The 54,161-nt window shown below is 52.1% G+C and carries 68 protein-coding genes and 6 pseudogenes (2 of these 74 running past the window's edge); 36 read left to right on the plus strand and 38 right to left on the minus strand.

Annotated elements, in window-relative coordinates; translation table 11 throughout:
• A protein-coding gene (locus tag MV421_RS06745; RefSeq protein WP_297419232.1) for a hypothetical protein crosses the window boundary here: on the minus strand, positions 1-291 show its beginning. The gene continues 384 nt to the left of window position 1, outside the view; 291 of the gene's 675 nt are visible here — the first part of the coding sequence; the start codon lies at positions 289-291; its stop codon lies off the left edge, out of view.
• Between the two features lie 212 nt (positions 292-503).
• On the opposite strand from MV421_RS06745, the gene MV421_RS06750 reads away from it, so the two are divergent.
• Positions 504-1,871 carry a TldD/PmbA family protein gene (locus MV421_RS06750; protein WP_297518163.1) on the plus strand — a complete coding sequence of 456 codons (1,368 nt, stop codon included), beginning with the start codon at positions 504-506 and terminating at the stop codon, positions 1,869-1,871.
• Positions 1,872-1,881: 10 nt separating this feature from the next.
• A complete protein-coding gene (locus MV421_RS06755; RefSeq protein ID WP_297419336.1) occupies positions 1,882-3,207 on the plus strand; it encodes a TldD/PmbA family protein in 1,326 nt (441 codons plus the stop codon).
• Between the two features lie 40 nt (positions 3,208-3,247).
• On the opposite strand, the gene pyk is transcribed toward MV421_RS06755, so the two are convergent.
• Positions 3,248-4,684 (minus strand): pyruvate kinase, encoded by a 1,437-nt coding sequence (gene pyk, locus MV421_RS06760; RefSeq protein WP_297419234.1) that lies wholly within the window; start codon positions 4,682-4,684, stop codon positions 3,248-3,250.
• 94 nt (positions 4,685-4,778) lie between these two features.
• On the opposite strand from pyk, the gene MV421_RS06765 reads away from it, so the two are divergent.
• Positions 4,779-5,240, plus strand: a complete 462-nt coding sequence (locus MV421_RS06765) for a peroxiredoxin (protein WP_297419236.1) — start codon at positions 4,779-4,781, stop codon at positions 5,238-5,240.
• The gene (locus MV421_RS06770; protein WP_297419238.1) at positions 5,237-5,437 is read left to right on the plus strand and encodes a TIGR04140 family protein; all 201 of its coding nucleotides are present in this window, start codon (positions 5,237-5,239) and stop codon (positions 5,435-5,437) included. Before MV421_RS06765 ends, MV421_RS06770 begins: the two co-directional genes overlap by 4 nt.
• Before the next feature lie 3 nt (positions 5,438-5,440).
• On the opposite strand, the gene MV421_RS06775 is transcribed toward MV421_RS06770, so the two are convergent.
• A complete protein-coding gene (locus tag MV421_RS06775) occupies positions 5,441-6,142 on the minus strand; it encodes a peptidase M54 (protein ID WP_297518027.1) in 702 nt (233 codons plus the stop codon).
• Positions 6,143-6,350: 208 nt separating this feature from the next.
• On the opposite strand from MV421_RS06775, the gene MV421_RS06780 reads away from it, so the two are divergent.
• From MV421_RS06780 to MV421_RS06830, 11 genes are all read left to right on the plus strand, one after another.
• The gene (locus MV421_RS06780) at positions 6,351-7,217 is read left to right on the plus strand and encodes a hypothetical protein (RefSeq protein ID WP_297419242.1); all 867 of its coding nucleotides are present in this window, start codon (positions 6,351-6,353) and stop codon (positions 7,215-7,217) included.
• Between the two features lie 7 nt (positions 7,218-7,224).
• Positions 7,225-7,917, plus strand: coding sequence for a DUF6062 family protein (locus MV421_RS06785; RefSeq protein WP_297419244.1), 693 nt, complete (start codon positions 7,225-7,227; stop codon positions 7,915-7,917).
• The gene (locus MV421_RS06790; protein WP_297419246.1) at positions 7,908-8,207 is read left to right on the plus strand and encodes a hypothetical protein; all 300 of its coding nucleotides are present in this window, start codon (positions 7,908-7,910) and stop codon (positions 8,205-8,207) included. The genes MV421_RS06785 and MV421_RS06790 overlap by 10 nt, the downstream gene beginning before the upstream one ends.
• Complete coding sequence (locus tag MV421_RS06795; RefSeq protein ID WP_297503676.1) at positions 8,204-8,650, plus strand: hypothetical protein; 447 nt, start codon at positions 8,204-8,206, stop codon at positions 8,648-8,650. The genes MV421_RS06790 and MV421_RS06795 overlap by 4 nt, the downstream gene beginning before the upstream one ends.
• A gap of 88 nt (positions 8,651-8,738) precedes the next feature.
• Positions 8,739-9,110, plus strand: coding sequence for a fluoride efflux transporter CrcB (gene crcB / locus MV421_RS06800; protein ID WP_297419339.1), 372 nt, complete (start codon positions 8,739-8,741; stop codon positions 9,108-9,110).
• A 4-nt stretch (positions 9,111-9,114) separates the two neighbouring features.
• The gene (locus MV421_RS06805) at positions 9,115-9,498 is read left to right on the plus strand and encodes a DUF190 domain-containing protein (RefSeq protein WP_297419250.1); all 384 of its coding nucleotides are present in this window, start codon (positions 9,115-9,117) and stop codon (positions 9,496-9,498) included.
• A gap of 155 nt (positions 9,499-9,653) precedes the next feature.
• Positions 9,654-10,124, plus strand: coding sequence for a hypothetical protein (locus tag MV421_RS06810; protein WP_297503678.1), 471 nt, complete (start codon positions 9,654-9,656; stop codon positions 10,122-10,124).
• A 70-nt stretch (positions 10,125-10,194) separates the two neighbouring features.
• Positions 10,195-11,406: a bifunctional phosphopantothenoylcysteine decarboxylase/phosphopantothenate--cysteine ligase CoaBC gene (gene coaBC, locus MV421_RS06815; RefSeq protein WP_297419257.1), complete on the plus strand. Its 1,212-nt coding sequence runs from the start codon at positions 10,195-10,197 to the stop codon at positions 11,404-11,406.
• 62 nt (positions 11,407-11,468) lie between these two features.
• Positions 11,469-12,275 carry a mechanosensitive ion channel family protein gene (locus tag MV421_RS06820; RefSeq protein WP_297503680.1) on the plus strand — a complete coding sequence of 269 codons (807 nt, stop codon included), beginning with the start codon at positions 11,469-11,471 and terminating at the stop codon, positions 12,273-12,275.
• 110 nt (positions 12,276-12,385) lie between these two features.
• On the plus strand, positions 12,386-13,066 hold the full coding sequence (locus tag MV421_RS06825; RefSeq protein ID WP_297419342.1) for an aspartate/glutamate racemase family protein: 681 nt from the start codon (positions 12,386-12,388) through the stop codon (positions 13,064-13,066).
• Between the two features lie 39 nt (positions 13,067-13,105).
• Entirely contained in the window at positions 13,106-13,399 is a 294-nt protein-coding gene (locus MV421_RS06830; RefSeq protein WP_297419345.1) for a MazG nucleotide pyrophosphohydrolase domain-containing protein, read from the plus strand.
• A gap of 29 nt (positions 13,400-13,428) precedes the next feature.
• Here the strand turns inward: MV421_RS06830 and MV421_RS06835 are convergent, their stop codons facing one another.
• Positions 13,429-13,599 (minus strand): hypothetical protein, encoded by a 171-nt coding sequence (locus MV421_RS06835; RefSeq protein ID WP_297419263.1) that lies wholly within the window; start codon positions 13,597-13,599, stop codon positions 13,429-13,431.
• A 30-nt stretch (positions 13,600-13,629) separates the two neighbouring features.
• Positions 13,630-13,779: a hypothetical protein gene (locus tag MV421_RS06840; RefSeq protein ID WP_297419266.1), complete on the minus strand. Its 150-nt coding sequence runs from the start codon at positions 13,777-13,779 to the stop codon at positions 13,630-13,632.
• Between the two features lie 167 nt (positions 13,780-13,946).
• Here MV421_RS06840 and MV421_RS06845 point away from each other — a divergent pair, with 167 nt between their 5' ends.
• From MV421_RS06845 to MV421_RS06855, 3 genes are all read left to right on the plus strand, one after another.
• Positions 13,947-15,368 carry a TldD/PmbA family protein gene (locus MV421_RS06845; RefSeq protein WP_297419269.1) on the plus strand — a complete coding sequence of 474 codons (1,422 nt, stop codon included), beginning with the start codon at positions 13,947-13,949 and terminating at the stop codon, positions 15,366-15,368.
• 10 nt (positions 15,369-15,378) lie between these two features.
• Positions 15,379-16,701, plus strand: a complete 1,323-nt coding sequence (locus MV421_RS06850; protein WP_297419272.1) for a TldD/PmbA family protein — start codon at positions 15,379-15,381, stop codon at positions 16,699-16,701.
• A gap of 323 nt (positions 16,702-17,024) precedes the next feature.
• Positions 17,025-18,017, plus strand: coding sequence for a DUF835 domain-containing protein (locus tag MV421_RS06855; RefSeq protein WP_297518031.1), 993 nt, complete (start codon positions 17,025-17,027; stop codon positions 18,015-18,017).
• A gap of 42 nt (positions 18,018-18,059) precedes the next feature.
• Here the strand turns inward: MV421_RS06855 and MV421_RS06860 are convergent, their stop codons facing one another.
• From MV421_RS06860 to MV421_RS06880, 5 genes are read right to left on the minus strand one after another with little or no spacing between them, the layout of a single operon-like run.
• On the minus strand, positions 18,060-18,521 hold the full coding sequence (locus tag MV421_RS06860; protein WP_297419278.1) for a COG2426 family protein: 462 nt from the start codon (positions 18,519-18,521) through the stop codon (positions 18,060-18,062).
• On the minus strand, positions 18,514-19,164 hold the full coding sequence (locus MV421_RS06865; RefSeq protein ID WP_297503684.1) for a phosphatase PAP2 family protein: 651 nt from the start codon (positions 19,162-19,164) through the stop codon (positions 18,514-18,516). The genes MV421_RS06860 and MV421_RS06865 overlap by 8 nt, the downstream gene beginning before the upstream one ends.
• Positions 19,157-19,441 (minus strand): hypothetical protein, encoded by a 285-nt coding sequence (locus MV421_RS06870; protein ID WP_297419283.1) that lies wholly within the window; start codon positions 19,439-19,441, stop codon positions 19,157-19,159. The genes MV421_RS06865 and MV421_RS06870 overlap by 8 nt, the downstream gene beginning before the upstream one ends.
• Position 19,442: 1 nt before the next feature.
• Positions 19,443-19,802: a winged helix-turn-helix domain-containing protein gene (locus MV421_RS06875; protein WP_297518034.1), complete on the minus strand. Its 360-nt coding sequence runs from the start codon at positions 19,800-19,802 to the stop codon at positions 19,443-19,445.
• Positions 19,803-19,819: 17 nt separating this feature from the next.
• A complete protein-coding gene (locus MV421_RS06880) occupies positions 19,820-19,975 on the minus strand; it encodes a hypothetical protein (RefSeq protein WP_297518037.1) in 156 nt (51 codons plus the stop codon).
• A 205-nt stretch (positions 19,976-20,180) separates the two neighbouring features.
• Here MV421_RS06880 and MV421_RS06885 point away from each other — a divergent pair, with 205 nt between their 5' ends.
• From MV421_RS06885 to MV421_RS06900, 4 genes are all read left to right on the plus strand, one after another.
• Positions 20,181-20,738, plus strand: coding sequence for a PepSY domain-containing protein (locus MV421_RS06885; RefSeq protein ID WP_297419288.1), 558 nt, complete (start codon positions 20,181-20,183; stop codon positions 20,736-20,738).
• 81 nt (positions 20,739-20,819) lie between these two features.
• A complete protein-coding gene (locus MV421_RS06890) occupies positions 20,820-21,692 on the plus strand; it encodes a lysylphosphatidylglycerol synthase transmembrane domain-containing protein (protein WP_297419291.1) in 873 nt (290 codons plus the stop codon).
• On the plus strand, positions 21,668-22,891 hold the full coding sequence (locus MV421_RS06895) for a glycosyltransferase family 4 protein (protein ID WP_297419294.1): 1,224 nt from the start codon (positions 21,668-21,670) through the stop codon (positions 22,889-22,891). Before MV421_RS06890 ends, MV421_RS06895 begins: the two co-directional genes overlap by 25 nt.
• Positions 22,824-23,612: a polysaccharide deacetylase family protein gene (locus MV421_RS06900; protein ID WP_367184488.1), complete on the plus strand. Its 789-nt coding sequence runs from the start codon at positions 22,824-22,826 to the stop codon at positions 23,610-23,612. Before MV421_RS06895 ends, MV421_RS06900 begins: the two co-directional genes overlap by 68 nt.
• Here the strand turns inward: MV421_RS06900 and MV421_RS06905 are convergent.
• The 8 genes and pseudogenes from MV421_RS06905 to MV421_RS06940 form a co-directional block, all read right to left on the minus strand.
• On the minus strand, positions 23,595-24,359 hold the full coding sequence (locus MV421_RS06905; RefSeq protein ID WP_297419297.1) for a sulfite exporter TauE/SafE family protein: 765 nt from the start codon (positions 24,357-24,359) through the stop codon (positions 23,595-23,597). The two genes, MV421_RS06900 and MV421_RS06905, sit on opposite strands and share 18 nt — an antisense overlap.
• Before the next feature lie 61 nt (positions 24,360-24,420).
• A complete protein-coding gene (locus MV421_RS06910) occupies positions 24,421-24,969 on the minus strand; it encodes an ASCH domain-containing protein (protein WP_297419351.1) in 549 nt (182 codons plus the stop codon).
• Positions 24,959-25,690, minus strand: coding sequence for a TIGR02253 family HAD-type hydrolase (locus MV421_RS06915; protein ID WP_297419301.1), 732 nt, complete (start codon positions 25,688-25,690; stop codon positions 24,959-24,961). The genes MV421_RS06910 and MV421_RS06915 overlap by 11 nt, the downstream gene beginning before the upstream one ends.
• A gap of 33 nt (positions 25,691-25,723) precedes the next feature.
• On the minus strand, positions 25,724-26,122 hold the full coding sequence (locus MV421_RS06920; protein WP_297419305.1) for a DUF3783 domain-containing protein: 399 nt from the start codon (positions 26,120-26,122) through the stop codon (positions 25,724-25,726).
• A pseudogene (locus tag MV421_RS06925) lies at positions 26,115-26,681 on the minus strand (NAD-dependent protein deacylase); the annotation flags it as partial. The gene MV421_RS06920 and the pseudogene MV421_RS06925, both read right to left, overlap by 8 nt.
• A 114-nt stretch (positions 26,682-26,795) precedes the next feature.
• Positions 26,796-27,982, minus strand: a pseudogene (locus tag MV421_RS06930) (RNA-guided endonuclease InsQ/TnpB family protein); the annotation flags it as partial.
• A 35-nt stretch (positions 27,983-28,017) separates the two neighbouring features.
• On the minus strand, positions 28,018-28,452 hold the full coding sequence (gene tnpA / locus MV421_RS06935; protein WP_297503384.1) for an IS200/IS605 family transposase: 435 nt from the start codon (positions 28,450-28,452) through the stop codon (positions 28,018-28,020).
• A gap of 66 nt (positions 28,453-28,518) precedes the next feature.
• Positions 28,519-28,710: pseudogene (locus MV421_RS06940) on the minus strand (Sir2 family NAD-dependent protein deacetylase); the annotation flags it as partial.
• 147 nt (positions 28,711-28,857) lie between these two features.
• On the opposite strand from MV421_RS06940, the gene MV421_RS06945 reads away from it, so the two are divergent.
• From MV421_RS06945 to MV421_RS06995, 11 genes and pseudogenes are all read left to right on the plus strand, one after another.
• Positions 28,858-30,057 (plus strand): aromatic amino acid transport family protein, encoded by a 1,200-nt coding sequence (locus MV421_RS06945; RefSeq protein ID WP_297518040.1) that lies wholly within the window; start codon positions 28,858-28,860, stop codon positions 30,055-30,057.
• A gap of 130 nt (positions 30,058-30,187) precedes the next feature.
• Positions 30,188-31,474, plus strand: a complete 1,287-nt coding sequence (gene glyA / locus MV421_RS06950; RefSeq protein ID WP_297518043.1) for a serine hydroxymethyltransferase — start codon at positions 30,188-30,190, stop codon at positions 31,472-31,474.
• Between the two features lie 143 nt (positions 31,475-31,617).
• The gene (locus tag MV421_RS06955; protein ID WP_297467336.1) at positions 31,618-31,773 is read left to right on the plus strand and encodes a hypothetical protein; all 156 of its coding nucleotides are present in this window, start codon (positions 31,618-31,620) and stop codon (positions 31,771-31,773) included.
• Positions 31,770-33,067 (plus strand): annotated as a pseudogene (locus tag MV421_RS06960) (RNA-guided endonuclease InsQ/TnpB family protein). The gene MV421_RS06955 and the pseudogene MV421_RS06960 overlap by 4 nt, the downstream one beginning before the upstream one ends.
• Positions 33,068-33,524: 457 nt before the next feature.
• A complete protein-coding gene (locus MV421_RS06965) occupies positions 33,525-33,998 on the plus strand; it encodes an immunoglobulin-like domain-containing protein (protein ID WP_297420686.1) in 474 nt (157 codons plus the stop codon).
• Between the two features lie 75 nt (positions 33,999-34,073).
• On the plus strand, positions 34,074-34,409 hold the full coding sequence (locus MV421_RS06970) for a transcription factor S (protein ID WP_297420688.1): 336 nt from the start codon (positions 34,074-34,076) through the stop codon (positions 34,407-34,409).
• Positions 34,406-34,579, plus strand: a complete 174-nt coding sequence (locus MV421_RS06975; RefSeq protein ID WP_297420691.1) for a hypothetical protein — start codon at positions 34,406-34,408, stop codon at positions 34,577-34,579. Before MV421_RS06970 ends, MV421_RS06975 begins: the two co-directional genes overlap by 4 nt.
• 2 nt (positions 34,580-34,581) lie before the next feature.
• On the plus strand, positions 34,582-35,331 hold the full coding sequence (locus tag MV421_RS06980; RefSeq protein ID WP_297420694.1) for a DNA polymerase sliding clamp: 750 nt from the start codon (positions 34,582-34,584) through the stop codon (positions 35,329-35,331).
• A 33-nt stretch (positions 35,332-35,364) separates the two neighbouring features.
• Positions 35,365-35,940 carry a hypothetical protein gene (locus tag MV421_RS06985; RefSeq protein ID WP_297420696.1) on the plus strand — a complete coding sequence of 192 codons (576 nt, stop codon included), beginning with the start codon at positions 35,365-35,367 and terminating at the stop codon, positions 35,938-35,940.
• 5 nt (positions 35,941-35,945) lie between these two features.
• Positions 35,946-37,402, plus strand: a pseudogene (locus MV421_RS06990) (molybdopterin dinucleotide binding domain-containing protein).
• A gap of 220 nt (positions 37,403-37,622) precedes the next feature.
• Positions 37,623-38,273 carry a peroxiredoxin gene (locus MV421_RS06995; protein WP_297418428.1) on the plus strand — a complete coding sequence of 217 codons (651 nt, stop codon included), beginning with the start codon at positions 37,623-37,625 and terminating at the stop codon, positions 38,271-38,273.
• 220 nt (positions 38,274-38,493) lie between these two features.
• Here the strand turns inward: MV421_RS06995 and MV421_RS07000 are convergent, their stop codons facing one another.
• The 18 genes and pseudogenes from MV421_RS07000 to MV421_RS07085 form a co-directional block, all read right to left on the minus strand.
• The gene (locus tag MV421_RS07000; protein ID WP_297418430.1) at positions 38,494-39,207 is read right to left on the minus strand and encodes a hypothetical protein; all 714 of its coding nucleotides are present in this window, start codon (positions 39,205-39,207) and stop codon (positions 38,494-38,496) included.
• On the minus strand, positions 39,170-39,739 hold the full coding sequence (locus tag MV421_RS07005) for a hypothetical protein (RefSeq protein ID WP_297418432.1): 570 nt from the start codon (positions 39,737-39,739) through the stop codon (positions 39,170-39,172). Before MV421_RS07005 ends, MV421_RS07000 begins: the two co-directional genes overlap by 38 nt.
• 177 nt (positions 39,740-39,916) lie before the next feature.
• A pseudogene (locus MV421_RS07010) lies at positions 39,917-40,620 on the minus strand (ABC transporter permease).
• The gene (locus MV421_RS07015; RefSeq protein ID WP_367184484.1) at positions 40,617-41,339 is read right to left on the minus strand and encodes an ABC transporter permease; all 723 of its coding nucleotides are present in this window, start codon (positions 41,337-41,339) and stop codon (positions 40,617-40,619) included. The pseudogene MV421_RS07010 and the gene MV421_RS07015 overlap by 4 nt, the downstream one beginning before the upstream one ends.
• Positions 41,340-41,778: 439 nt before the next feature.
• Positions 41,779-41,997, minus strand: a complete 219-nt coding sequence (locus tag MV421_RS07020) for a DUF302 domain-containing protein (RefSeq protein WP_297418438.1) — start codon at positions 41,995-41,997, stop codon at positions 41,779-41,781.
• Positions 41,969-42,334, minus strand: coding sequence for a DUF302 domain-containing protein (locus MV421_RS07025; RefSeq protein WP_297418441.1), 366 nt, complete (start codon positions 42,332-42,334; stop codon positions 41,969-41,971). The genes MV421_RS07020 and MV421_RS07025 overlap by 29 nt, the downstream gene beginning before the upstream one ends.
• A 260-nt stretch (positions 42,335-42,594) precedes the next feature.
• The gene (locus MV421_RS07030) at positions 42,595-43,473 is read right to left on the minus strand and encodes a hypothetical protein (protein WP_297518048.1); all 879 of its coding nucleotides are present in this window, start codon (positions 43,471-43,473) and stop codon (positions 42,595-42,597) included.
• A gap of 234 nt (positions 43,474-43,707) precedes the next feature.
• Entirely contained in the window at positions 43,708-43,941 is a 234-nt protein-coding gene (locus tag MV421_RS07035; protein ID WP_297418447.1) for a hypothetical protein, read from the minus strand.
• Between the two features lie 18 nt (positions 43,942-43,959).
• A complete protein-coding gene (locus MV421_RS07040) occupies positions 43,960-44,304 on the minus strand; it encodes a hypothetical protein (RefSeq protein ID WP_297418452.1) in 345 nt (114 codons plus the stop codon).
• A 139-nt stretch (positions 44,305-44,443) separates the two neighbouring features.
• Complete coding sequence (locus tag MV421_RS07045; protein ID WP_297421561.1) at positions 44,444-46,507, minus strand: heavy metal translocating P-type ATPase; 2,064 nt, start codon at positions 46,505-46,507, stop codon at positions 44,444-44,446.
• Entirely contained in the window at positions 46,507-46,863 is a 357-nt protein-coding gene (locus MV421_RS07050; protein ID WP_297421558.1) for a helix-turn-helix transcriptional regulator, read from the minus strand. Before MV421_RS07050 ends, MV421_RS07045 begins: the two co-directional genes overlap by 1 nt.
• Positions 46,864-46,946: 83 nt before the next feature.
• Positions 46,947-47,927 (minus strand): PHB depolymerase family esterase, encoded by a 981-nt coding sequence (locus tag MV421_RS07055; protein ID WP_297504000.1) that lies wholly within the window; start codon positions 47,925-47,927, stop codon positions 46,947-46,949.
• A gap of 156 nt (positions 47,928-48,083) precedes the next feature.
• Complete coding sequence (locus MV421_RS07060) at positions 48,084-48,320, minus strand: YHS domain-containing protein (RefSeq protein ID WP_297419530.1); 237 nt, start codon at positions 48,318-48,320, stop codon at positions 48,084-48,086.
• Positions 48,321-48,533: a heavy-metal-associated domain-containing protein gene (locus MV421_RS07065; RefSeq protein WP_366938844.1), complete on the minus strand. Its 213-nt coding sequence runs from the start codon at positions 48,531-48,533 to the stop codon at positions 48,321-48,323.
• A gap of 88 nt (positions 48,534-48,621) precedes the next feature.
• Positions 48,622-48,999 (minus strand): DUF302 domain-containing protein, encoded by a 378-nt coding sequence (locus MV421_RS07070; RefSeq protein ID WP_297419527.1) that lies wholly within the window; start codon positions 48,997-48,999, stop codon positions 48,622-48,624.
• A 4-nt stretch (positions 49,000-49,003) separates the two neighbouring features.
• Positions 49,004-49,387 (minus strand): CoA-binding protein, encoded by a 384-nt coding sequence (locus MV421_RS07075; protein ID WP_297092380.1) that lies wholly within the window; start codon positions 49,385-49,387, stop codon positions 49,004-49,006.
• A gap of 50 nt (positions 49,388-49,437) precedes the next feature.
• Positions 49,438-50,310 carry an FTR1 family protein gene (locus MV421_RS07080; protein WP_297518051.1) on the minus strand — a complete coding sequence of 291 codons (873 nt, stop codon included), beginning with the start codon at positions 50,308-50,310 and terminating at the stop codon, positions 49,438-49,440.
• Positions 50,311-50,576: 266 nt separating this feature from the next.
• A complete protein-coding gene (locus MV421_RS07085; protein ID WP_297518054.1) occupies positions 50,577-51,146 on the minus strand; it encodes a peroxiredoxin in 570 nt (189 codons plus the stop codon).
• Between the two features lie 139 nt (positions 51,147-51,285).
• Between MV421_RS07085 and MV421_RS07090 the strand changes: the two genes are divergently transcribed.
• Positions 51,286-51,852 carry an NADPH-dependent FMN reductase gene (locus tag MV421_RS07090; protein WP_297419517.1) on the plus strand — a complete coding sequence of 189 codons (567 nt, stop codon included), beginning with the start codon at positions 51,286-51,288 and terminating at the stop codon, positions 51,850-51,852.
• 3 nt (positions 51,853-51,855) lie between these two features.
• On the opposite strand, the gene MV421_RS07095 is transcribed toward MV421_RS07090, so the two are convergent.
• Positions 51,856-52,419 carry an Lrp/AsnC family transcriptional regulator gene (locus MV421_RS07095; RefSeq protein WP_297419514.1) on the minus strand — a complete coding sequence of 188 codons (564 nt, stop codon included), beginning with the start codon at positions 52,417-52,419 and terminating at the stop codon, positions 51,856-51,858.
• A gap of 92 nt (positions 52,420-52,511) precedes the next feature.
• Between MV421_RS07095 and MV421_RS07100 the strand changes: the two genes are divergently transcribed.
• Positions 52,512-52,709, plus strand: a complete 198-nt coding sequence (locus MV421_RS07100) for a DUF2892 domain-containing protein (protein ID WP_297419511.1) — start codon at positions 52,512-52,514, stop codon at positions 52,707-52,709.
• A gap of 9 nt (positions 52,710-52,718) precedes the next feature.
• Positions 52,719-53,342 carry a cytochrome b5-like heme/steroid binding domain-containing protein gene (locus tag MV421_RS07105; protein ID WP_297419508.1) on the plus strand — a complete coding sequence of 208 codons (624 nt, stop codon included), beginning with the start codon at positions 52,719-52,721 and terminating at the stop codon, positions 53,340-53,342.
• A 21-nt stretch (positions 53,343-53,363) separates the two neighbouring features.
• On the opposite strand, the gene MV421_RS07110 is transcribed toward MV421_RS07105, so the two are convergent.
• Positions 53,364-54,161 carry the end of a hypothetical protein gene (locus MV421_RS07110; RefSeq protein WP_297419505.1) on the minus strand. Its footprint extends 867 nt past the window's final position, so the window shows 798 of its 1,665 coding nt (coding positions 868-1,665); its start codon lies off the right edge, out of view; it ends in the stop codon at positions 53,364-53,366.

The raw sequence follows: 54,161 nt of genomic DNA on the forward strand, positions 1-54,161 counted from the left end.
CATGGTCACTTTCTCACCATTGTACTCAATCGTGTGCTTGACAACCTTAACGTGAGAGTAGTCAACGTCCCAGGGTTTTGCCAGCTTCCAGAAGTCTCTCGTTGTGACCAGCTTGAAAAACACGTGGACTTCAGACCAGTTCTCTTGAACCTTGCTCACTGGTTTCGTAACTGCAAACGGGTTTACGCAGCCCTTAACCTCAGGGTACTTGGGATAGCTTACCACGTAGGCACCGTACGCTCCAATGAGAAGCAAGACCACAAGTATGGCCAGTAACGCACGCCTCCTCATCGACCCCCCCAATGGGTTTTGCATTATGGTGTCTCCGTTCATAGTATATAACACTTTCGCTTGAAAGATGAAGAGATTGGCTGATTTTAACCTCTTGACTACTGAAGTATGTAACATCTGGGTTTTCTCATTTCGACCCCCATCGAAGCACTCAAAAGACTTTTATAGGTCTCCTCCGAGTCTTCAACGAACATACGTAAACGGTGGTGACCATGGAAGCACTTGAGAAGGCCCTTCGGTGGGCGGATGAGAACCTGAAGGCTGACTACATAGAGCTTCGCTACGAGGACCTGAAGAAAACCACTTTGGGCCTCAAGGACGGCGTCTTCACGAGCTTTACCGGGAAGCTCCACAGGGGGGTCGCGATAAGGGTTTTAGCGGATGGTGCATGGGGCTTCGCCTCGACGAGCGATCTTTCAAACCTCGAGGAGAAGATCGAGGAAGCATACAAGCTGGCCAGGGCCGCGGCGGAAACCAAGAAGGAGAAGATAGAGCTGGCGGAGATAAAGCCCGTTGAGGACTTTGTTAAGAGCAAAATGCGCGTTAAGCCGGGGGAAGTTGACATCGAGGAGAAAGTGAACCACCTGCGGGAGCTTGAGAATCTCCTCAAGGAGGACAAAGCGGTCAAGAGCGTCCAGATACGCTACGAGGACGGCGGCGGCAGAAAGCTCCTCCTCACCAACGAGGGAACGAGGATAGAGTGGGACTACAACTACCTCTACCAAGGGGCCTACGTTACCGGGAAAGCCGACGGGAAGCTCGCGATGGCGAGGGACAGCATTGGCTCTGTTGACTACGGCTGGGAGCTTATGATGGAGAGGGAGCCAAACGAGAAAGTCAAGGAGAGACTCCTGAGAAAGATGCAGGGCCAGCTCAAGGGTGTCGCCCCGAAGCGCGGTGAGTTCCCGATTGTGGCCGGCCCGATTGTCGTCGGCATTATCGCTCATGAGGCCCTTGGCCACCTCGCCGAGGCGGATCTAACCATAAACTCGCCCTTTAAGGACCTCATCGGCAAGCAGATTGCCCCGGAGTACGTAACAATGAGCGAGCGCTACGTCGACGGCGGCTTTGGGAACGACCGCTATGATGATGAGGGCGTTCCGGTCAGGGACATTCACATAATCGAGAACGGAACCCTCAAGCGGATCATGCTCAACCGTGAGTATGCGGCAAAGTGGGGTATGGAACCGAACGGCCACGCGAGAGCCGAGAGTTACCGCTACCCGCCGATAATCAGGATGAGGAACACGGTCTTCGAGCCGGGAGACCACTCCTTTGAAGAACTCATTGAAGACATTAAGTTCGGCTACTACGTCGTCGACTTCCGCGGCGGCCAGGCCCAGCTCAACAGCGCCTTCCAGGTCGGGGTCCAGGAGGGCTACGTCATCAGGAACGGCGAGATAGCGGAACCTATAAGGGACACGTCCATTACAGGTGTCGCCATTGAAGCTTTAAAGAAGATTTCAGGGGTTGGCAAGGACTTCGGAATTGAGGTCGGCTTCTGTGGAAAGGGTCAGACGGCCTTCGTCAGCTCCGGCGGCCCGCACATGAAGTTTGACGGTGGAATACTGATCGGGTGAGGTGGTGAAGATGGAGAACCTCATAAGATTCGGCGAGAAGTTTTTCGACGAGCTTGAGATAGCCGTTTATCGCTCGAGGGACGTCAGCGCGAGCGTCGAGCTGAACGAGATTTCAATGGCCTCAACGAGGGGCGGGGCCGTAACTGTAATCCGCGGAATAAATGAGGGGCGCCTCGGTCTTGCCATTATCGACAGCGACGATCCCGAGAGGATTAAAGAGGCCATAGAGCAGGCCGCGAAGATGGCAAAACTCAACGGCAGAGACGAGAAGTGGGTCTCCCTCCCGGAGCCGGGGGCTTATAAAGAGGCCCCAAAGCCAAACTACGGGCTTAAAGAAGCATCGCCAGATATACTCGTCGAGAAGCTTGTTCGCGGGATAAAACTCGCCCGCGAGAAGGACCCCAATGCGGTAGTTGCTGGTGGCGAGGGCGGTGTTTCCTGGGAGAAGAGGCACGTGGTTAATTCGCACGGCGTAGACGTCTTCCAGGAGGGTGGTGCGGCATTCTTCTTCCTTGAGCTTGTCGGCAGGAAGGGAGACGTGGTTACGCCCGGCATCTTCGACTTCGATGCGCGCAGGGATTTAAACCTCGACGTCGATGGCGTCGTCGATAGGGCCGTTCAGAGGGTTAGGTGGGCCTATAACGTGGAGAAGAGCAGGAACGAGGAAGTTCCGATAATTCTCGGCCCGTGGGCGATAGCCGGCCTTCTCAGCTACACCCTCCTGCCGGCCTTCAGCGGTGAGCGCTTGGTTAAAGAGACGACTCCCTTAGCGGGGAAGGTAGGCGAAAAAATAGCGAGTGAGGTCCTGACGATCTACGACGATCCCTTCCACCCGCTCTCTCTTGAACCGACCGTAGCGGACGGCGAGGGCGTTCCTACTAGGAAGAACGTCCTTATTGAGAACGGAACCTTCAGAGGCTTCGTCTGGGACAACTACTGGGCGAAGGTTAACGGCACTGAGAGTACCGGGAACGGGAAGCGCGACCTGAAAAGTGGTGGGATAGGCATAGACTTCCATAACGTTGTTATAGAGAACGGAAAGCGCTCGCTCGAAGATCTCATAGCGGAAATAGACAGGGGTTACTTCGTGGACGGCTTCCAGGGTGCACACTCGAGCAATCCAGACAACGGAAACTTCGCGGTCACTGCAAACCCAGCATTTCTCATTGAGGATGGGGAAGTTAAGGGCGCTAGCGTGTTCCTCGTGGCTGGCAACGTTTACGAACTGCTGAACCGGGCAAGCGAGATAACGAGGGAGCAGACGGTAATGCCCTTCATGACCACGATGACGACGCCGTTCATAAAGTTCGAGAACGTTAAGATAGCGGGGAAGTGATTTCCTTTTTCTCCCCCTAGAATTTTGAAAGAGGAAAAGATCAGACCGAGAATATCCTTATCGTGTTGGTTCCGGCGGTCTTTCCTACGGGCGTCCCCTTCGTGAGGAGCACCGTATCGTTCTCCCTGACGAGTCCGAGTCCGCGGATGACCATCAGTATCCCTTCCTCGCTCTTGTCCTCGACAATGAAGGGGTAGACGCCGTAGGAGAACATGAGGTTGTGGGCAATGCGCTCCTCCGTAACGAAGGCTAGAATCCACTGCTTCGGCTTGAAGCGCGATATCAATCTGGCCGTCTGACCCGTTCTCGTTGGCGTGAGGATGTATTTTATGTCCACCGCGTTCAGGGCTTCTATTATGCTTCTGGCTATTGCGTCCTTTATGGTGCCCTTCTTCTGAACCTTGCCCTTAAGCTCGTCCATTTTCATGTCAACGACCCTCGCAGACCACTGTGAGTCGCGGAAGGCCTCCGTTGTTTTTGCAATCCTTGCCATCATCCTCACTGCGTCAACGGGGTACTTTCCAACCGCGGTTTCCTCCGAGAGCATCACTGCATCGGTTCCGTCGAGAATGGCATTGGCAACGTCTGTAACCTCTGCCCTCGTCGGGAGCTTCTCCTCCGTCATGCTCTCGAGCATCTGCGTTGCCGTTATGACGGGCTTTCCGACGCAGTTGGCCTTCTGGATGAGCTTTTTCTGAAGGATTGGGAGTTTTTCTATGGGCATCTCAACGCCGAGATCTCCCCTCGCTATCATTATCCCGTCGGAGGCGTTGAGTACCTCGTCGAAGTTCCTGACCGCGTCGGGGCGCTCTATTTTCGAGATGATGAAAAGCTCCCCACTGTGCTCCTCTATGAAACGCCTCGCCTTGAGGACGTCGTAGGCCGAGCCGACGAAGCTTATTCCTATAGCATCGACGCCGTGCTCGATGGCGAACTCTATAAGCTCAAGATCGTGTGTCGTGACGGCATCAATGGCCATTCTAGCCTTTGGGATGTTTATTCCCTTGTGGGAGAAGAGGGTTCCACCGACGAGGACCTTACAAACTACCTCTTTTTCCTTGACGCGCTCGACCCGGAGGGCTATGAAGCCGTCGCTGAGGTAGATCGTGTCTCCCTTGGAGACCAGTCTTGGAAAGTCCTTGAACTGGACGGGGATGATTCCTTCGTTACCAACAACGTCCTCCGTGGTGATTGTAACCGTTTGCCAGCGTCTTAAAACTACCGAACCGCCACTTATCTCCCCGACTCGTATCTTGACCCCAGGGAGGTCCCCAAGTATCGCAACGGGCCTGTTGAGCCTCTCCGCGGCTTTTCTTATTGTTTCAATGATCTTGGCATGCTCCTCAAGAGTTCCATGAGCAAAGTTTATCCTTGCTACGCTCATCCCAGCTTTTATCATGGCTTCAATTGTCTCCTTCTTCTGCGACGCGGGCCCTATCGTGGCGATAACCTTTGTTTTGTTCGCGGGTAGCTTCATAGTACCACCTAAAACGTGAATTGGCCTTGGGGTAAATAACGTTTCTGGAGGCAAAGTTTATAATTAGGGTGGTCTAATTATTTTGGGTGATAGTGTGAGGGTACTCGACGTTAGGGTTTTCGATGAGGACGGAAGGGAGGTCTCCTTGGGAGAAGTCGTGAATGGCAGGTGGACAGTGCTCTACATCTATTCAAAGGACAACACCCCAGGCTGTACAACCGAGGCTGTGGAGTTCACGGAGCTTCTGCCGGAGTTTGAGAGGCTGGGCTTTCAGGTCGTTGGAGTTTCAAAGGACTCCGTGAGGAGCCACCTCCGCTTCAAAGAGAAGCACAACTTAAAAATTAAGCTCCTCAGCGACCCTAATGTAGAGCTGATAAAGGCTCTGGGCGCATGGGGCAAGAAGAAGAGCTACGGCAGGGAATATGAGGGTGTAATACGAAGCACATTCATCCTTAATCCTGATGGGGAAATCGTCTGGAAGAAGATGAAGGTCCGCGTAAAGGGGCATGTGGCGAAAGTCCTTGAGGAAGCGAAAAAGCTGGTGGGGAAAGGATGAGGCGGGAGTTCATAACTGCGGTTCCCCCGTGGGAAGTCCGGGAGATAGCACTGGCCTCCGGTGCGTCGGTCTCCCTTGAAATCACGGAAGCCGAACCCTTCCGTGGAATGCCTCGCTTTAGGGTGGTCGTGAAGGGTGGAGAATGGGAAGTAAAGAAGTTCATGATGCATATGATGCGCGCCAGGGCCGGTGGTTGAATCTCAACCCTGTTCTCTCTCCCCCTCTCCAAGGCTCAGCTCCGACCATTCAACCGCCCTCTTGAGGTCTATGAAGCAGGAGTGGCAGTAGCCAACGGGTCTAGAGTCCCACTCCTCGATGCTGTCTGGGGGGTTCATGACGCACTCGTTGGTGCAGTGTCCGAGACCAAAGCCATGGCCAATCTCGTGGAGGAGTCCCTTGAGAACACGGTCTTTGAACAAACGGAGGTGTTTCTTCGCGTCTTCTCTTGATCCTTTGTTCCCATTCAGGAGGGAGGTTAGCCCGGGAGGTTCAAAGGGCTTCATCGAGAGAACCATTATCCTAAGACCGAGCCTCGTTTCCTGTATGCCCAAAAAGCGCTCGTAAAAGTCAAAGTAGGGGTTTCTAGAGACGAGGGGAAATGTTGTGAGAGCAAAAATCTTGTTCATCTTCATGTTTGAGCCCCGCTCTATCTCCCCCAAGAGACGGGCATGGAGGACGTCTATTATGGCCTCCAAGGGGTAAACCCTGAGCGTTCCCTCGGGGGTGTTTAAACTTATTAGATAACCAGGCTCGAGGTGGAGCTGCCCTATATAGAGGAGCCGCACGTCTATCCCGCTCTCGGCGAAGAATCTGTTTGCCTCATCAACAACGTTGAAGACGACGTCCTCTATCACCTTCCTTTCCATGAAATTGTTGATATATGTGAACGCTATGAACTCCATGGTTCATCGATGGATGAAGAACCCCCAACCTAATTAAATTTTTAGGTACCCGCTGGGTCCCCTCGCTTTTTATAAAAAGCCGAACCACAAAGATTTTTAAACCGCCCTCATAAATGAACGTGGGCGATGGCGTCCGTCCGAGATCAAGCAGAGGATGCCCGCCGGGCTGATGACGCCTATTCTCCACCGAGAAGAAGGAGGCGGTAGAATGAGCACAAAGCTCACTGAGATTGGACGCTACATTGACATAGATGGTGTTCTCGACTACGTGGGGAAGAGGCGCCACGAGGACGGCGGCTATTGTTTTGTGAGCGTTCTCGATGACACAAACGTCAACGACACCTACTACGCCATCAAGCTCTACAACCTCCTCGGGATGGAGGTTCCTGACAAGGAAAAAACCATCGAATTCCTTTCAAACGCGATACAGCCCCAAACGGCCGTCGTTGCGATAGCGATGGCTCTCGAGGGGCTTGCCGTCCTTGGGGCGAAGGACCTTGCCAGAGAGCACGTCGATATAGTCTTCACAAAATATAACCCCCTCGAGGGTAAATTCGCCGTCGGTCTCGGCGGTAGCGAGGAGTTTGGAACGGCGACGCCAATTGAGGCCACTTATTGGGTTGTGAAGGCATTCAACGCCATAGGGCATAACTTCTCGAAGGAAGAAAAGGAGGCCATCAGGGAGTTTGTCATGCGCTTTAGAAACGGCAACGGCTACGGGACCAAACACACGAGCACGACGATGACTTACCAGGCACTCCACGCCCTTCATGTACTTGGTTACAGGCCCCCTAAGAGCCCCCATTTCAAGAACTGTGAGCTGTGCGGGGATTTGGGAGGCTTCACCGAGGTTCCCTACAGCCTTCCACCGTATTTGGAACCGACATTCTACGCGGTCAGGGGGCTTGAACTGCAGGATGAAACTCCAACCTGCCCAAGGAGACATGTCTGGTTCATCCGCCAGCTCCAGAACTCGAACGGTGGTTTCAGACGCTCGCTTGAGCTTGGAATCTCAAACTTCCAGAATACCTACCGTGCCGTGGCCGTGGTCGATTCGATGCTCAGGTTCCTCTGAGGCAGTGATGAGAATGGACCTGATAGGCTTCCACATAAAGGGGGCCTTTGGCGAGGGCTGTCCCGTGTGTAGACTGCTGAAGGAGTATGAGGAAGATGAGATAGACACCATACTCTACGAGCACGTGAACGACCCCCATGTTAGGGCAAAGTTCAAGGAGAGCCTCGGCCTCTGCACATACCACGCTTGGAGGACCGTTAACAAGGCATATTCCGAGCCCCTGCTCGGCCCCCTCGGTGTTTCCATAATCTATGAACACATGCTCTCTGTTTACATTGCATCACTTGAGGAAGGAAAAAGCGCCGGAACCGGTGAGTGCTTTCTCTGCTCCCTAATCCGCGAGAAGGAGAAGACAACGGTGGAGGCCTTCGCTGAAAGGATAGATGAACTCCTGCCAGATTATGAGCGGTCCGGCTCGATCCTGTGCAGGAGGCACTACGACATGATTCACTCGATACTCATGGAGAAAAGCCCCGAGATGGCGGAGGAACTTAAGAGGGTTCAGATCAAGAAACTTAGGGAGCTGAATGAACGCATGAAATCATTCATTGACAAGTTCGATTACAGGGCCAAGGAAGGTCACACCAGTGACGAGATCAGAGCCCTTCCACAGGCAGTTGAGACCCTCAAGGGACTTGAGGTCATAGAACCCCTTGAGAAGGAGAAAAAAGAGAAAAGGAGGGGGTTTCCGTGGAGATAAGGCTGAAGGACGAGGAGTTCAGGGAGGTCAAGAGACATCGGAAGGAGATAGAAGAGCGCTTTGGGGATCTCAAAGGCCTTGAACGAACGCTGAAGGAGCTCAGGATTAGGACACTCCTTGAGCAGAAGAAGAAGCTTGAGAACAGGCTCGCAGAGCTCGAGAGGGAGTACCGTGAGTTGGTGGAGTTTGAGAAGAAGGCCCTCTCCGACAAGGAGTTCTTGATGGAGTTCCGGAAAAAGCTTGGGGAGGAGAACAGGCAACTTATCAAGAGAATAGGTGAGAGAAGGTGAAGATAGTTGTGAAACCCGAGAGGGGATGGAGGGGAATAACTTTCAACGTCCCTGACGAGACATTCGAGAGGATAAAACAGATCGCTGAGAGGTACCGGTTCAGGCTTGATGAGGTGCTCAGGATAATCCTTCTCCATGGCTACACTGAAGGAGGAGAGGAGGAGGATACAGAAGCCATTGAGAGGGGGATAGAGGAACTTGAGGGGAAGCTTTACCGAGTTGAGGGCGACTGGTCCCCCTTAAGGTTCAGGGCGTACTACATAGCAATGGACAATCAGAACCTCGCGATACAGCTCTCTGGAATGCTCGCCGAGAACAAACGGTTGAAAAAGCAGCTGGGCCTTCCCTTTGAGATGAATCCTGAGGTTGAGGAGAAGATACACTACTACCTCAGCTTTGAAAAGAAACCAACCAATGAGCCTGCCACTGAAGGAGGGAGCTAAGGTCGACCGGACGGGCATGAAGGGCAGGACGTCACATCCCGCGTATAAAGCCTTTTAAATTTAGAATTTGATGTCAAACGGTGGTGCCATGAACCTTAGGATAGCCCTCGCTGTGATGCTCGGTGGTGCCTTCGGGGCGCTGGCGAGGTTCTACCTCTCAGGCATACTACCCGTTTACAAGGAATTTCCTGTGGGAACGCTCCTCGTCAACAGTACCGCTAGTTTAACCCTCGGCTATCTCTACGGCCTAATGTTCTGGGGATTCTACGTCCCGGCTGACTGGAGGGCCTTCTTTGGAACCGGGTTCTGCGGTGCTTTAAGTACCTTCTCAACCTTCTCCTATGAGACGTTCTCACTCTTCCGCGAGGGTGAGTACACCATGGGTCTTCTCAACATAGCGGCAAACGTTATAATCACAATAACACTTGTGTTCGCTGGATTTATATTAGCCAGGAGGTGATTCAATGGTCGAGGTTGAGCACTGGAATGCCCTTCGGCTCAAGGTTTACATAGGGGAGAACGACCGCTTCAAGGGGAAACCTCTCTACAAGGCGATAGTTGAAAAGTTCCGCGAGATGGGAATCGCGGGAGCTACAGTTTACCGCGGCATCTACGGCTTCGGAAAGAAGAGCAACGTTCATTCAGCCGATGTGATGAGGCTCTCAACGGACTTACCTATAGTTATTGAGGCGGTTGACAGGGGTTATAAAATAGAGGAGGCGATATGCGAGATAAGACCAATGATAAAGGATGGTATGATAACAGTTGAGCCCGTTATAGTGGTCTGGGTTGGTACCTCCGAGGAGGTGAGGAAGTTTGAGGGGGATGCCATAAGGGAACTGCAATGAACAATATTATACGCCGGCGCTCCACTTTGACTCATCCGTTAACTTAATAAGGAGTAATTATCCGAAGATATATGATGAATAAAGGTTTAAAGATTGGGGGCCGGCGTATGTTTACGCTCGAATTTGAAGTTCCTACGGAACGTTTTAATCACGTTATGGACGCCTTAGTATGGATCGGTGCATCACTTGAATGGGTATATTATAACCCCTCACGCGAGAGTGCTGTTTTCAGGGCCACTGTGGCAAGAGAGCGGCTCCACGAGTGCCTTCTGAAGCTGGCGGAGGCGGTCGGGCAGGCTGAGGTCACCATAGTTGAAACCGCTGGACAGGAAAGGTATATACACGAGGCATTTTTAGCGACCGTCGAGGTTCCCTCCGGAAGATACCCCGTGATGATACTCCTTGAGTACAGGAAGGATCCGTTCATTCCAAGCAGTATAACGGTGGGGCTTCTCCCAGGCTCTCCAGAGGGTTTAGTGGATGCAGTGATGAGGCTAACGGTTGGGCGGGTCAACATGGCATCGGCGAGGCTCCTGAAGCGCGTTGTAACTGATGACCTCATGCTGCTCCTCCTGGAATACTCACCGGGGATTCCCCCAAAAGAGCACTCCGTTGTGGGAGAGTGACCTTCTTTCGACGCTTGTTTTTCATTAATGTTTTAACCCCTTTAATCCAAACCCTCCTGGGGGTGTTTTTGTGCTTCACCACATTAAGCTGATTTACGCTACCAAGAGTCGAAAGCTCGCCGGTAAAAAGATAGTCCTGGCAATTCCCGGAAGTATAGCGGCAGTTGAGTGCGTCAAACTCGCGAGGGAGCTGATAAGGCACGGCGCAGAGGTTCACACCGTGATGAGCGAGAACGCCCGGAAGATAATCCATCCCTATGCCATGGAGTTTGCGACCGGAAATCCCGTCGTGACGGAGATTACCGGCTTCATCGAGCACGTTGAGCTGGCCGGGGAGCACGAGAACAAGGCCGATCTCATTCTTGTCTGCCCTGCAACTGCCAACACTATAGGGAAGATAGCCTGCGGGGTAGATGACACGCCCGTTACAACCGTCGTGACGACCGCCTTTGCCCACACACCGATAATGATAGCCCCTGCAATGCACTCAACGATGTATAACCACCCGATAGTCAAAGAGAACATCGAGAAGCTTAGGAAGCTCGGCGTGGAGTTCATAGAGCCGCGCTTTGAGGAGGGCAAGGCCAAGGTCGCCTCCATAGACGAGATAACCTACCGCGTCATCAGGAAGCTTTACAAGAAGGACCTCACCGGAAAGCGTGTTTTGGTAACAGCTGGCGCAACGAGGGAGTACATAGACCCGATCCGTTATATAACCAACGCGAGTAGTGGGAAGATGGGTGTTTCCATTGCCGAGGAGGCGGAGCTGAGGGGAGCAGAGGTTACCCTAGTACGGACGAGGGGAAGTGTTCCAAGCCTCGTCGAGAACCAGGTTGAGGTTGAAACCGTCGAGGAAATGCTTGGAGCTATTGAGACCGAGCTGAACACGAAGGAGTACGACGTCATCGTTTTAGCGGCCGCAGTCAGCGACTTTAGGGTGAAGGAGAAAACAAACACAAAGATAAAGAGCGGAAGACCTCTAACGCTCGAGCTCGAGCCGACGCCCAAGATAATAGACCGCGTTAAGGGACTTCAGCCGGATGTTTTTCTTGTCGGATTCAAGGCTGAAACTGAACTGAGCGAGGAAGAACTCATAAGCGCGGCGAAAGGGCAGATTGGACGTGCTGGAAGCGATTTAGTGGTCGCCAACACCCTCGGGGCCTTTGGAAGTGATGATAACGAGGTTCTGCTTGTTGGAAGGGACTTCGTGAAGAGACTGCCGAGGATGAACAAACGGGAACTCGCAGAGCGGCTCTGGGACGAGATAGTGAGGCTCCTTTGAAAGACGGGCGGAAGCCTTTTCTACCCTTTTTTCCTAGCCCTCAAAAATACAGGGGTGATAAAGTGGTTGGATGGGAGAACCAGATACCCTACATAGGGGTCACCTATTTCCAGCTTATATCCTCGTTGGTCCTACTGGTCGTGGGTTACGTAGTCACGAAGATACTCGTGGCGTTGTTCAAGAAGAGCATTGGTAAGACGAAGCTCCCACCGCTCGTCGTTGAGTTCCTCAGCAAGTTCCTGTCGATACTGCTCTATACGACGGTCATAATCCTTGGACTTGGAGTGGTCGGCGTCTCCGTTTCTCCCTTGATACTCGGCTTATCTGCAGTTATCGGCTTAATCTTGGGCTTCGGCCTGCAGGATACGCTCACGAACCTCGCCGCTGGAGTGTGGATAGCGGCTCTGAGGCCCGTTGACCTCGGTGAGGTCGTTGAAGTCGCCGGGAAGACGGGGAGCGTCAGCGGAATCGGCCTAATGAGCACGGAACTAAAAACGCCGGACAATAAGCTCATAACTATACCCAACAAGCTCATATGGGGTAGCATAATCGTCAATCACACAAGGATGCCGACGAGGAGGGTCAACGTCGACATAGGCGTCGCCTACGGAACCGATCTAGACGGGGCGATAAAGCTCGCAATGGACCTCATAAGAGGCCATCCAAAAGTCCTTGATGAGCCTGAGCCGACCGTCGTGGTAACCGCGCTCGTGGACTCCTCAATCAACCTCCAATTGAGGGCGTGGACTAAAACTGAAGATTACTGGACGGTCAAGGGAGACCTCACAAAGGGCATCTACGAGCTTTACACGAAGGAGGGCGTTGAGATACCCTTCCCGCAGCTGGATGTCCACCTGAAAAAGGGGTGATCTTTGTCCTCTTTTCCCTTCTATTGCTTTGAAATTCTTTAACCGATTGTATCTGCAACGTCGGCGAAAGGTTCATATGTTCTGATTCACACCACCCGATGGTGATTTCCATGAGGAGAATAGGCATTATCGGCGGGATGACTCCTGAATCAACGTGCTACTACTACCGAAACTACACCAAGATGAGCAGGGAGAAGTTTGGCCCCTTTACCTTCCCGGAGCTTGTAGTTTATTCCATAAACTTTGGGGAGTTCATGAACAGCCCAAACGGCTGGGAGGAAAGGAAGGAGATACTTATAAAGGCCGCCAAGGCCCTCGAGAGGGCCGGGGCCGAGATAATAGCCATGTCGGCCAATACCCCCCATATGGTTTTTCCTGAAGTTCAGAAAGCCGTTAACGTCCCAATGGTCAGCATAATCGACGCCCTTATCGAGGAGATGAAGCGCAGGGGCGTTAAAAGGGTTCTTCTACTCGGGACGAAGACGACGATGACAGCTGATTTCTATAGAAACGCCCTTCACGAGGCCGGCTTTGATGTGGTAACCCCGAGCGAGGAGGAGATGGACGAGGTTGACAGGATAATCTTCGAGGAGCTGTCCTTCGAGAACCTGAGGAGCAAGCCCTACTTGGTAGAACTCGTCGAGAAGTACGCCAAAGATAAAGGCATCAACGGGGTAATCCTTGGCTGCACAGAGCTTCCGCTGGCGATAAAGCCCAGCGATGTATCTGTTGAGGTCTTTGATACCGCCGCAATCCACATGAGGAAGCTGATTGAGCTTGCCTCCGGGTGATTTTTAAGCTCAACTTCCCCCTTCTTCCTGGTGAGAAAAGTGGAGATACGGGAATTCCAGGAGATTATTAAGGACATTTACTTCCACAAGGACTCAAAGAGGGGCGTTGAGAGAACATTTCTCTGGTTCATTGAGGAGGTCGGCGAGCTGAGCGAGGCGATACGGAAGCGTGATATAGAATCTATGGAAGAGGAGTTTGCGGACGTTTTAGCGTGGCTTGCGAGCTTGGCCAATCTCCTCAGGATAGACCTTGAGGATGCCGCAAAGAAGAAGTATCCGGGAGTTTGCCCCTACTGCGGGAAGAATCCCTGTGAGTGCAAGGAGAAGTTCTGAAAATGGTAAAAGGGACAGAAATGAAAGGATCAGAAAGGCTCTGCTGCAGGTTTGGCCGGGCTTGGAGTGTTCTCTGGGGGCAGTGATATTGCACCTATCAGGATTATCAGGCCACCGACCAGCGAGTTGAAGATCAGCGATAGAATCGACGGTATGAGCACCTTGCCCTTCGCCCCCTTGTAACGGCCTTCGTCGATCAACCGGAGCGCGTCCTTTGCCCTGAAGTGGGTTCACACCGCTATAGCCAGCGGGATCCAGGCGACAATTATGCCAAAACCGATGCTGTTAACTGTAATCCCCAAGAACATCAAAACACCTATAATTAGGTTTATTATGTCGCCGATATGTATCAGATTTTTTGCGGAACTAGGGTCACCCATGGTATCACCGGTGATAGTTCGGCTTTCATCTATAAAAAATTTTGTGCTTTGAAGAGCTTAATCGAGCGTTGATGTTCATAATTGTGGCCATTAAGATATACATCTAAACGAAAAGATTTTTATACTTTGGCGGGCACTCTTCCATGCAGCAAACAGAGGTGATGTGCATGCATGAACTTGTTGAGTTTGCCGTAGGGCGGGCCTTGGAACTCGGCGCCGACTACGCGGAGGCGCGCTTTGAGGAGAAGAACGGCACTTCTCTGAGCATGAAGAACGGGAACCCGGAAGGGCTGGAAGTTCTAGCCAAGAAAGGCATTGGCGTAAGGGTCTTAGTGGACGGAGGAATGGGCTTCGCCTCAACCAACGTTCTGACAAAGGAGAGTGTTGAGGGGGCGGTTAAGAAGGCGGTGGAGCTAGCCAGAGCGGCCTCTAGGGTGAGGAACGAGCCGATACGCTTCAGCGATGACGACTTCCACAGCGTTCATTATGAGATCAAGATGAAAAAGGACTTCCGAGACGTCTCCCCGGAGGAGAAGCTCGAACTCCTGAAGAAAATCGACGAGGAGGTAAAAGACACCGGCGTAAACGTCCCGATGAGATACCTTCTGTACTCCGACCAGATGTGGCACAAAATAATAGCCCACAGCGACGGGGCATTCATTGAGAGCTTCATCCCCCGTGTCTCAACCACCTACAACCTTGTTGTCCTCGAGAACGGTCAGATGGAGCAGGCACCCTTCGTGCAGAGGGCCTTTTCGGGAGGCCTTGAGCTCATAGAGAAGGATGAACCGTGGAACTGGGCGGTCAAGGACGTGCAAGCTTTAAAGAGACTAATCACCGAAGGCAAGAAGCCACCGGAGGGAAAGGTAGACCTCGTAATAAGCCCCGAAGTGGCCGGCATAGCGGTTCACGAGAGCGTTGGCCACCCCTACGAATCCGACAGGATATTCGGAAGGGAAGCCGCCCAGGCGGGCGAGAGCTTCGTTAAGCCGAACATGCTCGGCGAGAGGATAGGGAGCGAAGCAGTTACTGTCATCGAAGACCCTACGATACCCAACAGCTGGGGGTTCTACCTCTACGATGATGAGGGCGTTAAAGCCCGCCCGAGATACCTCATTAGGGACGGAATCATCACCGAGTTCCTCACGAACCGTGAATACGCCTACAAGCTCGGGCAGAAGTCGAACGCCGCGGCCCGTGCCATCAACTACAACCGCGAGCCTATCGTGAGGATGGCAAACACCTACCTCGCCCCGGGAGACCACTCCTTCGAGGAGCTGATTGAGGATGTGAAGCTCGGCGTTTACATGGTGAGCTTCAACGAATGGAACATCGACGACCGCAGGTATCAGCAGAGGTACATAGGCAGGGAGGCCTACCTCATCGAGAACGGTGAGATAAAGCACCCGGTGAGGAGACCTATCCTTGAGATAACGACGAGGGCACTGTGGAGCAGCGTTGACGCCGTAGGAAAGGAGATTGCCTTCTATCCAGGAACCTGTGGTAAAGGCGAGCCCGGTCAGGGCGTTCCAGTCTGGATGGGCGGGGCGCACGCAAGGCTCCGCAACATTCCACTTAGGAGGCCGTGAGGTGGTAAAGATGTTCGACGTTAACGAACTCATTCTGAAAAAGGCTAAGGAGCTCGGCTTTAGTGACGTGGTCGTTCTCAGCCACGAGGGTAACAGGAGGCAGGTCCGCTTCGCCAACAACGAGATAACCGTTGCCAAGAACTGGCACGAGAGGAAAGTTGAGCTCTTCGTCGAGCTGGAGAAGCGTGTCGCTGGAACAACGATAACCGAGCTGAGCGAGGAGAACATTGAACGCACTCTAAAAACGCTCCTGAGCAGTATGAAGGGAATGTCACCAAAGGAGGACTACTACGGAATAGCGGAGGGACCGTTCGAGTACAGGGACATCCCGGAGACCTTCGATAAATCCATCGTCGGACTCGACGAGCCGAACGAGTACGTTGAGAGGGCGATCAACGCGGCCCTTGAGGAAGGGGCAAAGCGCGTTGCAGGGGTTCTCTATACCGACTACGACAGACTCTACCTTACCACGAGCAGCGGCGTGGAAGCTTTTGACGAGGGAACCGGAATAGAGATAAGCGTTCGCGCCTTCATCGGCGACCTCGAGAGCGGCCACGGCACGAACTCCGTAAGGGCTCTCAAGAAGTTCGATCCCGAGAGCGCCGGGAGAAAGGCCGGGGAGATAGCGAAGCTCGCCCAGAACCCTGAGCAGGGACCGGAAGGAAAGTTCGATGTGGTCTTCGACCCCCTTGCCTTCGCCAACCTGTTGAGCTATATGAGCTTTATGACGTCAGCCTACGCGGCGGAGGCCGGATTCAGCTTCCTCGTTAACAAGCTTGGCCAGAAGGTTGCGAACGAGATAGTGACCATCAAGGACGTCGGCAACATGCCCAACGGTTACGGGAGCAGGAAGTTCGACGATGAAGGCGTCCCGACAAAGGAAACGGCGATAATCGAGAACGGAACCTTCAAGACGTTCCTCCTCAATACAAGCCTCGCCAGGAAGTACGGAACCGAAACAACGGCCAACGCCGGCTTGGTGATGCCGCACGCGTGGAACATCGTCCTTGAACCTGGCGACTTCTCCAGAGAGGAACTCTTCAGCGGAGTGAAGAGGGGAATCTACATCACCAACGTCTGGTACACGCGCTTCCAGAACTACGTGACGGGGGACTTCTCGACGATCCCGAGGGACGGCATCTTCTTCGTCGAGAACGGCGAGCTTAGGCCGATAAGGAACATCCGCGTCAGTGACAACCTCGGGCGCATCCTTGAGAACGTCTCCGCTTTGACCAAGGAGAGCCATCACGTCCACTGGTGGGAGGTTGAGACGCCGGTAACTACACCCTACGTCCTGGTAAAGGACGTCGGGATAACGAGGGCGACGAAGTGATTTTTTGTTTTTCTTTGTGTTTTTTCCAAAACGCCAAGAAACGGTCTGAACTCCGATAACCCCATTATGGGGCTGAGAAGTACAGGCCAAACAGGATATCGGAGGAGAGGTTTTGAATCGCTGAAATTAATGAGTTTAATTGACACTTGTCTCTCTGAATTCTGCATGCAATAGTGAATAAACGCATCCAGCAAAAACATTAATAGGTTCCAGAGCGAACTCGTTGGTGTGGATCGGACATGCTGGAAACACTAAACGTACTCATGAGATTTTTCACGTGGGGATTTGCCACGTATCGTTGGTGGGGGAAGAAGGAGGATTTCATGCTCTTTCTATCCTTGGGTCTTTGGATAGATGTCCTTGCGGCCTTCTCTCAGGGGCCTATCCTTAAAACCCTTGGATTGCAGCCCAATCTGAGTGCGCTAGCTCCGCTGATGAGTATGCTCGCTATTGTTGAAGCCCTCCTTATGCTGGCGACGGCGGTAACCGTTAGAAAGAACCCTGGGGAACGTAGGGGTCAGCTGATCATATTTCTCAGCACAATTATTGGGATGTCATATATCCTCGCGGCAACCATTCTCAACAGGTCGCCCGCCGTGCTCTTTGCATTTTCCGTTCCCTTCCTGGGCGTGGCTCTAATGCTGGTGGGATACTCATTGATAAAAGAGGAGATAGGTCTGAGGAGCACCGCCACACTCCTGCCCTTGGGGGCGCTCCTTCTCGGGACCATCAACCTTACGTACCCTATAACCATCTCAACTCCCCTGGCGAGCTATCTCTACGGGCTGGGAGCACTTTTCAGGGCGATGATATTCATAGGGATGGCGAGGTACGCTTTCCTGCCCATCAAGCCACCCGAGATGCCTCTAACCGAGCTTCCCACCGGCGCGTTCTACACAGAGGGTGGGAGGGTTTCCGATGTTATCATCCAGAAGATGCAGTCCAATGGAAATGGGGTTCTCATAACTAGAAGGTCGTTTCAGGGATTTAAACCAAAGTTTCCCGTGTTTTGGGTAACCAAGGTTGCCTCGGGAATAATAGAAGAGAATCTCATGGCAGTATCCCCGACAGACATAGGTATTCTCGTAGACCTCGTTAAGCGGCATCTCAAAAAAGGGCACTCCCTTGTGGTGATAGACTGTCTTGAATACCTTGTAATGGAAAACGACTTTGAGAACGCCTTCAAATTCCTGCTATCCTTGAAGGACACCACCGTGAAGTACAATGGAACTCTTATTGCGGTAGTTGAGCCATCCGCCTATCCCACGAAGCATATGACTATGTTGACCAAGGAGTTGGAGAGACTGGAGCTTTAAGGCGTCCCCATAGAAAGCCGTGCCTATGACTCTACCACGGGTTTATCCGAACAGTCCCAGCGCCGGCCCGATCGTGAGAGCCATGCTGAACAGCCCGCCGAGGAGGAGTGCAGGGAACGTCCTTTTCCACTCTATTGCGAGTATATAAGCAGCAAGAGCGCCGGTCCAAACCCCGGTTCCGGGCAGGGGTATCGCTACGAAGATGAAGAGACCCCAGAAGCCCCACTTCTCGAGGTATGGGTGGGCCTTTTTCCTCACGCGCTCGACGTAGTAGAGGTAGAGGTGTGCGATTTTCTTCAGGGGTGTCTTTTCAAGCCAGAGCATGACCCTGTCAATGTAGGGCAGAACCACGGGAAGGACGAGCGAGAGCGTCAGAACACCGAGGGAAGCGGCCAAGATTGTTCCCAAAAGGGGATAACCCCTTCCGATGCCGTAAACTACAGCGTAGCGCCCCTCAAAGGTTGGGACAAGGGAGAGTATGAAGACTTGAAGGAGACTATTCAACGTCGAACACCCCCAATTTAAGCGCGTTCACAATGGCACGGTAGTAGGGAAGCCACCACTCTTCGGTTAGTTCAACGAGAAGTCCAACCCACGGCCCGAGGAAGGCTGCAAAGAGGACGTCGCTGAACCAGTGAACGTGGAGTAAGAGCCGCGTTAGGGCTATTGAAACAGCCCATCCCCACCAGAGGGGCCAGAGCTTTTTCCAGCGCCTGCTCAGGAAGTAGGCCAGAACGAAGGCTCTCGTAGTGTGACCAGAGGGGAAGGAGAAGTAGTCGGCGTTCTTTATTGACTCAATAAGGCCCCAGTGAACTTGAGCCTCCCCCGGCCTGGGAGCACCGACGAAAACCTTTAACAGGCCCACTATAACCATGGAGACCGCAATACCCGCGGTTAGTTCGAGGGTGAACCTGCTTAACCTCCCCCTATCTTTGAAGTCCCACAGGAGGAAGAGCAGGATGTAGAGGGCAGTGAGGGCGAAGCTCGCCGTGTCCGTGAGGAGACTGACAAAGGAACCGCCTCCGGAGAGGGTGGAGTTGATGGAATTGTCCATACCTTTGAAAGCCCCCGTTATTTGAAGGGCGAATAGTAGGGCCAAAATCCCCGTTAAAATTACCAGTGTTTTGTATCCAACTTCCTTATTCATCCCTCCGTCCCTCCTTAATAACAACTGCCGCAAAGAACAGTGCTATTATCAGGAATTCCAGCGAGTTCGTGATAAGCTCGACGGTGTTCGTCTCCAGATTGGGAAACACGATGTCTATGTGTTCCGCGAGTTCCTTTATCGCGTAGAGAAAGAACGCGAGAGAAACTACCAGGAACTTTCTAAGCCTCGTTCGTTGATACGCAATAAGGGATGCCCCAGTAAGGATGAGTGAAAAAGTGACAATACCCAGGCTTAGGAGTTGATCTATGTCCAGCATTCTAGACACCTTCTTCAAGGTTCATGAATATGTCCACTATTCTATCAGCCCACCTCTCGAATAGGCTTGGATGATAGTTCTGGATAAGCTTAACAAACAGCTCAACATCTCCTGTGAAATAGTACTTTACAAACTTCCCATCTTTTATGCTTCGGACGAGGTTCAGCTCCTTCAGATTGCCGATGTAGTAATTCACAGTGGGTGGTGAGAGACCAAGCTCACTGCAGAGTTCCTTTTGAGTGGCCCCGGGATTTGCTATTATATACATGATTATCCCCCTCACGTTCTCACTGGAAAGCAGGGAGAGGATGTCCTTTTCCCTTTCATCGAAGATACCCCTAGGGAAGTAATGCTTCCTCAACCCGCTCCTCTTTGATGTTACCAATCCCTGCTTTTCGAGCCTTTGGATATGATACTGGAGGTCACCCTTAGCAAGACCCAGCCGGGGGACAGTTCATTGAAGCTGAGGCCAGGGTTTTCCCTGATGAAATTGAGGACGCGCTTGGTGCGTTCGTTGAGCTCATTACTGCCCATCGTTACCTCGTGTACGTATGTTTCAAGTCTTAATTAAGGTTTTGTGGTCCAGTTTTAGAAATGTTCCTATGGCTGTATCCCCGATATAAATGGATTAAAACTTGGATATTTCAAAAACTGGACTAATACTTCGAGAACTGAGCCAGAAGGGCTATATAATAGCTTTTCATATATAGATCTAAGAACACGAAGGGGGTGATAAGTCGTGAGGATATGGAAGTTCAACATAGGGTTAAAGGTCGCGGCATTAATGGCGGCGCTGATAATGGCAGTGAGCATCGGAGCATTTGCAATGGCCGCAAACGCCACCGGGAAGAACGTTCAGTCACCCAGTTATACGGGTAGCATAAAACTTGCCCAGAGTCCCAACCTGAGCGAGAGCCAGGAAGCAAAGGTCCTTCAGAAACTTGCAAAGATAACTCCGGAGCAGGCCAAAAGCGCAGCGCTTGCGGAGGTGAAGGGAACTGCAGTCAAAGTAAGCTTGGAGGATGAGAATGGATACCTTGTCTACTCCGTGGAGGTTAAAACGGCCAAGGGCCTCATGAAGGACGTGAAAGTTGACGCCGGGAACGGAAAGGTGCTCCACATAGACAGCGGAAGCGACATGGAGAAGGAGAAAGAGACCTCCGAAAGCAACATGGAGAAAGAGAGCACGAATGAGCTTAAGGAGAAAAATTCTGGCGAAGTAGCGGACACCGACAGTTTAAAAGAAGGAGTGCAACAGGGTTCAAATGGGGAAGTGCAACAGGGGGGAGAAAACTGACCCCCTACACCATTTTACATTTCTAAAAGTGTACCAGTTAGCTTTTTATGAGTTAATATTCCAATAGAATGGTGAGGAGAGATGATAGACATTAACACCTACACCGCTGTTATCACCTCCTTGGACGGTAAGGCCTTGGAGCTTTTGGGGATAGCGGTGGCTACATATTACATAAGCGTGCTTATCTATGCCCTTCGGTGGAAGATAGTTCTCGGGGGGATGGGAGAGACCATCCCACTGGGTGACCTCCTGAAGATAAACCTCTCCTCCATCTTCGTTAACAATATAACCCCCATGAGTCGGGGGGGCGGTGAAATTTTAAGAATCACCTGGGTTTCAAAGAAGCACAGGGTTCCCGTGGCCGTCTCAACCGTCAGCATACTCTATGAGAGGATATCGGAGATCGTGCCCGTGCTCATACTTGCGGTGCTGGGGATCTCCTACTTTGCGACTCACCTTCGCCTTCTTCTCATAATCCTCTCAGCCCTCATGGTCTTGATATTGTTCAAATGGGACAGGGTAGTTGTACTCTCAGTCCGGCTCTTTAAGATCAAGCTAACGCAGGACGACCTCGTGAGGATGCTCGAACTCAAGCGAAAGCCAACGGTGAACATGCTTACAATTAGCCTGAGTTCGGCAGTGTGGTTTCTGGATGTTATGAGACTTAAACTTATAGCAATGGCCTTTGGATGGAACCCCCCGCTCACGTTCCTCTCAGTTGTCTCATTGGCCAATTTACTGTTTGGCCTGCTGGCCTTCACACCGGGAGGTATTGGCATAGTTGAGGGTGGGCTGTTGGGAACCCTCACGTACTTTGGTATTCCCTCAACACTTGCCATCTCCGTAACCCTGCTTGAGAGGTTCATCTCCTACGTATCAAGCACTGTTGTAGGTTTTATCACCCTGATGACATCTGGAGGTGTCGAAATATGGAAAGCCTTAAGATCGCGTTAGTCTCGGACTGGTTCTTCCCGAGTGTTGGTGGAATAGAATACCATATCCACGACCTTGCCACACAGCTCACACACTTGGGACATGATGTCCATGTGATTACTCGGTTTGGTGATTACCCCGATGAAAAACTCCCCTATGAAGTTCACCGCTTTAAGGGTAGGATAACGATGGATGGTTCCTACGTGAGCATAGGAGCAGGCGTGTTGAAAAAGGTGAACGAGTTATACAAAAGAGAACACTTTGATATAACCCACAGTCACAGCATATACTCCCCGATGGCCGTTGGAGTCACTAACCTGTCCGGCGGCATAAGGGGCGTTCCGAGTGTAATAACAGACCACTCCCTTCTTGGAGACTCTATTTTGAACCCAATGTATATTATGCTCCTGCGGTTCTCACTTCGCAAGGTCGATTCGTTCATAGCCGTTAGCAATGCAGTCGAAAAGGATATACGTTCAATCCTCGGTAAAAGCCTGAGGAACAGAGAAATCTACCTTATTCCCAACGGGATAGACACAGAATTCTGGAGGCCTTCAGAGGACAGAGAGAAGAGGAAGGAAGCCCTTGGCTTGAGGGGGGTTGTGGTAACTACCACCTCACGCTTAACGAAGAGGAAGAGAACTCATGTGATCCCGAAAATTGCAAGGGGAATAAAGAAGGAATACGGAAAGGACGTAACGTTCCTAATAATCGGGGATGGACCCGAGAGGAACAATATCGAACGTCTCATCAGGAAATATGATGTTGGAGACGTTGTTAAACTTCTAGGAAGGCAACCAAGGGTAAACGTGAGAGAATACCTACAGGCAAGTGATGTATACTTCTCGCCCACCGTTTACGAGGCGTTTGGAATAGCCGCACTAGAAGCATTGGCATGTGGCGTTCCGGTGGTTGCTAATAACCACGGGGGGATAAGCGAGATTGTGGAGCACGGGAAAACCGGTTTGGTTTCCAATAATGACGATGAGCTGATGCAGAACCTGATGTCGCTGATCGCTGATGAGGAAAGAAGACAGGAAATGGGTAAGAATGCTCGAAAAAGTGTGGAGAATCACTTTAGCTGGGAAGCAGTAGTTTCCCAGGTGTTTAACGCTTATAAGGAAACTATGGATCAGGCAAACGAAGAGCCCTTTGTCCTTTACAAGCTCCATCAAACCCTCAAGAGGGGGATCGCGAATGCTGGTGTCTTTAACCTTTGATGTGGAACAGGACTGTCCTCCCTACTTGAGCACAACTAGGGGGGTGGAGGAGGGGCTCCCGAAGATCCTTGACCTGCTTGGGGAAAAGGGGGTTAAGGGGACATTCTTTTTTACGGCACAGATGGCAAAGGAATACCCCCATCTAGTGAAGCGCGTGGTTGAAGATGGCCATGAACTGGGGTGTCATACCTACAACCACGAGCGTCTGGACAAACTGTCAAAAGGTGAAGCCGAGAGGATCATAGAGAAATCCCTCCAGGTGTTGAGGAACTTTGGAGAGGTGGTCTCGTTCAGATCCCCGAATTTACAGCTTCCTTCTGAGATATACGCCGTATTGAGGGAGAAGGGAATCCTTGTGGACTCTTCAAAGGCCGTCTATAAGAGGTACCGGGGCATCTCGTACGTGGGTGGTGTGCTGGAAATCCCCGCTTCTGTAACTTCCTCCGTATTGAGGCTTCCCTGGAGAATCCAACGAATAATCCATGCTCGTTTAAGGGAGCCGAGGGTTTATTTCGCCCATCCTTGGGAGTTTGTCCCGATGAAGGGGGTACGCTTTGACTGTCGCTTTAACACTGGAGAAAAAGCCCTTGAGTTGCTTGAAAGACTTATAGACCACTACAGAAGGGAGAACGCAGAATTTTTATTGATGAGGGACTATCTAAAGGTTTTCAAGCCCGAAAGGCGTCAAGAGGCAGAGGGAGTCTCACAACACCCTAGGTAGATTGATCCACATTAGGTATAGGGCCACCAGAACCACCACAGCTGCGAAAACCTGTCTCAGCTCCCTGCAGGAAAGCGATTTTGCTGTACGCACGCCGATGGCGTCTCCAATTAGCCCGCCTAGCACGAAGAGTATCACTATTACAAGGTCTATGGGTCTGCCTTGGAGTTCGTAGCTCACAAAGCCAGCAAGTCCGTTAAGGACTACCACGAAGAGGGACGTTCCAACTGCACGATGCATTTTAAGCCCTGCACCCATCGTCAGGGCTGGGACAAGCAGGAAGCCGCCTCCGACCCCAAAGAATCCAGAGGCAATCCCAACGAGAAAGCCAAGGCCAGCGACGTTAATACGGCTAATTTCTTTCCCCTCTTTAACCTGTTGAACCTGTTTACTATTGTTCTTCACCATTTTAATCGCTATAGCTACCATCAGAACCGCGAACAGCGTCAGCAAAAGGGGCCCTTTTACAGATTTGTTCATGTAGCTACCGATATAAATCCCGGGAATGCTTGTAAGGGCCATTAGCGTTCCGGTTTTAAAGTCTATGTTTCCCTTTCTCCAGTGCATTATGAACCCTATGATTGCGGTTATTCCTACAGCAACCAAGGAGGTGCCGACGGCGGTGTGGGGATCAAGGCCTACGAAGTACACCAGCAGGGGGACTGCAAGGACTGATCCACCGCTTCCCGTAAGGCCAAGCGACAGTCCAGAGAGGAACCCAGAGATTACAGAATCCACTAGATTCATAACGATTTCCCCAGAGCGATGAATTAAAGTGTACCCTTTTAAAATTTCCTCTGATTCCAAATTAAATGATGCCAGCCCCGTAGAGCGCGTGATATGCTTTAAGTAACGTGTTCTGAACTCTCTTCGGGCCAAAGGTTCTCACGGCCCTTCCAAGGCCCTCGTTGTAGATACGGCGCATTATGAAGTCCGTCTCGCGGTTGAGACTCAGCTTTTCCTGGTTCTCAAGGTAGAGGCGCGCTATTTGGGCAGGCTCGCGGTAGTTGAGTCCCTTCAGCCACCTGAGCGGAATCCCGTCGTTGAAGCGCTTGACGACCTCAAAGCCGATGACCGTAACCTCATCGTCACCGTAGAGGTCGCCGTAAATCTTGTTCAGCTCATGGAGGAGCTCCTTAACGTCCGAAAAGCCATCTAACTCTGCATCCTCATTGGTTAATTCCTTTACTTTCTTTTTCTCAACTTTAGTTATCCTGACCTTTGCTAGTGTAGTGTCGCTCGGCCTGACCACTAGGTAAACCTCACTCCCCGGCTTCGCCTCGTAGTTACCGTAGCGTATCGTGGTTACCTTGTCCCCGCGAAGGATTTTAGACTTATAGACTGAGTCAATCAGCATGAATTTCCTTATCTGGACCGGCTTCGCTCTCCTCAAGGTTCAACCCCCTCAGTATCCCCGGTAGTTCTTCGAGTGAGTTCATCGTGAAATCGGCGTAGTCGAGATACTCAAGCTCCCTGTCGGCGTATTTTCCATAGCGGAACCAGATGGTGGTCATACCCACGTTTTTAGCCCCATATATGTCGGAGTAAAGCCTGTCCCCAACCATGAGCGCCTCTTCAGGCTTGACCCCTATGTCTCTCAAAGCCCTCTTGAATATCCGAGGGTGGGGCTTCTTCACGCCAAGGGAGTCGGATATGAGTACTTCATCGAAGTATGGATCGAGTTCGAGGCGGAGTATTTTCTCCCACTGCTTTATCGGGTCGCCGTCGGTGATTATCCCGAGGCGATAGCCGTCCTTCTGGAGCTCCAGCAGAAGTCGTCTGACACCACGGACGGTTCTCAGGTATGCGAACTTGGTGTTGTGATATGAAATGACTCCGGCGGCAACTAGTTTGGGGTCGTAGGGAATCTCTAGTCTTCTTAAGAGGTAGTCAAAATGTCGGTTGAAGTTGCTTCCATACTCTTTTATCAGCTCAAGAAGCTCCCCGTAGGCGGTGTCGAAGTCAACCGGGAGGCCGTGACGCACCATGTTCTCTATCGCGTTCCGGCGCGCCATCTCGGCTAGCCTCGTCGTATCGACAATCGTATCATCTAGGTCAAAGAACACGACCTTTATCATCACGCTCCCCAGCCTATCTCGTTGAAGTGATATTTAACCCTTCTCAATATCGAGGTAGGGTCCCTTGGGATCCTGTGCCTTCATCTTCCTGTAAGCCCTGAAGTATTCGTCCTCCTCCAGCCACTCCCCTATGAGATCATCGAGGGTTCTCTTGAGGGATATCGGTGTCGTGGAGACGAAGATTATCCTTCCGAGTTTGAGTGGTCTTATGGCGGAGATGATGCGCTTTATGAAGTCGTTGGGGCCGTGGATGATGAGGAACTTCCTCTCGTGCCAGTCCCCCCTTCCCTCTGGCTTCCTCTCAACGACCTCCTTTAGCTTCCAGCCCAAACACTCCTTCGGAACCTCGTGAACCTCGACACTGTCAAGGGCATTTCTAACGGCCTCAACCTCTTCCCCAGAAAATCCTATCAGAAAAACCGCCTCATTCATTAAGCATCACCTTCACCTTTTCCATCAGCATATCCATGACCTCGCCCGCCCGTCCACGGATGAAGACGTCGGCTATCGGTGTTATCCCACTCCGTTTGGTGTTCACCTCGATTACCCTGCCGCCGTGCTCCTTAACGATCTGGGGGATGTATGCTGCTGGATAAACGATGCCGCTCGTTCCAATGACGAGAACGAGGTCCGCACTCCTGGCCAGCTTAAAAGCTTCCTCCAGCGCCTTTTTCGGAAGTGGCTCGCCGAACCATACAACGTCTGGCCTTAGAAGGGAACCACAGCGCGGACACTCTGGGAGACCTCTCTCATTTAGGGACTCCTCCAGACGATCACTCTCCTTAAGATTCTCCGTGTAGGAGCAGGAAGTGCACCTAACGCGGAAGATGTTTCCGTGAAGATCCATCACGTTCCTGCTCCCTGCCTCGCGGTGCAGGTCGTCGACGTTCTGCGTTATCACTGCCGTCAGAATCCCCATCCTCTCGAGTTCTGCAAGGGCATAGTGAGCCGGGTTCGGCTTTGCTTTCATTACCAGGTTCATCCTCCACTTCTGACCTCCTTCCCGCCGTGAAGGGCGAGGGTTCCAACGAATTAACCCCTCACCATTGGCAGGGAGGTTTGAGGGGGTAACCCTCATCACCCCTTTTGAAGAGGGTTCGGAGAACCCCTCTGGCTCGGCCTTGAGCCAATTACCCCTACCCGCCGTTAAACCCGGCAGGTTTGGGGTTATCGTTTCTACCGCCTTCTTTAAGATATTAAACGCTCCAACAAGGTCCGCGTTAAACACAAGCCCCGTCGCGGGACACTTAAATAATCCGCGAACGAAGCGAGCCCCTTCGTGAGGATTCCCGCAGACGGGACAAGTCTTCGAAGTGTAAGCCTCATTAACCAGCTCAACCAGAATATCATACTCCTCTGAGACTTCCTTGAGCCGTTGAATCACCGTGTTGAAACGCCAAGTGCGGGAGAGGATGAAATTCCGCTTCTTGCCCTTATTCGGCTTTTTAGCAATCCCCTTAGGATAACCGACCACAATCCTTGAAACTCCGAGATTGTAGAGCTTTTCAACAGTTTGCCTTACCGCCGTGTTAATGTAGTGTCTGGCTTGAAGTTTAGCCTTCTCATGCATTCTTTTGAATTTTCTACTCGTTTTCGCTCCCGACTTGTTGAGTTTAGACTGATAAACGGCTATTTTCCTCTGGAAGTAGAAGTCTATTGCCTTGATTGGCCTGCCACTAACGAGAAAACTCTCCCCGTTCTCAACGTAGACCGCCATTAGATTGTTCACTCCCAAGTCAATGCCCGCTGAGAGGTTTCCTAAGGGCTCTCTTGGAACTTCAAACCAGCCTTCTTTGGTCAATTTCTGACTGACCGTCAGGCTGATTTTTGCAGACCATTTTCTTTTCACGTCGTCGTAGATGATTTCAAGCCTCCCTTGTTTGCCCTTCAAGTGTATCCTACCCTTGAACTGAATTTCTAACTTACCGAATTTTCCGAGTCCTTTAAGGATTAACTTGTTGCCTTCAATTTTGTATTGGTCGTTCCTGAGGATGATTAAGGGTTTTCTTCTCCCACCTTCCTTCAAATAGTTTGGAGGTTTTGGTTTGAGCCATTTGGGGAGTTCTCCGGACTTCTTTTTCCTTGCAAGGGAGAAGAAATTTCGCCATGCTTCAGTATTCTTCCTGCAAATCTGCTGGACTGTCGCCGAGCCAATTTCCTTCTTAAACTCCTTGTAGACGATTTTCCTGTCTTGTTGAAGTCTACCGGTTTACCCTCAAAGAATTCTTGCCTGCGGAGGTAGTTTACTCGGTTCCAGACTTTAGCCCCAACATCGGCTAACTTGAAAAGGATTTTCTCCTGTTCTTTTGAGGGCTGGAGTTTTACCGTTACTGTCCTTTTCGTTTTAACTCACGCTCCCATTGGGTTTCAACGTAGTGCTTAACAATCTCGTCCGTTATGTAGCCGACTGAGGCGACAAAATAGGAGCGAGACCAGAGTCTCCCGTGAGTCGTTTTGCTCCTCAGTTCTGGAAATTCTTGGAGGAGTTTCCTGGCAGTTTTACCCTTTAAGTGGTTCACTATTTGGGCTGGCGAGAGGTTGGGTTTGGCTTGGAGGAAGACGTGAACGTGGTCTGGCATTACTTCGAGGGCGATGACTTCGCACCCAATTTCTTCCGAGTATTCTTTGAGCATTTCCTTGAGTCTCTCTGCGACTTTTCCGGTGAGAATGTCCCTCCGGTATTTTGGTATCCAGACGATGTGGTAGGTTATGAAGTGTTTTGCGTGTCTTGTTCTCTTGATTCTTGGTGATTCTGGTTTCATTGTGAACCCCTTAGTGTATGATATGTATCAAGACTTAAATGTTTTTCGCTTCCTATTTAAAGGCAGGTAAAAGCTCCAGACGAGATGGGGATCCTTTTTGAGGGCCCTCGGAGTGGCAAGCTCCTCCGGCCGGTGCTTTTTCCACAGCCCCTTGGAGCCTCTGAAGGTCGGAACGCCGCTCTCGGCACTTACCCCTGCACCTGTGAAGGCTATCGCGAACTTAGACTTCACTAGCAGCTTAGCGGCTTCTTCCAACATGTTACTACCACTTCGGAAGACCTTAAAAATCCTGCCCGTGATTTTGGATATGAGTGGAGAATTCAGAGGATATTCTAATCGAAAAATCTAAAGACCGTGCAAGGGTTTAAATTGTATGCATGCATACATTTAACTGGAGGTGAGACGATGCCGGTTACGGACGGCACCCCAAAGAGCAAAGTCACCACTTCACACGGCCGTTACTACGCGGAGAGAATGGCGCTGGCGAGACGGAAGAAGCTTAGACGGCGAGCCACGCTCCTTCAGCTCGTGAGAAAGAGGAAGGGGATAGTCGCGCTCAGGACGAGCACGATAAGGGTTGAGAAGAGACACATAACAAAGAACGAAGCCCTCGCGATACTCGTGGGGACGCAAATTGGGGCGGGAGTCCTCGGATTACCCTATGCGGCAAGTAAGGTTGGCCTTATTCCAGCGTTTGGCGTCCTCATGGGGATCATGCTCCTCATGCTCGGAACCGCTTTCATAGTACTAAAGCTCAGCGCCGGCATGAACGGCGCCCAGATGAGCACCGCCGCGAGCAGGACCCTTGGAAAGGCTGGGGGTTGGCTGATGTACATCAGCATCTTTATAATGAGCTTCGGCGCGCTCCTGGCCTACATAGCAGGCATGGGAAGCGTGTTCCAGAGCCTCTTTGGAATAAACGAAACCCTCGGGGCGCTCATCTTCTGGGTTCTGGCTTCACTCGTTGTCTACCACGGCCTCGAAGCCAGCGGGAAGACCGAACTGATAATGAGCTACATCATGCTCGTCCTCTTCATCGGCGTCACCGTGATGCTGGCCCCCCACGCGAAGCTCAACAACGGGCTATACGTTGACTGGGGCGGACTGCTCAGCATAACTGGAGTGGCTATCTTCGCCCTCGGCTGCCACACCGTCATCCCCGACGTCTACAAGGGACTTGGGAGCTACGATGAGACGAAGAAGGTTGTGGTGCTCGCATTCCTGATTCCAACGGCAATATACGCGGTGTTTATGGCGGCGTTCCTGCTGGCCTTTGGAAGGGACACACCCCAGATAGCTACCCAGGGACTTCAGCTCCTCTACGGAGAGCTGGGCAACGTCATAGGTAACCTCATACCCCTGCTGGCAATAACGACGAGCTACATAGGCATAGCCCTCGCGCAACAGAGCAACAGCGAGGAGTTCGTACGCATGAGGAGATTATACGCATGGGTGCTGACGGTGATTCCTCCAGCCATCGTTTACTTTGCCGGCGTTAGGAACTTCGCGGACGTTCTGGCCTTCGCCGGCGACACCGGGGACATGCTGGCCTTCATCGTGCTTCCAATACTGATGTGGTTTGCCTACCGCTTGGGGAGGCGCTGAGCCTCCACCTCTCTTTTTCTCATCGGAGGTCTGGCCCTTCTTCAACGATCCTAGTGCACATTTCTGAACACGTTCTTATCTCGGTAAGATTTATATTCATGACGTTTAAATCCCCATCGAGGTGTTTGTGATGGCTGAGTACATGGAATACCGCGACAAGGTCTTGGAGTTTATTGAGGACCACGAGAACTGGAGGAAGCATACGATAAACCTCATAGCGAGCGAAAACGTGACCTCTCCAAGTGTCACCCGTGCCGTTGCGAGTGGGTTCATGCACAAGTACGCCGAGGGCTGGCCGAAGCAGCGCTACTACCAGGGTTGCAAGTACGTTGATGAGGTCGAGCTTATAGGTGTTGACCTCTTCACCAAGCTCTTCAAGAGTGACTTTGCCGATTTGAGGCCGATCTCTGGAACCAACGCCAACCAGGCTGTCTTCTTCGGACTCGCCCAGCCGGGAGACAAGGCTATCGTTCTGCACACCAGCCACGGTGGGCATATAAGCCACATGCCCTTCGGTGCCGCTGGAATGAGGGGTCTTGAGGTCCACACCTGGCCCTTTGACAACGAGGAGTTCAACATCGACGTCGACAAAGCCGAGAAGCTTATCCGTGAGGTCGAGCCCAGGATAGTCGTCTTCGGCGGTTCACTCTTCCCGTTCCCACACCCGGTCAAGGAACTTGCACCGGTCGCTAAAGAGGTTGGAGCCTACGTCATGTTCGATGGAGCGCACGTCCTTGGTCTCATCGCTGGCAAGCAGTTCCAGGACCCGCTCCGTGAAGGGGCTGACATAATCACCGCTTCAACCCACAAGACCTTCCCGGGACCGCAGGGCGGTGTCATCATCTATAAGCGCTTTGGAGAGACCGAGGAGATAGCCAAACTCCAGTGGGCAATCTTCCCAGGTGTTCTGAGCAACCACCACCTCCATCACATGGCCGGAAAGACCATCACAGCGGCGGAAATGCTCGAGTACGGACAAAAGTATGCGGCCCAAATAGTGAAGAACGCAAAGGCCCTTGCCGAGGCCCTTGCCGAGGAAGGTTTCAAAGTCGTCGGCGAAGACAAGGGCTACACCAAGAGCCACCAGGTCATTGTCGACGTCAGCGACCTGCACGAGGCCGCTGGAGGATGGGCCGCCCCGCTCCTTGAGGAGGCCGGCATAATTCTCAACAAGAACCTCCTGCCATGGGATCCGCTTGAGAAGGTCAACACTCCGAGCGGCCTGCGCATAGGCGTCCAGGAGATGACCCGCGTCGGCATGATGGAGGGCGACATGAAAGAGATAGCGCACTTCATGAAGCGCGTGCTCCTTGACAGGGAAGACCCGAAGAAAGTCAAGCGCGATGTATACGGCTTCCGTGCCGAGTTCCAGAAGGTCTACTACTCCTTTGACCATGGCCTCCCGCTTAGGGAGTGACCCTCCGTTTATTATCTTTTTCTCTTGAAAGCCTCGCCGTTCACGGCAGGGATACAGTAAACCACCCAACAGCCCTTAAACAGGAAAGCAACAGAAAATCCTAAATACACTAACCACCCACACTCACCATTGGGTGGGCGATAGTGGGGAGAATCGACATCTACCTGAGGGACGACGTGGAGAAAAAGTTCAGAGAACTCGTCGAGAAACTCTACGGTGGAAGAAAAGGAAGCCTGAGCATAGCCGCCGAGCAGGCAATTCTCGACTGGATTAAAAAAGTCGAAAGCGAGGAGAAATGAAGCGCTCAGTAACCCTCAAACTCCAACCCTCAAAAGCCCAAGAGAAAACCCTCTTCAAGTTAGCCCTAATCACTTCTAAAGCCTGGAACCGGGTAAACTACCTGAGAAGGCGGGAATTCTTTGAAGGTAAACCAGTGGACTTTCTGGAAACACAGAAGACAGTCTATGAAGAGTTCAAGAAGGAAATCGGTTCCGCCACAGTTCAGACAATAGCGAGGAAGAACGCCGAAGCTTGGCGGAGTTTCTTCTCCCTCCTTCGGAACAAGAGAAACAGGGAACTCCCGAAATGGATGAGGCCAAAACCGCCAGAATACGTCAGGGATGCTCACCTAATAATCCTGAGGAATACACAATATAGGATTGAAGGGAACAGACTTGTTCTGATGGGTCTCGGCAAGTTCAAACGTCTCGAAGTCCAGTTTAAAGGTAGAATACATCTCAAGGGTAAACAGGGGAGATTAGAAATCACCTACGATGCCATTAAGCGGAAGTGGTATGTTCACATCAGCTTTACCGTTGAAGAAAAGTTAATCAACGGTGAGTGGATGAAAGTCCCAAGGAAACCATTGGGCGACCGTTCGGTAGGAATTGACTTGGGTGTAAACAACTTAATGGCTGTCTATGTGGAAAACGGTGAAAGCTTCCTCGTGAACGGAAGACCGTTGAAGAGCATTGCCTTTTACTGGCAGAAGAGAATAGCCGAGTATCAGTCAAAACTCAACAAAAGCGGTGTAAAGAAGAGTAGGCAGCTAAAAAGAATGCACGAGAAGGCCAAACTTCAAGCCAAACACTACATTAACACTGTTGTGAGACAGACCGTTGAGAGGCTTTATCAATTGGGTGTTAGCAGGATTGTTGTTGGCTATCCAAAAGGAATTGCCAGGGACTCTGATAAGGGCAGAAGGCAGAATTTCCTCCTCTCTCACGTCTGGCGGTTCAATATGGTAATTCAACGGCTCATGGAAGTTGCGGAAGAGTATGGTATCAGCATTATGGCTGTTGATGAGGCTTTCACTTCCAAAACTGCCCCGTTTGCGGGAAGCCCCATGAGGGAGCTCGCTTCGTTCGCGGATTATTTAAGTGTCCCGCGACGGGGCTTGTGTTCAATGCCGACCTTGTTGGGGCGTTCAACATTTTGAAAAAGGTAGCAAAAACGATAACCCCTAACTTGGGTGGCTTGTACGCTCAAGGGAGGGGTAACTGGCCGAAGACCGGGCCAGAGGGGTCGAAGACCCGTTTTGGTTTGGGTTTTAATGAGACCCCTCGAACCTCCCCGTCATTAGCGAGGGGTTAACTCGTTGAAGCCCTCATCCTTCAGGGCGGGGAGGAGGTCAGTCTCTGTTGTTTTTCACAGGGGAGTCATGTTTTGGAAGTTCGGTTGGGGTTTCTACGATACTAAGGAAACTCCGTTAGAAATTTTTTAAGAAAAAGTTATAAACTGTCTTTCCCACGGCTTTACAGCGGTGCCTAGCCTTCATAACCCATGCACCCCTCTGGCACCGCTCACACTGACCAAGGGGGCTTTAATAAGGATTTTAAAATCAGTAGCTTGAATATAGCCTCCATAACGATTGAGCGCTAGAATAACCGCCAAACTGCGACTGGAATAAAAACCTTCGAACCAGACCTTGAATAAGGGTTTAAATGAGCTGTTCCAATCTGCTTAGCAATCCGTGTTCTTCCGCTTCAAACCTATTTGAAGTGTTGGATAATATTAAAAGGAACCCTCCGTAAGATATGAGGGTGATAACGTGAGGAAAGTAGTTCCAGTGCTCTTACTACTGCTTCTAATACCCGTGGGCTACTACGTGGGTACCCAGGGAAAAGGCACCACCTATTCCGCGGGGCACAATGGCTCCTCTGAAATCAGTTTTCAGGCAGAGAACCTCTCCGTCTTCATGAAACTGGACAGAGAAATATACTCAAGGAACGACACGATGAGGCTAACAATCATCAACACGGGAGAGCTAAACGCCACAACCGGCTACGGATTCAGAATCTACCGCTTGGAAAACGGAAAGTGGACAGAGGTGCAGGTCAAGATGATGTTCATCCAGATGGCGGTAATAATTCCCCCTGGAAAGGAGTGGGAGCAAAGGGTGAAGCTCTCCAGTCTGAACCTCGAGCCGGGTCACTACAGGGTGGTCAAAAGCGTTATTATCTCCAACAGTGAAACCCACAACGCAGTTGGTATGAATGTGGGTGCCGAGTTCGATGTGAGGTGATAAGTGGCATTCCATTAGCAAAACTTTTTATCCCCCTCTCACATACCCAACCCTCGGCTATAGGGGTGAGGAAAAATGAAGTTCTGCCCAAAGTGTGGTAACCTCATGCTTCCAGACCGGAAAAGAAAGGTCTGGGTCTGCCGTTCCTGTGGCTATGAAGAGCCTTTTGACGAGGAGAAGGACCGAGAGAAGACCAAGATAACCCAGAAAGTTGAACACAAGCCGGATGAGGGCATCATCGTCGTTGATAAGGACGTGGAGACCCTGCCAACGACGAAGGTCTACTGTCCCAAGTGTGGTGAGGTTGTCGAGGCTTACTGGTGGGAGATGCAGACGAGGGCAGGTGATGAGCCGAGTACAATATTCTACAAATGCAAAAAGTGTGGCTACGTCTGGAGGTCTTACGAGTGAAGTCCGAGGAGGAACTGAAACTTGAGACCATAAGAAGGCTTGCTAGGAAGGCCCTGAAGGAGCTTGATGAAGCATACAGAAGAATCCCCGAGACTGACAACGGAAAAGCTTATTTATTCCGCGGGAAAGAAAGGGTTAGGATGATGCTCAGTATACTCAAGGAGGGATAAAGATGCCATTCGAAATAGTTTTTGACGGGGCTAAGGATTTCGCTGATCTTATTGCAACAGCCAGCAACCTCATAGACGAGGCCGCCTTCAAGGTAACAGAGGAAGGAATAAGCATGCGCGCCATGGACCCTAGCAGGGTCGTCCTCATCGACCTCAACCTCCCGGAAGGGATATTCTCCAAATATGAGGTTGAGGAAGAGGAAACCATAGGGATTAACATGGATCACTTCAAGAAGGTCCTCAAGCGCGGAAAGGGCAAGGACACGCTCATCCTGAAAAAGGGCGACGAGAACTTTCTTGAGATAACCTTCGAGGGAACTGCGAAGAGAACCTTCAAGTTGCCGCTCATAGAGGTGGAAGAGCTCGAGCTCGAGCTTCCGGAGCTTCCATTTACTGCTAAAGTCGTCGTCCTAGGAGAGGTGCTTAAAGAGGCCGTCAAGGACGCCTCCCTCGTCAGTGACGCCATGAAATTCATCGCCACAGAGAACGAGTTCATTATGAAGGCCGAGGGCGAGACGAACGAGGTTGAGATAAAGCTTACCCTTGAGGATGAGGGTTTACTCGACCTCGATGTTGAAGAGGAAACGAAGAGCGCTTACGGAATCAGCTATCTGGCTGACATGCTGAAGGGCATCGGGAAGGCCGACGAGGTAACGGTCCGCTTTGGCAACGAGATGCCCCTCCAGATGGAGTACCTTATACGGGACGAAGGAAAGCTTGTCTTCCTCCTCGCGCCGCGCGTTGAGGACTGATTTTCTTCTTCCCTATTCCCCGGAGGGGTGGTCATGGACATCGTCAAGCTCAGGGAGCTTCTTGAGGGTGAACTTTCGTCCCCGGAGCTGACCGAAGTTGGGGAGGAATTTTACAGGGAGTTCGACAGCTTGATAAAGGCCCTGAAGCTCGGCGCCGAAAGCTCCCATGAAAGGGGAGAGAACGTCGAGGAAAAACTTTATCTGGCCCAGGTAGAGATAGCTGAAAAGCTCGCCCGTGAGATAATTAAAATCCGCCTCCACAAGCTCGTTGACCTCGCAGTTGAAGGTCTTCCCAGTGAGATGACGGAAGAGGAGAAAAGGATATTCAGTGTTCTACGGGCATTTGTGGAGCGTGGAGAGGTTCCAGAAGCTCTACCCCGTGAGGAGCAACCGATTCGTGAGGAGATTGCTATAGCTAAGCCTGTCTCACCGCAGAGGAAGGTCCCACACGAAGCGTACATAATCCTGGTCGACCTTCCAAAGGTTCTCGACCCCGGGCTGAGGGAGTACGGACCGTTTCACGCTGGTGATATGGCCGTTCTCCCGAGGGAACTTGGGAAAGTCCTCTTAGAGAGAAGCGCGGCTGAGAGGATTAAAATAACCCCGTGATGGAAATGCCGTTCTCAGTCTGTATGCGCGACTGCTATGATACCTGCTCGATGATGAGTGAGTTCAGAGATGGGAGGCTCGCTGTTAAAGGAAACCCAAAGCACCCAGTTACCGCTGGGTTTCTATGTCCCACGGGCGCCCTCCTTCCGAGGTGGTTTCACTCCAAAGACAGGCTCAGGAATCCTCTAATCAGGGCCGACGAGAGGGGGAGCGGAAAGTTCAGGAAGGCGGCCTAGGAGGAGGCAATAAGCCTCACGGCCCGGAAGCTCAGAGAGACCATTGAAAAATATGGATGCGAGAGCGTCCTGGTTTACCAGTACACCGGCGACAGGGGTGTTGTGAACTACGCCTTCCCACTGAGGCTCTTCCATCGCCTCAACACGGTGATGCTCGACCACGGAATCTGCGACAGGGCCGGACAGGAGGCCTTAGGGATGTCTACGGCACTGCAGTCGGCCTCGACCCTGAAGAACTGAAAAAACAGAGGTTGATCGTCTACTGGGGGTAAACGCCTTCTGGACGAACCTCCACGGATTCATGCTCGCCAAGAGGTACAACTTAGAAATCTGGACGGTTGATGTTGTGAGAACTGAAACGGCAAAGCGGAGCGACAGGTTTTTCCATATACGGCCGGATACTGATGTTCTCCTCGCCCTTGGAGTTGCAAAGGTTCTTATCGGGGAAACCTCTACGATGAGGCCTTTGTCGTTACCCACGACATCCTTTTGACTGACACTGCACTCTACTCGGACGTCGTTCTGCCATCCAGTACGTTCTTCGAATGGCTTGACATAGCGGAGGGCTACTACCACCGCTACATTGCCCTGAACGAGCCTGTGGCAAAGTTCCATGGGAAGAGCAACAGCGAGGTAACGCGGTTGCTTGCGAAGGCCATCGAAATAGGGAACCCCCACCTCTACGAGGGTGACGAGGAAATGATGCGGAAAACCCTCGAACTCAACGGCCTGAGCTGGGAGGAGCTTAAGAAGAACAGCTTCGTTAAAGTGCCCGAAAAACCAAGGAAGTTGGAAACGCCGAGCGGAAAAATTGAGTTCTACTTGCAGAGGGCCGTTGGGCGTGGGCTGGGTCCCTTTCCAACGTACAGGCGGTTCAAGGGGGATACCCTCTTAGGCTTCTCACTCCGACCTATCGGATGACCATAACAAGCCAGTACCACAACACCTACGGCATGATAGACCCTAACCTTTACATCAACCCGGAGGATGCTAGGGAGCGTGGAATCCGAGATGAAGATGGGGTGGAGGCCTTCAATGATAACGGCAGGATTAGGACGAGGGTAAAAGTCAGCGACGACGTTTCCAGGAGTTGCCCTTCTCTATAAGGCTTTTTGGCCTAGTTGCTAGGCTGGAACGCGAACTTTCTCACAAGCAACGAGACTGTTCAAAACTACGGCCACGGCTCTGCATACCATTCAACTTGGGTTGATATAAAGAAAGTTTAAGGCAGATGTTTAACTTTCTATCTGCATTATCGACGAGAGATTTTTGTCCGGTTACATATACTGATGAGTAATGATGTATCTTTTTGGAAGAATGTCCGGGGGTTTGAAGGTTTCTTGCGTATCCGTCAAAGTTTTTCCAGAAAACGAACCGAAAAGTTTATATATTCGAACCAACATGGTTTATAGTGAAGACGACACAGGAAAAAAGAGGTGATGAAAGATGGTCGTCATAGGAGAAAAGTTCCCAGAAGTTGAGGTCAACACGACCTTTGGAAAGATAAAGTTGCCGGAGCACTTCGCCAAAGAGGGCAAGTGGTTCGTTCTCTTCAGCCACCCGGCTGACTTTACCCCTGTCTGTACGACCGAGTTCTACGGCATGCAGAAGCGCGCCGAGGAGTTCAGGAAGCTCGGCGTCGAGCCGATCGGACTTAGCGTTGACCAGGTCTTCAGCCACCTTAAGTGGGCCGAGTGGATAAAGGAGACCCTCAGAGAGGAGATAAGCTTCCCGATAATCGCGGACGACCGCGGAGACCTCGCTGAAGCCCTCGGCATGATACCGAGCGGTTCAACACAGACCGCGAGGGCCGTCTTCGTTGTCGACGACAAGGGCACCATAAGGGCCATCATCTACTACCCGGCCGAGGTCGGCAGGGACTGGGACGAGGTCATAAGGCTCGTCAAGGCCCTCAAGACCAGCGACGAGAAGGGCGTTGCCCTCCCGCACAAGTGGCCCAACAACGAGCTTATCGGCGACAGGGGCATAGTCCCACCCGCCGGAACAGTCGAGCAGATCAAGGAGCGCGAGGAAGCGAAGGCCAAGGGCGAGATCGAGTGCTACGACTGGTGGTTCTGCCACAAGAAGCTTAAGTGAAGGGGTTTCCCCTTCTTTTTATCTTCGTCTTTCTGAAATTAAAAAGAACAGCAAAAAACAGAAGGCTGATTAGCGGCTTTCTATATAAATTCCAACCGGAACCTGTGTGTCGCATGTTCCCACATGATACGTATACGTGCTGGTACCCAAATAGATGTATTCTGAAACATCCTGACCAACACCATTCCACTCCCCGTAATTTTGAATCCCTCCATATATGTTAAGAGAACTTGAAGAAGTGTAATATATCCCTGCGCTCAACCCTGCGGCCCATGGAGGAACGGCCCCGCCGCTTAATGCCACTGCAAGGGCACCTATCGGAATCCCAATCCCGAAATCTGCCGAACATGAACCGGAAGCATCTGAAATCAGTAGGGCAAGGCTTTGAGTCCCCGACTCCAAGAGCAGTGGCATACTTCATGTCGGTTCCACTGTAAATCCGGCTCATAATCTCTGAGTCTGGCAGTCCATTCCTGCTTCCCCCCACAATATCATTCTCTCCGGTGGTTTCTATGTCATTGATGCCCTCCTGAACCCTCTCTTCACCCGTGGGGACACAGTTGTTTAAACTTCCCGTGCAGTAGTATTCCTTCTGGTGCAGATGATAGGGCTTTGCATAGATGTATATGTATCCCTTCTCGTTAGGTGCAAGAAGAATGCTACGTGAGAAGTAATACTTACCTTCCATTGTGTAGAAGTCGTTTCCATATATGTCCAAACTTGGAGTACTCTTCTCTGAAATCTTGTAGCCGTAAGCTACTGTAAGCCCAAATCTGGTGTAGTACTCTTTGATAACATCTACCCATGCGTTAATAACTCCGGAACTAGAATATTTATTGTCCACAATCAAAACTGGGACTTCAATGTAATTATCCGGCCTCCATGACAGACTCCAGTCAGTTTTCCAGCCTGTTGGAACCCAACGGTGTCCCACCACTGCTTTTCGTGTTAGCTTTGAGGAGAGATGAGGGCAATTTGTGTATGTTGATTTTCACAGTCTTCTTGATGCCCTTTGAGACCTCAGCGGTGTTGTAGTTAACCATGGCGAAACCCCGATACAGCTTTCCATTTTCGTGATCCAGAACCCAGACAGAGATCATCAGTGAAGAGCCAATGCCTTTGGGGTAGGCTCTCTTCCATTCATCGAGGACAGACTGAAGCTTTTCGTCGGAGAAGGGTATCTTGACCGTATTTCCAGAGTCCCAGAACTTCAGCCGACCGGGTTTTTTAAGGCTTCCAAGGAAAACCGTTCTGTATACTTCCCGCGTGGGAACCAGTGCATCTATCTGAACCTGAACCTCAACGTTCTTTGATATCTCGGTGAGTGGTCTGCCCTTCTCGTCAACCAGTGCAATCTGAATGGCGGGCGGCTGGAGGGCGTTTGCCAAGTATACTCCCATTGTTCCACTCAACAAAAATGTCACAAACAATACTCCAATGAGCCTTTTTGATACCATCCTGATCATCTAACCAAAGTCTGCATATCATATTAGAACATTAATGCTTATAAATTTTTCCTTTTACTATGCGTAACTACTTCTGCTTTTTTTCGTAGAGTTAAGTAATTCCAACGGTAGTTTTGCTAACTGTCTGAGTGAAAATAAGGAAGAGCAAATGAGTGAACATAAATGCTCGTCAATATATCAGAGCACCCTCCTCCTGAAGAGCACCACCAATGGGATGAGCCACGCGAGGTGAATCACGACGGCGAGCGGGAAATCAGCGTAGTCGTTGGCTGGAATGCCCTCAAAGACCTTGTAAAGCCAGTAGGTTGGCAGAAAGGCGGTGAACCTGCTCCAGTCGGTAGAGAGGTTCCTCCAAACGACGACGAGCTTTATCAGCGGCGGCAGCATGAGGAGCCAGCCGAGAACCTTGGACACCGTTAGGGCCTGCATCCTTGACTCTGAGAACACCGTAATGAGCAGCCCGTAGATCCACACCTCAAGGAGGAAGAGGGCAATCAATGCAAGAATTCCCTTTTGAGGCATTTCTATGTCGAGGATCCAGGGGGCAACCACGGTTATCAACGCGGTGACTATGGAGGCCCACGTGAGCCTGTAGGCCAGAAAAGCCTCACTTGAGATTGGGATTACTTTCAGGGCCTGAATTATCCTGTCCTCCTTCTCGTCGGCCATCATGAAGCCCGGAATTATGCCGAATATCATGGTATGAATATCATCATCAGGAGGGCCAGCAGAGGGTAGTAAACGCCGATTTTGTCTTTGAAGTAGCGGACGATTGAGAGGAGAACCAGCGTCATCGCCACGCTGTAGACCAGCATAGGGTCCCTCCTCAATAGCCTGATGTCCGTCCTGTAAATGGCCCCAAACCTCTTCACAAGGCTCATCTCAACCCCTCCACGGCACGCCTGTAGAATCTGATTCTGGCGAAGTAATAGGCAGCAATGCTCCAGATCACCAGTGCGGCCCCTGAAAGGAGTAAGGTTTCGGCTGACACCCCAACGAAAGGCGTTTTGAAGAAGTAGAGTGCCCGATAGCTGGGGACGGCGTAAAGGACTTTCCAGATCCCACCCGTGAGGTAGCCGTGGTAGTGGGCGAAGGGCAGGAGTGAGACCACCATGACGCCGAGTATCGGCACGAAGTAGTCGTCGAGATCGCGGTACTTCGCCGAAATCCCGATGCCGAGGAGCGTGTAGACCATGGAAGCGAGGAAGGCCCCGAAGAGGACGTAGGGGAGGCCGCTGAGGGAGCGCGTGCCGATGCCCATTATTAGAGCCGCCCCGATTACCAACTCAACCCCCAAGATCAGCGTTTTTGCGAGGATGTAGCTCCTCCACTTCATCGGCGTTACTGCTAGGGCACCGATCACCCCATCCTCCTTCTCCGCGAATATCTCCGTGCCGACGAACATAAAGCCAACGAGACATGGCTCAATGACGAGGAAAATTGGTACCATAGTCGGCAGGTACCGCTCCGGGAAGGCGAGGAGCATGATGTCTATAAGCGTCGCCAGCTCCCAGTAGAAGGTCTTGCCGGGTATCCCGAAGGTCACCGCGACGCTGTAGGAGAACGCTACCGTTATTGCCAGGGCGATAAGCGTCATCATTCCGGGAGTTCTCTTTCTAAGCTCGTCCTGCATCCCCTTGAGGAACGGCCAGCCGCCGTAGAAGTAGACCACCGCCGAAAGCAGGAAGAGGACGTAGTAGTCTCCCGGGAAGGTCAGTTCAAATCCGAGGAACCTCTGAATCAACGGCGAAAGAACTAGTATCGGAACCGTGAGTATCGAAGAAACGATGAACCTCCTCTTGAAGTCCTCCGTCATCATCTCGTGGTGCTTCGCGTGGGAGTGCCTGTGCCCTTCGTGGCCTTCATGTTTATCTCCAGCATGCCCATGTCCAGCGTGCTCTTCGTGGACATGGTCTTTGTGGGCATCTCTTTCATGAATCTCATGCTCCATGGCTTCATGGTCAGCGTGAACCTTCCCTTCTTTCACATCTCACACCTCCACAGGTTTCCTGATTCCAACCCAGAAATCCAAAAAGAGATCAAACCCCATCAACGACGTCTTTCAGTATTTCCTCGACCTTTCCGGCGACTTCAAGGAGTTCGTCGTTCCTGGTTATACTCATGGCTCTCGTCGGGAGCAGAAGGCTCACGTAGGTCTTTCCTTCCTTAACGTAGACCACAAGGTTGCAGGGCAAGAACGTGCCGCTGTTGATGTCTATACCGATCAGCTCACTCGAGTAGCTCCGGGTTGCAGGCACCTAGAATAACGTAGGGCTCCATCTCAAGGCCGAGCTTCTCCTTGAAGAGGAGGTCAACCCTTACCTCGCTGAGGACGCCAAAGCTCTCCTTCTTCAGCTCCTTCTTGACCCTCTCAACGGTCTCGTCGAAGCCGGTCTCGACGGCCCTGACGTAGGCGTACTCCGTCTTTTCCATTCCCCTGCCATGCTTTCCATCCATGTCCTTACCGTGGCCCTTGCAGCCGCCCTTCATCTTCCCTTTGCCCTTCATTCCCTGCATGCCACCTTTCATTCCTTCCATCTTGCCTTTTCCCTTCATGCCTTTCTTCTCCTTTATTTCATTCATCTCACCGTTCATTTGAATCACCTTTTCTTTTGTCAATGTTTACTCTACTGCAAGAGTTAATAGGATTGTCATTTACCAAATGGAAGAATTCACAATCAAAAATTGCCAGAATTAATGCCGTTTCCTGAGGCTAGCATAAATCGCCTTCAGAAATGGAACAATGTTCACTGAGGGTGTAATCAGCACTCTCGGTGGCAGACTTGATGTTTACGAAAGGATAGCTATCGCCGTGACAGGGGCACCGGTTTTTTAGGGCAGTGAGGGAGAAGCGTTCACCTTTTTACCTTCCAGTAACCCAGTACTAGTATCAGAGCAACTCCTGCAAGACCTAGGAGTTCCGCACTATTTTTAGTGTTCTGGCCGGTGACCTTTCGACAGGGGGCCAATTCATTTCTCAGACCTTCTGTAAAGTTCAACCTCCGAAGAGAGCTTTCATCGTAGTAAAGCACGGTAACGTTCTTCCAGTCAAGGGGGACGAAGGGGTTTTTGGGCCGAGTGTAGATGAGGACCCCTTTTTCCAGGAAGACGGCACGCAGGGTTGTGTTGGTAGGAACGATGATGCCCATATTATCAGGAAGCTTGATGGTGTAGGAAACCGTACCGTTCGAAACGTGGAGCGTTGACCTATTTAATTCTACGGGATAAGATGAAGATTCAATCGATACGTTGCCACAGGGGCACAGCTCATCCCTGATTTCCTCGGGAATTATGACGTCCCCTATAAGGCAGGGCCCCCGCGGGTCTATGGCTCTTCCGTCGCTGAGGTACCACAGCCCCCTGTAGAACGTATAAAAGAGTCCCTCTGCTCCGCTGGTGTTCCCTAGGTAGTAGAGCTCCCCGTCCTTGAAGTAGAAGTAGTACTCCCCCACCATGCTCGGGGTGGGTACCCCCTGCATTCCAGGGCCCAGCGCGTCCCAAGAGAGGGTTATTATAGCATCGTCTTTTCCGACTTTAATAAAGGGAGCGAAACTGCAGTATTCGGTGGGGCCGAGAACAGGATGCGGACCGCAGAGGGACTCGGCCGCCAAGGCAGAAGGCAGGAATGAAAGGGGTAATAATAGAAAAAGAACAAGCCCCACCCTCCACATGGAGTTATACATATCGAACCCCCAAATTGCCGATACAATATGAATCAACTTGCTTAACAACATCAAAGGTCACTCCAAAGTAGTACGCTCTTTGTGGATATCTCCTTCCGATACTGTTAATCTGGGCTTGTATGTAATCACTTGCTAACTTTGTACAGTTACTTGAGTCACTGCAAGTTTTACAGTTCCCCCCACCACCTATAACACATTCGTCAGCTTCCATTTCCATAAACACATTCCAGCAGTTGTACTTAAGCTTTAACCCTTCAAGATTAAGCACCCATCCATTTATGTTATTTATCCGGCCCATATAATAATTTGGCTGTGCAAAAACATAGTCAAAATATTCACAGGCTCAGGATAATTTGGGGGGTAATACCATGGAAATATATTTGTCCCTTCAATATTCATTGTTGGTACACTTGGAATCCAGATAAATTCAAATCCCGCGCTGTGTATCTTTTGTGACATTGCTTCGATTAATTCGTGAGAAATCCCTACTCCCTTCTCTATCTGATCCTGTTTGAACATCCAAGCATTCTCAAGGCTTCAATAAAAACCCCTTAAATTAGGATCCGAGGATCCGGCGAATACATCAATCCATCTTTCCCAGTAGGATCCCTCAAAACTTCCGGTTATGTTGCCACGAGGGGTTTTTGCAAGTGTAAAGAATGGTATTGTAACATAATATGGCATGTTCATGGGGTCACTCAAATATTCGGAAAGGTTATATGCGTCAGTCTCTGCATCTCCAGTATATTGGATGTGAGCAGGCTGTCCGAGTACCACAGCATAGTCAAAACCTAGTCCTTTAAACTCCCTTAGGCTTCCACTCATTCTCGATTCGTAGTCCGACCCATTCCATCTGATCCACCATAGTCCAAAGTTTGCCATGGAGTATCACCAACATTTGTTATTCATTATAGTATAAAAATCTTTTTAGACAGATAGGTGATTATAACTAAACAATGTTAAATCAAAAATAACAAGGTAAAAATGGTTTACTTAATCTTAAAACAGAATAGAATAAAAATCACCTCAGTATCCTCATCGCGTTGAAGACCGCTATGAGGGCGACGCCGACGTCGGCAAAGACCGCCTCCCACATCGTCGCTTCGCCAAAGATTCCGAGGCCTATGAAGGTCAGCTTAACACCGAGGGCAAAGATTATGTTCTGCCACACTATCCCCTGCGTCCTGCGGGCGATATTTATGCCCCTCGGCAGCTTGGATGGCTTGTCGTCCATTATAACGACGTCGGCCGTCTCTATGGCAGCGTCGCTTCCGAGGGCACCCATCGCAACTCCGACGTCCGCTCTGGCTAAAACCGGCGCATCGTTTATGCCATCTCCAACGAAGACGACCTTCCCGTCGCCCTTCTCCTTCTCCAGCTCCTCGATGACCCTCACCTTGTCCTCCGGGAGCAGTTCAGCGTAGAAGCCGTCGAGGCCGATCTGCTTCGCTATTTCCGCCGCAACCTCCCTGCTGTCACCGGTGACCATGACGACCTTCTTGATGCCGAGGCGCTTGAGCTCTTTCACCGCAATGGGAGAGTCCTCCTTTATCTCGTCGGAGATTATAATGTAACCCGCGTACTTTCCGTTGATGACCACGTGGGCCACCGTGCCTTTAACCCTGCAGGTGTCGTGCTCTATGTTGAAGCGGTGCAGCAGCCTGTCGTTTCCAACCATGACCTCAACACCGTCCATCCTTGCCCTGACGCCGTGCCCGGCTATCTCCTCGTACTCGACTATCTCCGCTTCGTTTATTTCCTTCCCGTAGGCTTCTTTTATCGCACTCGCTATCGGGTGGTTCGAGTGTGCCTCCGCTAGGGCAGCAAACTTGATGATTTCTTCCTCGCTGAAGCCGTTCCTCGTCTCGACCTTCGTCACCTTGAAGACGCCTTTGGTAAGAGTTCCGGTTTTGTCAAAGGCGACTATGGTAGCGTCCTTAAGGGCATCCAGGTAGTTGGAGCCCTTGACGAGGATTCCCTCTCTTGCGGACCGCCCTATGCCCCCGAAGTAGCCGAGGGGGATTGAGAGCACTAGAGCACAGGGGCACGAGATGACGAGTATCACCAGCGCCCTGTATATCCATGGGGTGAAGGCTCCTCCTGTGACTATGGGTGGCACTAAGGCAATGAGGGCGGCCAGTCCAACGACTGCTGGGGTGTAGTAGTGGGCGAAGCGCGTTATGAACTTCTCTGTCTTTGCCTTCCTTGCGCTTGCGTTCTCGACGAGCTCGAGGATTCTTGAAATGGTCGATTCGCTAAGCTCCTTCGTTACCTGAACCTTAAGGACGCCGCTCAGGTTGAGCATGCCGGAGAGGATTTCCTCGCCTTCCTTAACCGTCCGCGGGACGCTCTCACCGGTCAGGGCCGAGGTGTCAACGGTCGAGGTTCCCTCGATAACAACGCCGTCAACGGGAACCTTTTCACCCGGCTTGATGAGTATTATGCCGCCGGCTTTAAGCTCCTCCGGCCTTATCTGAACAATCCTGTTTTCCCGTATGAGGTTGGCATACTCGGCCTTGAGTGCAAGCAGGGCCTTTATCGAGCGCCTTGACCTGTCAACGGCCATGTCCTGGAAGAACTCACCGACGACGTAGAACAGCATGACCGCCACGCCCTCGGGGTACTCCCTGATCAGGAAAGCGCCAATGGTGGCTACGGCTATCAGGAAGTTCTCGTCGAAGACGTTGCCGTGGAGAGAGTTCACCACCGCACTCCGCAGGACCCTCCAGCCGGAGATGACGTAGCTCGCCAGGAAGATTCCGAAGACGAGGGCGTCGTCTATGCCGTAGTAGTAGCGCATCACGATGCCCGCGGCGAAGAGAACCAGCGAGAGACCGATGGGATAAACAGTCTTCCAGTAATCTCCCTCACCTTGCTTATGGCCGTGTCCCTCTTCAATGACCTCGACGTCGGGTTCGACCCTCTTGATTATCTCCTTGGCCTTCTCAACGTCCCCCTCTACAACCGCCTCCTTCGTGGCGAAGTTGACCACCGCGAACTCGAAGCCCTCCTTCTTGAGTGCCTCCTCTATTTCATAGGCGCAGCTCGCGCAGTCGAGGCCTTCCAGCTTGAGCTTCTGGGGCATCACCTCACCTCCGACAGGTGAACGACCGTGGTTCTGAGTATCTCCCTGATGTGCTCGTCGTCGAGGCGGTAGAAGACGTTTTTACCGTCCTTGCGATAGGTTACAACTTTTCTGTCCTTGAGGATGCGGAGCTGGTGGGAGACGGCCGAGACAGAGAGCTTCGTTACAGCCGATAAATCGCAGGTGCAGAGCTCCCCTGCCTCCATGAGCGCGAGCAGAATCTTGAGCCTCGTCGGGTTGCCGAGGGCGTCAAAAAAGTCCGCGATTTCGAGGATAACCTCATCTTCCGGGAGCTTAGACTGGGCCTCAAGCACCTTATCGAGGTGCTCTTCATATACCTTACAGACTTCGGTCATCTTTCATCACCTCTACATTTGAGCATCTGTGCAAATGTTTATAAACCTTCCCATCCTCAAAGGTCAGGTGTCCGGCGAAATGTTTATTTACCCCTCATGTGTTCGGCGAAGAAATTCCAGATAACCTGGTCTGCGTTTATATCCCTGCTGGTTCTTCCTATAATACGCTCGGGGAGGTATTGGTAGCCCCCAGGCCACGTATGACCGCCCCCATCGATACCGTAGAAGACAACCTCGGCACCACCTCTGCAATGGGAATGACGCTCCATCCATACCCGGGTTCCATCCTTAGGGTCTTTATCGGGCAAATAGACTTTCCCGGAGTTCAGGGCACAGCCGTTTCTTTTCACCCAGTATGAAACGGTCTCGTTGATGGATATAGCTTTCCCAAGCTTTAGGGGACCAAAATGAAGTTCCCCTCCGCCCCATGGCACTAAGGAGTCCTCCGTGCCTAGGATAATCAAGATGGGAAGGGGGACGTTTGAGGTGCAGTTTTCATACAAGTTGGTGGACATGGAAACCCCAACGACAGCAACGGCCCTCAGGCGCTCCGGAACCTCACACGCCAGCCGGTAGGTCATCAGCCCACCGTTGGACATCCCCACAACAAAAACGTTCCGGGGATCCGCGTGGTAATTCTTGGTGAGGTAGCCAATGAGGGCCACTATAAAGCCCACATCGTCCACATTTTTCCTCTGGGATTCATACCGCGAGAGGTTCCTGCCGTCGTTCCAGTGCTTCCCCACCGCGTCGGGGTACACCACGATGAAGCCATGTTCATCGGCCAGTCGGTTGAGACCACCCTTCGTGAGTCGCTCCATATCAAAACCGCTGCCTCCACCCCCGTGCAGGGCGATAATGAGGGGAAGGGTCTTATTTCCAGAGTAGTCCGCGGGAAGGTGGACGATGAAAGTCCGCCTGAGTCCGCCCACGGTTACTGACCCCCGAATATCGCCGGGGTACATAGACTGTCTCCTGTGGGACAGGTACCCCAACGAAGAGAGGATGAGAAGAACCGCCACAATAAGAACACCTACCGGTCTGCGATGTTTCGACCACTTCATGAGGGCTCCCGTGAGTGTTAGGGGGCTCATTGTATATGAACCTTTGTAATGGGTTATTCAAGGGGAGGATATGTGCTTCCAGTAACCTCCCCGTTCCAAGCAGGATCCTGACCGCACGCCTGAGCATGACGGACAAGTCGTCAGTATCTGGAAGCCTCAGTGGTGGCAGCCGCCCCGGCGGTGCCCCATGCCGTGCCCGTGGCGGGAGTGGGCGTGACTCCCGTGGGAGTGGTGGGAGTGCCTCATGCCCTCCACTCCGATGTACTTCTCCGGGTTCGCCTCGAACTCCGCCTTGCACCCAGGGGAGCAGAAGTAGTAGACCGTCCCGCCGTACTCGACCCTGAGTCCGGTGTTCTCGTCAACTTCCATTCCGCAGACGGGGTCAATCGGCATTCAGGCCACCCCCACTTCGTAGCCGTACCTTTCAATGGCCTTGACTATCTCCTCCAGGCGGACCCTTCCGGGGTCGAACTCGACCACGGCCGTTTTGGTCTCGAGGTCTGCCTTTCCCTCGGCCCCGACGCTCTCTATCGCCTTGGTTATTCTCATAACGCAGTGCTTGCAGCTCATGTTTGGTATCTTCAACACGACTTCGGTCATTTGCATCACCGATAGGAGCTAAGAAGGAAAGCTTATGGGGCTTATCCTTACCAGAATGAAAACTAAAAACCGGAGACATAAACAAAAGTGAAAATCAGGTGGAGTCAATGATCCCCTTCACCTGCTCCTCCATCGGCCTCATGAGTTCCGCGACTTCCTCGCCGGCTATCCTCCAGGCGACGCTCGGCAGCGTAACGCCGAGGTAGTTCCCGTCCTCAGTGCGGTAGCCGAAGCCCGTGCAGGGAAGCAGTGCCCCGATGTTGGGGTCTATCTTGACCAGATCCTCGACAAGCTCGCTGTGGCAGATGAACAGCAGGTGGTAGTCCGCTATTATGCCGTTCTCCGTTTCGGTTATGGCGACGGGAATGCGCTCCCCTATGAGGAGGAAACCGGCCTCCTCCAGCCTCTTTTTGAAGCGTTCCCAGAGGAAGTCCAGGTCCTCATCAAAGCGCCTAACGTAGTAGAACTCCATCCAATCACCCCCAGCTCGTCCACGTTGTCTCAGCTATTATGCACTTCCCAAAGCTGTACTCAACGCCTTTCTCATCGAGGAACCTGGCAATATCGTCGCTCTCGGCACCGGGCTGGAACCAGAGCCTTTTGAAGCCCGCCTCGACGGCTTCTCTTGCTATGCCCAGCCCCACCGCCGGTGGGACGACAAAGACTATGACGTCCACATCGCCAGGAAGTTCCCGGACACTGCGGTAGCACCTCAGGCCTTCGATCTCCTCATGCTTCGGGTTCACTGGGAGAACCTCGTACCCTTTACCGACGAGGTCTTTCAGAATTATGTTGCCGTACTTTGAGGGGTTTGGGCTCGCGCCAACGAGCGCTATTTTCCTGAAATCCCTAACGTTCATTTTTCACACCCAAGAGTGAGATCAATTTCACCCTTTTTATTCATTGCGGGTCAAAAATGGGTAAATCTGACCGCACTCTTCGTGGTCTTTTTCTCCCGGTTCAGTGTCGGCCCCTTGCCGTAGGCCCTGAGCACGAGGTAAAGTGCCGTTATGAGGTATCCAAATTGCACCAGCACTCTGCCCCACTCCATGCTCACGGAGTACCCGAAGAGCACCGCAAAGACCGAGCCTATGGCCCCCTTGTGGTGCCAGACACTCTCGCTCGGAATCCCGAGGTCGTAGGCGGTGCCAGCGAGAAAGCCCGGGGAATAGCCCTCCTCTTCCGCCCACTCAATGAGCTCGTGCGTGCCGTAACCTGCAAGGCCTGCCGCTACAAACACCAGCAGTATCGAGCTGAAGTAGAAGAACTTCCTCAGGTCTATGCGCATTCCAACACCGTATATCAGGTAGGCCAGCACGAGCGCCCCCGCCAGCCCGGCGAAGAGGCCGAGGAGCGTCCCGCTCAGGTTCTGGGTCATGAAGGGCGTGAGGAAGAGAACCGTTTCGAGTCCCTCCCTGAACACCACGATGAAGGTAAAGCCTATCAGAGCCAAGGGGGCTATCGACCTGCTCACCTTGCTCTCTATCTCCGCCTTAATGTCCTTGCCTTTGGTCGCCATCCAGTATATCATGCTCGTGAGGACTATCACGGCCAGGTAAGACGCTACCCCCTCAAAGAGCTCGGTCTCCTCAAGACCGCCGTAAAACTTCAGCACTCCTATTCCAAGGAGGACGCTGACGCCAACCGAAAGGGCAGTTCCTATCCACACGTCCTTTATCTGTTTCGCCCGGTTGGTTCTTCTCAGGTAGGCGATTATTATCGCCACTATTATGGCCGCTTCAAGGGCCTCCCTGAATGTTATGAGGAAAGCGCCAACGTTCATGGGTTCACCTCCGAATTTCTTAGATTAGTCTAAAATTCATAGAGCAGCTTATGAGTTTTACCTTTGCCAAATCGAAACTTCGCAAAATAGACGGGAGACATCACAATTCCCAGAGAGATATGCCATGTATCAAACCAAAAGGGTTCGAAGGGAACACAACTTGATGCGAAAACCAACCGAACTTCTCAAATCTGTGAAAAGGGATGAAAACTTAACTCCATTCTGACCAAAATATGGGATAAAAATTTACAGAATGGAAAGATCCATCATATCTTCCCAACCAGATCAAGGCTGACTTCTAAGGCCTCCTTGCCAGGCTCCCAGCTCGCCGGGCAGACCTGGCCTGGGTGCTCACGGACGTACTTGGAAGCCTTAAGCCTCCTGAGGATCTCCTTCGCGCTCCTTCCTATGCTGAGGTCGTGGAGCTCCATGTGGACAACCTTTCCGTCGGGGTCTATTATGAAGGTGGCCCTCCACGAGACCCCCTCGTCCTCGATATATGTGCCAAAGAGGCGGCATATCTTTCCTGCCGGGTCGGCCAGCATCGGGTACTTTATCTTCTTTATGCCGGGGGAAACGTCGTGCCAGGCCTTGTGGACGTAGGCAGTATCGGTAGAAACGCTGAGGATTTCAGCCCCTTCCTTCTTGAACTCCTCGTAATAGTCGGCCAGCTCCTCAAGCTCGGTCGGGCAGACGAATGTAAAGTCCGCTGGATAGAACGCCAGAACGACCCACCTGCCCCTGTAGCCCGAGAATCTCAGCTTTCCTATCTCGTCCTTCTCCGGAAGGTACGCATCGGCCTCAAAGTCGGGAACGATTTCTCCAACCTTCACCATGGGATTCACCTCGGCATTATGTTGGCGACCCTAATTTATATAGGTTTGCCTAACAAAGTGAAAAGTTCCAGAATCGAAAGCATTTCATTTTGGAGGACAAATTTAAATATCTTAAAAGCGAACCAATCTGGGTGATGGTATGAAGGTAAAGGTAATTCTCGGAACGGCAAGGGAGGGCAGGAAGAGCGAGAGGGTAGCGAAGTACCTCGCGAAGAGGGCCAAGGAACTCGGCTGGGAGGCCGAGCTTATAGACGTTAAGGACTACCTCCTCTGCTACACCCACCGCTGGAAGGTGACACCTGAGATGGAGAGATACAGAGCCAAGATCCTCGAGGCGGACGCCCTCGTCATAGTCGCGCCGGAGTACAACGGGAGCTACCCGGGCGAGCTTAAGATACTCCTCGACACGATCTACGACGAGTACGAGGCCCTACCCGTTGGAATCTGCACGGTTTCAGTCGTCGCCGGCGGGGTCAGGCTCCTCATGGAGCTCAGAACGGCCGCGGTGAACTACCGAATGTTTCCCGTTGGACAGGTGCTCTTCTACAACGTGGACGATATCTTTGAGGGCGAAGAGCTGAGGGACGAGAAGTACGAGGAGCGGGTTGAACGGCTTTTCAGAACCCTTGAGAAGTACGCCAGGGCTCTGAGGGCGATAAGGGAGGAAGTGAGGGAAAAGCTGAGGGAGAAGACCGAGGGGGTTTAGCACCTATCCTCTCTTCCCATCCAGCCCCATGAAGTAGACCGTCGCGGGGCAGCCGCTGCACTTCTTGCCGTAGAGGTAGCAGTCGGTGCAGACCTTTCCGCAGGGTGCCTTCTCCCTGACCGGCTCGAGCTTGAAGTCCACGAACTCAGGATAGGCCGGCGAAGAGCCTATGGAGACGTCCATCTCCTTAACGGCCTCAAGGGGACGAATTGTGTTCTCTATAGTGGCCTCAAGGACGGAGTGGTTCCCTGCTATGAGAGCCAGGTTGAGGTTGTACTTCCCCGTCGTGGTCGCCACGAAGACCGTCCGGGGGCACCTTGCAAACACGTCCGCGAGCTTCTCCGCCTCGTCCATGCTCCTCACGCGCAGGTTAACGACGGCAGAGACGAAGTTCCTCTTCTTTATGTTGAGCAGGGCCTGGACCCTCACGTCGCCGCGCTTCTCCAGCCGTTCAAGCCTCTCCCTCGCCGAGGGGTGGCTTATACCAAGCTCCCTGGCTATCTCGCTCACCTTTGTCCTGCCGTCCTTCCTCAGCAGGCGGTATATCTTCAGGTTGCGCTCGTCCATAGAACCACCTTCATTTTGAAGGTTCTTACCTAAAATTTCTTGGGAAATGAATATAAGAGTTTCGAGTTCAATCGAAAATCGAGGTGATACAGATGAAGAGGAACGAGGGAACCATTGATAGGGCCATCAGGGTGGTTTTGGGCCTGATCCTGCTCGGCCTCTGGGCAGTGGACAAGATACCGTACAGGACTGCAACACTGATAGTCGGGCTTGTCGCGTTGATAACCGGACTTACGGGCTTCTGCGCCCTTTACAAAGTTCTCGGCATAAACACCTGCAAAGAGTGCTGAGGTGGAAGGGTGAAGCGGGTAACCAAAGTGCTCGTAGTCTCCGGTGAACTGCTGATAGCGGTAAGCCTGGTGCTGATGGCAACGGGGCTGGCGATGAGGGATCCAACGTCGGCCCTCGGATCCCTGATGAGCTATGAAACCGCCAGAAGAGCCCACACCCTGGCAGCGTACCTCTTCGTACCTCTGTTTTACGTCCACGCCACTGCAGGGCTGTTAATTGCCCTAAACCGCGTCAAGGCGTTCAGAAGCGAGAGAGCACTGAAGGTAGCCCTCGGAATCTGGACCGCGGTAGTGGCGGGGGTAGTGCTGATGTCGCTGGTCCCTCAGAGCTCCCCGACATTCCCTGGCTCAGTGAGTGCCTCCAACGCCACAACCTCCGGAGGACTGACCCTTGCAGAGATGGCAAAGCACAATTCCTCAAGCGACTGCTGGGTCGTTGTCGAGGACGGGATCTACAACGTCACCTCACTGATAGACACGCACCCCGGCGGCAGGGAGGCGATACTGAAGTACTGCGGCACGAACGCCACCGAGGTCTTTTTCCGTGAACACACACAGAAAGACTATGAAGTCCTCCAGACGTACTACATAGGGACGATCGGAGAGCCTCTCAACACAACAAAAAACCGGTAGGGGGGATACCCCCTAATTTTTTCAACCGGTTCCGGGGAGTTCTCCTCCGGAAAAGACCCAAACTCTGACCGTTCTGTCGGCCATAAACGCCGTCTGGCGGAGCGCCACCGTCCCGTCGGTGTTGAGAATCTTGAACGCCACTATTTTTACTTCCTTCCCTGTCTGGGGGTTCCTGCCGGTGACGACCTCGATGAAGGCTCTGTTGAGGTAGCTTGGGGCCAGCCTCTCGCCCTCGCTTATCCCGGATTCGTTGATCAGGACGTTCACGTTGCCCTTCGAGTCCGAGACCACGAACACCCTCACCTCGGCGGAGTAGTCCTTGAGTCCCTCGGCCGGAATAGGGATGAACGGCCCGGTGCCGAAGTCGGTAACGTTGATGCTCTCAGGGGCCGGAACCTCGGCGAAGGGCTCGCCCCCAAAGGTCTCCCTGAAGATGCCGTTCAAAAGCGGGCTTACTGTGCACGAGCACGTTGTCTCCACCGGCGTGCTCATCGAGGCTTCGGCGAAAGTTACCGCGTTCTGGAATGCATCCAGTGCCTTCTTCGCTCTCCTGGTTTCGACCTTCGTTCCGCCCATTCTAACGTTTATGTTGACGAGCTGCTCGGCGAGTTGCTTGAGGTCAGCTTTCATAACAAGGGTCTGCACCGTGTACTGGCCGGGCATGAGGTAGAGGTCTTCCATAGGGGCGGGGTCGTAGGGGCCCGTATCCGTGGGTTCAAACACGAACGGGGCCACGTTGGGGGCTGGGCACACGAGGGGCGGGTCGGGTTCCTCGGGTAACAGGGTCATTGTGTTGCTGTCGAGCGGAAGCGGCCGGTA

It is taken from the genome of Thermococcus sp. (genome assembly GCF_027023865.1).
Lineage (GTDB): Archaea > Methanobacteriota_B > Thermococci > Thermococcales > Thermococcaceae > Thermococcus.

Coding starts and splice junctions, on each gene's coding strand:
- MV421_RS06750 (WP_297518163.1), top strand. CDS start 504: ATGGAAGCACTTGAGAAGGCCCTTCGGTGGGCGGATGAGAACCTGAAG.
- MV421_RS06755 (WP_297419336.1), top strand. CDS start 1,882: ATGGAGAACCTCATAAGATTCGGCGAGAAGTTTTTCGACGAGCTTGAG.
- pyk (WP_297419234.1), bottom strand. CDS start 4,684: ATGAAGCTACCCGCGAACAAAACAAAGGTTATCGCCACGATAGGGCCC.
- MV421_RS06770 (WP_297419238.1), top strand. CDS start 5,237: ATGAGGCGGGAGTTCATAACTGCGGTTCCCCCGTGGGAAGTCCGGGAG.
- MV421_RS06775 (WP_297518027.1), bottom strand. CDS start 6,142: ATGGAGTTCATAGCGTTCACATATATCAACAATTTCATGGAAAGGAAG.
- MV421_RS06780 (WP_297419242.1), top strand. CDS start 6,351: ATGAGCACAAAGCTCACTGAGATTGGACGCTACATTGACATAGATGGT.
- MV421_RS06785 (WP_297419244.1), top strand. CDS start 7,225: ATGAGAATGGACCTGATAGGCTTCCACATAAAGGGGGCCTTTGGCGAG.
- crcB (WP_297419339.1), top strand. CDS start 8,739: ATGAACCTTAGGATAGCCCTCGCTGTGATGCTCGGTGGTGCCTTCGGG.
- MV421_RS06805 (WP_297419250.1), top strand. CDS start 9,115: ATGGTCGAGGTTGAGCACTGGAATGCCCTTCGGCTCAAGGTTTACATA.
- MV421_RS06810 (WP_297503678.1), top strand. CDS start 9,654: ATGGACGCCTTAGTATGGATCGGTGCATCACTTGAATGGGTATATTAT.
- MV421_RS06825 (WP_297419342.1), top strand. CDS start 12,386: ATGAGGAGAATAGGCATTATCGGCGGGATGACTCCTGAATCAACGTGC.
- MV421_RS06840 (WP_297419266.1), bottom strand. CDS start 13,779: ATGGGTGACCCTAGTTCCGCAAAAAATCTGATACATATCGGCGACATA.
- MV421_RS06845 (WP_297419269.1), top strand. CDS start 13,947: ATGCATGAACTTGTTGAGTTTGCCGTAGGGCGGGCCTTGGAACTCGGC.
- MV421_RS06850 (WP_297419272.1), top strand. CDS start 15,379: ATGTTCGACGTTAACGAACTCATTCTGAAAAAGGCTAAGGAGCTCGGC.
- MV421_RS06855 (WP_297518031.1), top strand. CDS start 17,025: ATGCTCTTTCTATCCTTGGGTCTTTGGATAGATGTCCTTGCGGCCTTC.
- MV421_RS06865 (WP_297503684.1), bottom strand. CDS start 19,164: ATGAATAAGGAAGTTGGATACAAAACACTGGTAATTTTAACGGGGATT.
- MV421_RS06870 (WP_297419283.1), bottom strand. CDS start 19,441: ATGCTGGACATAGATCAACTCCTAAGCCTGGGTATTGTCACTTTTTCA.
- MV421_RS06880 (WP_297518037.1), bottom strand. CDS start 19,975: ATGGGCAGTAATGAGCTCAACGAACGCACCAAGCGCGTCCTCAATTTC.
- MV421_RS06890 (WP_297419291.1), top strand. CDS start 20,820: ATGATAGACATTAACACCTACACCGCTGTTATCACCTCCTTGGACGGT.
- MV421_RS06895 (WP_297419294.1), top strand. CDS start 21,668: ATGGAAAGCCTTAAGATCGCGTTAGTCTCGGACTGGTTCTTCCCGAGT.
- MV421_RS06905 (WP_297419297.1), bottom strand. CDS start 24,359: ATGAATCTAGTGGATTCTGTAATCTCTGGGTTCCTCTCTGGACTGTCG.
- MV421_RS06910 (WP_297419351.1), bottom strand. CDS start 24,969: ATGCTGATTGACTCAGTCTATAAGTCTAAAATCCTTCGCGGGGACAAG.
- MV421_RS06915 (WP_297419301.1), bottom strand. CDS start 25,690: ATGATAAAGGTCGTGTTCTTTGACCTAGATGATACGATTGTCGATACG.
- MV421_RS06920 (WP_297419305.1), bottom strand. CDS start 26,122: ATGAATGAGGCGGTTTTTCTGATAGGATTTTCTGGGGAAGAGGTTGAG.
- tnpA (WP_297503384.1), bottom strand. CDS start 28,452: ATGAAACCAGAATCACCAAGAATCAAGAGAACAAGACACGCAAAACAC.
- MV421_RS06945 (WP_297518040.1), top strand. CDS start 28,858: ATGCCGGTTACGGACGGCACCCCAAAGAGCAAAGTCACCACTTCACAC.
- glyA (WP_297518043.1), top strand. CDS start 30,188: ATGGCTGAGTACATGGAATACCGCGACAAGGTCTTGGAGTTTATTGAG.
- MV421_RS06970 (WP_297420688.1), top strand. CDS start 34,074: ATGAAGTTCTGCCCAAAGTGTGGTAACCTCATGCTTCCAGACCGGAAA.
- MV421_RS06980 (WP_297420694.1), top strand. CDS start 34,582: ATGCCATTCGAAATAGTTTTTGACGGGGCTAAGGATTTCGCTGATCTT.
- MV421_RS06985 (WP_297420696.1), top strand. CDS start 35,365: ATGGACATCGTCAAGCTCAGGGAGCTTCTTGAGGGTGAACTTTCGTCC.
- MV421_RS06995 (WP_297418428.1), top strand. CDS start 37,623: ATGGTCGTCATAGGAGAAAAGTTCCCAGAAGTTGAGGTCAACACGACC.
- MV421_RS07005 (WP_297418432.1), bottom strand. CDS start 39,739: ATGATCAGGATGGTATCAAAAAGGCTCATTGGAGTATTGTTTGTGACA.
- MV421_RS07015 (WP_367184484.1), bottom strand. CDS start 41,339: ATGATGACGCTTATCGCCCTGGCAATAACGGTAGCGTTCTCCTACAGC.
- MV421_RS07025 (WP_297418441.1), bottom strand. CDS start 42,334: ATGAACGGTGAGATGAATGAAATAAAGGAGAAGAAAGGCATGAAGGGA.
- MV421_RS07030 (WP_297518048.1), bottom strand. CDS start 43,473: ATGTTGTTAAGCAAGTTGATTCATATTGTATCGGCAATTTGGGGGTTC.
- MV421_RS07035 (WP_297418447.1), bottom strand. CDS start 43,941: ATGTTCAAACAGGATCAGATAGAGAAGGGAGTAGGGATTTCTCACGAA.
- MV421_RS07040 (WP_297418452.1), bottom strand. CDS start 44,304: ATGGCAAACTTTGGACTATGGTGGATCAGATGGAATGGGTCGGACTAC.
- MV421_RS07045 (WP_297421561.1), bottom strand. CDS start 46,507: ATGCCCCAGAAGCTCAAGCTGGAAGGCCTCGACTGCGCGAGCTGCGCC.
- MV421_RS07050 (WP_297421558.1), bottom strand. CDS start 46,863: ATGACCGAAGTCTGTAAGGTATATGAAGAGCACCTCGATAAGGTGCTT.
- MV421_RS07055 (WP_297504000.1), bottom strand. CDS start 47,927: ATGAAGTGGTCGAAACATCGCAGACCGGTAGGTGTTCTTATTGTGGCG.
- MV421_RS07060 (WP_297419530.1), bottom strand. CDS start 48,320: ATGCCGATTGACCCCGTCTGCGGAATGGAAGTTGACGAGAACACCGGA.
- MV421_RS07065 (WP_366938844.1), bottom strand. CDS start 48,533: ATGCAAATGACCGAAGTCGTGTTGAAGATACCAAACATGAGCTGCAAG.
- MV421_RS07070 (WP_297419527.1), bottom strand. CDS start 48,999: ATGGAGTTCTACTACGTTAGGCGCTTTGATGAGGACCTGGACTTCCTC.
- MV421_RS07075 (WP_297092380.1), bottom strand. CDS start 49,387: ATGAACGTTAGGGATTTCAGGAAAATAGCGCTCGTTGGCGCGAGCCCA.
- MV421_RS07080 (WP_297518051.1), bottom strand. CDS start 50,310: ATGAACGTTGGCGCTTTCCTCATAACATTCAGGGAGGCCCTTGAAGCG.
- MV421_RS07085 (WP_297518054.1), bottom strand. CDS start 51,146: ATGGTGAAGGTTGGAGAAATCGTTCCCGACTTTGAGGCCGATGCGTAC.
- MV421_RS07090 (WP_297419517.1), top strand. CDS start 51,286: ATGAAGGTAAAGGTAATTCTCGGAACGGCAAGGGAGGGCAGGAAGAGC.
- MV421_RS07095 (WP_297419514.1), bottom strand. CDS start 52,419: ATGGACGAGCGCAACCTGAAGATATACCGCCTGCTGAGGAAGGACGGC.
- MV421_RS07100 (WP_297419511.1), top strand. CDS start 52,512: ATGAAGAGGAACGAGGGAACCATTGATAGGGCCATCAGGGTGGTTTTG.